Annotated in this window: 43 protein-coding genes and 2 pseudogenes; 28 read left to right on the top strand and 17 right to left on the bottom strand. The window is 70.7% G+C overall.

Translation table 11 applies throughout. The features are described 5' to 3' along the window. Window positions 1-350: 350 nt before the first annotated feature. The 3 genes from ABD209_RS16995 to ABD209_RS16985 are packed head-to-tail and all read right to left on the bottom strand — an operon-like array spanning window position 351 to window position 4293. Window positions 351-1268 (bottom strand): DMT family transporter, encoded by a 918-nt coding sequence (locus tag ABD209_RS16995; RefSeq protein WP_344068453.1) that lies wholly within the window; start codon window positions 1266-1268, stop codon window positions 351-353. A gap of 3 nt (window positions 1269-1271) precedes the next feature. After that, window positions 1272-3383, bottom strand: coding sequence for a Stk1 family PASTA domain-containing Ser/Thr kinase (pknB, locus tag ABD209_RS16990; protein WP_344068450.1), 2112 nt, complete (start codon window positions 3381-3383; stop codon window positions 1272-1274). 46 nt (window positions 3384-3429) lie between these two features. Then, the gene (locus tag ABD209_RS16985) at window positions 3430-4293 is read right to left on the bottom strand and encodes a LysM peptidoglycan-binding domain-containing protein (RefSeq protein ID WP_344068447.1); all 864 of its coding nucleotides are present in this window, start codon (window positions 4291-4293) and stop codon (window positions 3430-3432) included. Window positions 4294-4519: 226 nt separating this feature from the next. On the opposite strand from ABD209_RS16985, the gene ABD209_RS16980 reads away from it, so the two are divergent. Then, entirely contained in the window at window positions 4520-4876 is a 357-nt protein-coding gene (locus tag ABD209_RS16980) for an Rv2175c family DNA-binding protein (RefSeq protein ID WP_324387379.1), read from the top strand. A 126-nt stretch (window positions 4877-5002) separates the two neighbouring features. Here ABD209_RS16980 and ABD209_RS16975 read toward each other — a convergent pair whose 3' ends face one another. After that, entirely contained in the window at window positions 5003-6082 is a 1080-nt protein-coding gene (locus ABD209_RS16975) for a polyprenyl synthetase family protein (RefSeq protein ID WP_344068444.1), read from the bottom strand. Between the two features lie 109 nt (window positions 6083-6191). Between ABD209_RS16975 and metF the strand changes: the two genes are divergently transcribed. Beyond that, window positions 6192-7064: a methylenetetrahydrofolate reductase [NAD(P)H] gene (gene metF, locus ABD209_RS16970; protein ID WP_324387381.1), complete on the top strand. Its 873-nt coding sequence runs from the start codon at window positions 6192-6194 to the stop codon at window positions 7062-7064. A gap of 36 nt (window positions 7065-7100) precedes the next feature. Further along, window positions 7101-7640 carry a DinB family protein gene (locus ABD209_RS16965; protein WP_344068441.1) on the top strand — a complete coding sequence of 180 codons (540 nt, stop codon included), beginning with the start codon at window positions 7101-7103 and terminating at the stop codon, window positions 7638-7640. Window positions 7641-7644: 4 nt separating this feature from the next. Here the strand turns inward: ABD209_RS16965 and ABD209_RS16960 are convergent, their stop codons facing one another. Further along, window positions 7645-8145 (bottom strand): YbaK/EbsC family protein, encoded by a 501-nt coding sequence (locus ABD209_RS16960; RefSeq protein ID WP_344068438.1) that lies wholly within the window; start codon window positions 8143-8145, stop codon window positions 7645-7647. 163 nt (window positions 8146-8308) lie between these two features. Next, window positions 8309-8863, bottom strand: coding sequence for a LysE family translocator (locus ABD209_RS16955; protein ID WP_344068435.1), 555 nt, complete (start codon window positions 8861-8863; stop codon window positions 8309-8311). A 98-nt stretch (window positions 8864-8961) separates the two neighbouring features. Here ABD209_RS16955 and ABD209_RS16950 point away from each other — a divergent pair. After that, a pseudogene (locus tag ABD209_RS16950) lies at window positions 8962-9372 on the top strand (LysR family transcriptional regulator); the annotation flags it as partial. Window positions 9373-9456: 84 nt separating this feature from the next. Next, window positions 9457-9846 (top strand): LysR substrate-binding domain-containing protein, encoded by a 390-nt coding sequence (locus ABD209_RS16945; protein WP_344068456.1) that lies wholly within the window; start codon window positions 9457-9459, stop codon window positions 9844-9846. A 160-nt stretch (window positions 9847-10006) separates the two neighbouring features. On the opposite strand, the gene ABD209_RS16940 is transcribed toward ABD209_RS16945, so the two are convergent. The 3 genes from ABD209_RS16940 to ABD209_RS16930 are packed head-to-tail and all read right to left on the bottom strand — an operon-like array spanning window position 10007 to window position 11225. After that, window positions 10007-10330: a type II toxin-antitoxin system PemK/MazF family toxin gene (locus tag ABD209_RS16940; protein ID WP_324387386.1), complete on the bottom strand. Its 324-nt coding sequence runs from the start codon at window positions 10328-10330 to the stop codon at window positions 10007-10009. Window positions 10331-10337: 7 nt separating this feature from the next. Then, entirely contained in the window at window positions 10338-10577 is a 240-nt protein-coding gene (locus ABD209_RS16935; protein WP_344068431.1) for an antitoxin MazE5, read from the bottom strand. A gap of 33 nt (window positions 10578-10610) precedes the next feature. After that, entirely contained in the window at window positions 10611-11225 is a 615-nt protein-coding gene (locus ABD209_RS16930; protein ID WP_344068429.1) for a TIGR03086 family metal-binding protein, read from the bottom strand. 86 nt (window positions 11226-11311) lie between these two features. Here ABD209_RS16930 and ABD209_RS16925 point away from each other — a divergent pair, with 86 nt between their 5' ends. Next, window positions 11312-12202, top strand: a complete 891-nt coding sequence (locus ABD209_RS16925; protein WP_344068427.1) for a helix-turn-helix domain-containing protein — start codon at window positions 11312-11314, stop codon at window positions 12200-12202. A gap of 174 nt (window positions 12203-12376) precedes the next feature. Here ABD209_RS16925 and ABD209_RS16920 read toward each other — a convergent pair whose 3' ends face one another. Then, window positions 12377-12715 carry a P-loop nucleotide/nucleoside kinase family protein gene (locus tag ABD209_RS16920; RefSeq protein ID WP_344068425.1) on the bottom strand — a complete coding sequence of 113 codons (339 nt, stop codon included), beginning with the start codon at window positions 12713-12715 and terminating at the stop codon, window positions 12377-12379. Window positions 12716-12823: 108 nt separating this feature from the next. Between ABD209_RS16920 and ABD209_RS16915 the strand changes: the two genes are divergently transcribed. The 9 genes from ABD209_RS16915 (at window position 12824) to ABD209_RS16875 (ending at window position 22250) form a co-directional block, all read left to right on the top strand. After that, window positions 12824-13531, top strand: coding sequence for a hypothetical protein (locus tag ABD209_RS16915; protein ID WP_344068424.1), 708 nt, complete (start codon window positions 12824-12826; stop codon window positions 13529-13531). Window positions 13532-13699: 168 nt separating this feature from the next. After that, window positions 13700-13864 (top strand): hypothetical protein, encoded by a 165-nt coding sequence (locus ABD209_RS16910; protein WP_344068421.1) that lies wholly within the window; start codon window positions 13700-13702, stop codon window positions 13862-13864. A 193-nt stretch (window positions 13865-14057) separates the two neighbouring features. After that, entirely contained in the window at window positions 14058-14348 is a 291-nt protein-coding gene (locus ABD209_RS16905; protein WP_344068419.1) for a DUF6504 family protein, read from the top strand. A gap of 44 nt (window positions 14349-14392) precedes the next feature. Further along, window positions 14393-14833: an SAV_6107 family HEPN domain-containing protein gene (locus ABD209_RS16900; RefSeq protein ID WP_344068416.1), complete on the top strand. Its 441-nt coding sequence runs from the start codon at window positions 14393-14395 to the stop codon at window positions 14831-14833. A gap of 239 nt (window positions 14834-15072) precedes the next feature. Next, window positions 15073-19158, top strand: a complete 4086-nt coding sequence (locus ABD209_RS16895) for a DNA polymerase III subunit alpha (RefSeq protein ID WP_344068413.1) — start codon at window positions 15073-15075, stop codon at window positions 19156-19158. Between the two features lie 95 nt (window positions 19159-19253). Next, entirely contained in the window at window positions 19254-19520 is a 267-nt protein-coding gene (locus tag ABD209_RS16890; protein ID WP_344068410.1) for a hypothetical protein, read from the top strand. Window positions 19521-19610: 90 nt separating this feature from the next. Beyond that, complete coding sequence (locus tag ABD209_RS16885; protein WP_344068407.1) at window positions 19611-20387, top strand: methyltransferase domain-containing protein; 777 nt, start codon at window positions 19611-19613, stop codon at window positions 20385-20387. 69 nt (window positions 20388-20456) lie between these two features. Next, window positions 20457-21677: a DNA polymerase IV gene (gene dinB / locus ABD209_RS16880; RefSeq protein WP_344068404.1), complete on the top strand. Its 1221-nt coding sequence runs from the start codon at window positions 20457-20459 to the stop codon at window positions 21675-21677. Window positions 21678-21833: 156 nt separating this feature from the next. Continuing rightward, the gene (locus ABD209_RS16875; protein ID WP_344068401.1) at window positions 21834-22250 is read left to right on the top strand and encodes a DUF3040 domain-containing protein; all 417 of its coding nucleotides are present in this window, start codon (window positions 21834-21836) and stop codon (window positions 22248-22250) included. Between the two features lie 82 nt (window positions 22251-22332). Here the strand turns inward: ABD209_RS16875 and ABD209_RS16870 are convergent, their stop codons facing one another. Continuing rightward, window positions 22333-22848 (bottom strand): DUF456 domain-containing protein, encoded by a 516-nt coding sequence (locus ABD209_RS16870; RefSeq protein WP_344068399.1) that lies wholly within the window; start codon window positions 22846-22848, stop codon window positions 22333-22335. Continuing rightward, window positions 22845-23057, bottom strand: coding sequence for a DUF7455 domain-containing protein (locus tag ABD209_RS16865; RefSeq protein WP_324387023.1), 213 nt, complete (start codon window positions 23055-23057; stop codon window positions 22845-22847). Before ABD209_RS16865 ends, ABD209_RS16870 begins: the two co-directional genes overlap by 4 nt. A 214-nt stretch (window positions 23058-23271) precedes the next feature. On the opposite strand from ABD209_RS16865, the gene ABD209_RS16860 reads away from it, so the two are divergent. The 3 genes and pseudogenes from ABD209_RS16860 to ABD209_RS16850 form a co-directional block, all read left to right on the top strand. Beyond that, window positions 23272-25386, top strand: a complete 2115-nt coding sequence (locus ABD209_RS16860; protein WP_344068397.1) for a DNA gyrase/topoisomerase IV subunit B — start codon at window positions 23272-23274, stop codon at window positions 25384-25386. Between the two features lie 121 nt (window positions 25387-25507). Next, window positions 25508-26980 (top strand): APC family permease, encoded by a 1473-nt coding sequence (locus ABD209_RS16855; protein ID WP_324387025.1) that lies wholly within the window; start codon window positions 25508-25510, stop codon window positions 26978-26980. A 9-nt stretch (window positions 26981-26989) separates the two neighbouring features. Then, window positions 26990-27134: pseudogene (locus tag ABD209_RS16850) on the top strand (thiamine pyrophosphate-binding protein); the annotation flags it as partial. 51 nt (window positions 27135-27185) lie between these two features. Here the strand turns inward: ABD209_RS16850 and ABD209_RS16845 are convergent. The 3 genes from ABD209_RS16845 to ABD209_RS16835 are packed head-to-tail and all read right to left on the bottom strand — an operon-like array spanning window position 27186 to window position 31523. Then, window positions 27186-28202 (bottom strand): LacI family DNA-binding transcriptional regulator, encoded by a 1017-nt coding sequence (locus tag ABD209_RS16845; RefSeq protein WP_344068394.1) that lies wholly within the window; start codon window positions 28200-28202, stop codon window positions 27186-27188. 12 nt (window positions 28203-28214) lie between these two features. Next, on the bottom strand, window positions 28215-30737 hold the full coding sequence (locus ABD209_RS16840) for a DNA gyrase/topoisomerase IV subunit A (RefSeq protein WP_344068391.1): 2523 nt from the start codon (window positions 30735-30737) through the stop codon (window positions 28215-28217). A gap of 48 nt (window positions 30738-30785) precedes the next feature. Continuing rightward, on the bottom strand, window positions 30786-31523 hold the full coding sequence (locus tag ABD209_RS16835) for a nitroreductase family protein (RefSeq protein WP_344068388.1): 738 nt from the start codon (window positions 31521-31523) through the stop codon (window positions 30786-30788). A 71-nt stretch (window positions 31524-31594) separates the two neighbouring features. Between ABD209_RS16835 and ABD209_RS16830 the strand changes: the two genes are divergently transcribed. The 3 genes from ABD209_RS16830 to ABD209_RS16820 all read left to right on the top strand — a co-directional run bounded on the left by ABD209_RS16830 (window position 31595) and on the right by ABD209_RS16820 (window position 36201). After that, complete coding sequence (locus ABD209_RS16830; protein WP_344068385.1) at window positions 31595-34267, top strand: bifunctional acetate--CoA ligase family protein/GNAT family N-acetyltransferase; 2673 nt, start codon at window positions 31595-31597, stop codon at window positions 34265-34267. Between the two features lie 88 nt (window positions 34268-34355). After that, window positions 34356-34952, top strand: a complete 597-nt coding sequence (locus ABD209_RS16825; protein ID WP_344068382.1) for a DUF5998 family protein — start codon at window positions 34356-34358, stop codon at window positions 34950-34952. 1 nt (window position 34953) lies between these two features. Continuing rightward, complete coding sequence (locus ABD209_RS16820; RefSeq protein ID WP_344068379.1) at window positions 34954-36201, top strand: alkaline phosphatase family protein; 1248 nt, start codon at window positions 34954-34956, stop codon at window positions 36199-36201. A 213-nt stretch (window positions 36202-36414) separates the two neighbouring features. On the opposite strand, the gene ABD209_RS16815 is transcribed toward ABD209_RS16820, so the two are convergent. Together ABD209_RS16815 and sepH are read right to left on the bottom strand one after the other, a co-directional pair. Further along, window positions 36415-37083 carry a thymidine kinase gene (locus tag ABD209_RS16815; protein ID WP_344068376.1) on the bottom strand — a complete coding sequence of 223 codons (669 nt, stop codon included), beginning with the start codon at window positions 37081-37083 and terminating at the stop codon, window positions 36415-36417. Window positions 37084-37184: 101 nt separating this feature from the next. Beyond that, window positions 37185-38846, bottom strand: coding sequence for a septation protein SepH (gene sepH / locus ABD209_RS16810; RefSeq protein WP_344068373.1), 1662 nt, complete (start codon window positions 38844-38846; stop codon window positions 37185-37187). 123 nt (window positions 38847-38969) lie between these two features. On the opposite strand from sepH, the gene ABD209_RS16805 reads away from it, so the two are divergent. The 7 genes from ABD209_RS16805 (at window position 38970) to ABD209_RS16775 (ending at window position 43849) form a co-directional block, all read left to right on the top strand. Then, entirely contained in the window at window positions 38970-40214 is a 1245-nt protein-coding gene (locus ABD209_RS16805; protein ID WP_344068369.1) for a ferrochelatase, read from the top strand. Further along, entirely contained in the window at window positions 40211-41053 is an 843-nt protein-coding gene (locus ABD209_RS16800; protein ID WP_344068366.1) for an inositol monophosphatase family protein, read from the top strand. Before ABD209_RS16805 ends, ABD209_RS16800 begins: the two co-directional genes overlap by 4 nt. A gap of 187 nt (window positions 41054-41240) precedes the next feature. Further along, window positions 41241-41540, top strand: coding sequence for a DUF4193 domain-containing protein (locus ABD209_RS16795; RefSeq protein ID WP_344068364.1), 300 nt, complete (start codon window positions 41241-41243; stop codon window positions 41538-41540). Beyond that, entirely contained in the window at window positions 41524-42060 is a 537-nt protein-coding gene (dut, locus tag ABD209_RS16790; protein WP_344068361.1) for a dUTP diphosphatase, read from the top strand. Before ABD209_RS16795 ends, dut begins: the two co-directional genes overlap by 17 nt. Further along, window positions 42057-42788 (top strand): DUF3710 domain-containing protein, encoded by a 732-nt coding sequence (locus ABD209_RS16785; protein WP_344068355.1) that lies wholly within the window; start codon window positions 42057-42059, stop codon window positions 42786-42788. The genes dut and ABD209_RS16785 overlap by 4 nt, the downstream gene beginning before the upstream one ends. A 3-nt stretch (window positions 42789-42791) precedes the next feature. Beyond that, entirely contained in the window at window positions 42792-43172 is a 381-nt protein-coding gene (locus ABD209_RS16780; protein ID WP_344068352.1) for an OB-fold nucleic acid binding domain-containing protein, read from the top strand. Beyond that, on the top strand, window positions 43169-43849 hold the full coding sequence (locus tag ABD209_RS16775) for a DUF3159 domain-containing protein (protein ID WP_344068349.1): 681 nt from the start codon (window positions 43169-43171) through the stop codon (window positions 43847-43849). The genes ABD209_RS16780 and ABD209_RS16775 overlap by 4 nt, the downstream gene beginning before the upstream one ends. The last annotated feature ends 79 nt before the right edge of the window (window positions 43850-43928 follow it).

Below are 43928 nucleotides of genomic sequence, written 5' to 3'. Positions count from 1 at the left end.
GGGAGACGCCCCAACGACGAACTCGCCACCCGCTACAGAGCCTGGCTCGCCGCCGCCTGAAACTCCCCCTCCCCAAAGGCTTGACACGCAATAGGAGCATCAGTCTCTGACCGTCACCGGGCAGGTCTCGATGGCCCTTGACACCCCGACTCAGCACACCTTCGGGGACGTCGAGCAGGGCAGACCCTGTTGGAGGTCACCTAAATGCTGCTACGCCGTGTTATCGAAACCACGGACGGACGGGGTCCCCGCGAAGTATTGGAGCTGGGTCCCACGCTCTGCGTGGGCCGAAGGAGCGGAGAACTGCGGAGGGTGTCCTAGCAGAGTTTAGGAACAGGGGGTCGGTGCGCTCAAGGGGCGTCGTGGTGCAGGGCCTCGGCGGAGCGCGGGTCGGCGGGCGGGTGGGTGCGGCCGGAGAGTTCGGAGACATACATCGCCGCGAGGACGAGGGCGCCGCCCAGGAGCATGCGCGAGGTCGCGGATTCCCCACCGAAGAGCACGGCGAACAGAGCGGCGAAGACCGGCTCGGTGGTCATGATGATGGCCGCCCGGGTGGCGTCGAGGTGGGCCTGCGCCCAGGTCTGCGCCCAAAGCGCGAAGGCCCCGGCCACCAGCGCCATATAGAGCAGCGATGCCCACTGCCCGCCGGTCGCCGGCAGCGTGATGCCGCCCGGGAGCGCGGCCACGAGGCAGACCGCGGCGATGACGCCCGCCTGGACGCTGGCCATCCCCGTGGCCTGAGCCGGTGTCGACCACTGGCCGAGGCCGACGATGTGCAAGGCATAGAGCAGCGCCGCCGCCAGCGTCAGGCCTTCGCCCTGCCCCACGGCGAAGCCGCGCAGCGAGAGCACGCCGAGACCCACGGTGGCGAGCAGCACGGCCACCCACAGGGCGCCCGGGATGCGCTTGCGCAGGATCACTGCCCCGCAGATCGGGGTGAGCACGACATACGCGCCGGTGACGAAGCCGGAGACCGAGGCCGAGGTGTGCTCCAAACCCGTGGTCTGCAGGAGTTGGGCGCAGCCGTAGAGCGCGCCCAGCAGCAGCGAGAGTCGCAGCTGCCGGCGGGGCAGGGCCAGGATCTGCGCGCGGAAGACGACCGCCATGACGATGGCGGCGATCGTGAACCGGACGAACAGGAAGTCGGCCGACGGCACGTGCTGCACCAAGTCGCGGATCAGGAAGAAGGTCGACCCCCAGGTCGCCGTCATCAGCACCAGCAGTCCGGTGGCGAGCAGGGTCGTCCGCCGGGTCGACGTCGCGGCCATCGCCTAGACGATCGTGATGGTGATGGTGCTGCCCTTGGGGGCCTTGGTGCCGCCGGGGGGCGTCTGGCCGGTGCACATGTCCAGCGGCGCGCCGAGGAAGCGGTCGACCTTGACGTCGAAGCCGGCTGCCTTGAGCGTGGCCACGGCCTTGGCCTCACTCATCCGGAACACGCTCGGGACGTTGACCATCTCAGGGCCCTTGGACATCGCGATCGTGACGGTGTCGCCCTTGACGACCTGGCCGCCGACCGCCGGGTCCTGGGCCGCCACCGTGTCCTTGTCGTATTCGGTCGAGAACACGGTGTCACCCTCGGTCAGGGTCAAGCCGCTTTGCTCGGCCAGGGTCTGGGCGTCCGCGAGGGACATCCCCCGGAAGTCGGGCACATCGAAGGGCTGCGGCCCATTGCTGATCACGATCGAGACGGGGGTGCCGCGCTTGACCGATGCGCCCTCGCTGGGGTCGGAGGAGATGATCCGCCCCTTGGCCACCGTGTCGGAGTAGGCCTGCGTGATCGGGCCCAACTCGAGGTTGACCTTCGCCAGGCGCGCCGTCGCCGTCGCCTTGGAGGCGCCCGCCAGCGTGGGCACCAGATAGCGCTCCTGCCCCTTGGAGACGGTGAGGGTAACCGTCTGCCCTCGCCGCAACTCGGCGCCCTTGTCGGGTTTGGCGGAGATCACGATCCCCGAGACGACGTCCTCGCTGAACGCCGGGACGTCCTTGGCCTTCAGGTGTGCCCGGTCGAGTGCCGTATGAGCGTCCGCGACCGAGAGCCCGGCCAGCGTCGGGACCGTCGTGGGTGCGCCCGGCCCGATGGTCAGATAGGCGGCGATCCCACCCGCCGCGATGAGGAGCACCGCGAGGACGGCGGCGAGCAGGCCGCGCCGGCTCCGCTTCGGCGGCGGCGGGGCGGGCGCCGGCGCCGCTGCGGTGCGGCGCAACGGCTTGGCGGGGACGGCGCCGTGAGGGGACACCTCGCCGTCGTCGGGGGACGCCGAACCTCGTCCACCGGAGCCGCGCCCCCCGGTGGCTAGGCCGGCTCCGGCCGCCGAAGGCGCCGGGGCAACCCGTGGCAGAGCCGCCCTGCCTCCCGGGTCGCGCGTGCCGTCGGCGACTGCCCCCGCGGCTGCCCCCGCGGTGGCCCCCGTCAGGGCGGCTGGGGACACGGCATAGGGGGCGGTGTGCTCGGTGGGGTCGCTGACCGTCGGTAGGACCGAGGTGTCATTCGTCGCTGCTGCGCTGCGCGAAGGGCGGTCGTCCAGTGCGGCACCGAGAGCGCCGCGGACGAGCCGGACGCGCGCGAGGAGCTCACCGGCGTCGGCCGGGCGATCGGTGGGTTCCTTGGCCGCCGCGCTCAGCACGAGGTCGTCGAGCTCCGGAGCCAGCCCCGCGACGATGGTCGACGGCGTCGGCACGCCTTGGTGGAGATGCTGGAAGATGACATTGGGGATGGACTCGCCGGTGAAGGCCTTGCGGCCGGTGAGCATCTCGAAGAGCACCAGGCCCGCGCCATACACATCGCTACGCGGCGTGACCTGGCTCAACTCCATCTGCTCCGGCGAGATATAGGACAAGGTGCCCAGGACTTCGCTGGTCGCGGATGTGACCGTCTCGCTGGTGACGGCGCGGGCCAAGCCGAAGTCGGCGACCTTGACGACGCCGTCCGCGCGGACCAGAACGTTCTCGGGCTTGACGTCGCGGTGGACGAAGCCGGCCTGGTGAGCAACGGCCAACGCCTTCAGCATCGGCTCGAAGATGTCCAGAGCGGCCCGTGGGGCCAGGGCGCCGTCGGTGTCGACGATGTCGCGCAGGTTGCGGCCCGGCACGTATTCCATGACGAGGAAGAGCAGGTCACCGTCGCGGCCCTGGTCGAAGACCCCGACGATATTGGGGTGGGCGAGCCGGGCAGCGGCGCGAGCCTCGCGGTGGAAACGGGCGACGAAACTGTCGTCGTGCGCCAGATGCGGACGCATCACCTTCAGGGCGACGTCGCGATCGAGGCGGGTGTCGAGCGCGCGGTAGACGGTCGCCATACCCCCGGTGGCGATGCGCTCGAGGACCTGGTAGCGACCGTCGACGACCTGGCCGATCAGGGCGTCCGGCCCCACCTCATTCACCGGCAAAGTCTACGGCCCCCTTCGGTGGCGTCCGCGGGCGGCGCGCTCAGAGGCGCTGGCGGAAGTAGTTGACGTTGGCGACGTATTGCCGTGTGTCGGAGTACCACCCGCGCGCCCGCACCGAGCCCAGGCCCTGGTAGTAGGCAGCGATGACCTCGTCGCGGTTGCTGGCCATCTTGGTCAACTGACGGATGATCACGACGCCCGCGGTGACATTGTCGCGCTGGTCGTGCAGGTTGAGTTTGCGGTTGATCAGGCTGCTGGCCCAGGTGCCGCTGCCCGGCATGACCTGCATGGTACCGACCGCGCCGACCCCGGAGGTGACGCCCTGGTTCCAGCCGGATTCCTGCCAGGCGATGGCGAGCGCGAGGCGGTGGTCGACGCCATACCGGTTGGCGGTGGCGACGATCAGGTCGCGGGTCGCGGTGCGCGAGGTCATCCCGCGGACGGGGGACTTGGTCGTCGCCTTGGGGCTGGACTCGAAACTGCGGTCGACGCGACTGGTCGCGCCGGGGATCGAGAGGCGCTGGCCGGGGAGGATGAACCGGCTGGGGGAGATGCCATTGGCCTTGGCCAGCGCCGAGATCGTGGTGCCGTAGCGGGCGGCGATGCCGCTGAGGGTCTCGCCCGCGCGGACGAAATGACCGCTGGTGGTGCGCGCCGGGCGCTTCGCCGCGCTCGTGCTGCCGGACGGAATCGTCAGGACATCACCGGGGCGGATCAGGCGGGTGTTGGCGAGGTTGTTGGCCGCGGCGATCGCGCTCGTCGTCGTGTGATAGCGCAGCGCCAGACCGAAGACGGTGTCACCCGAGCGAACCGTATGCCGCTGCCCGCTGCTGGTGTGCTGGGCAAGGGCTGGAAGGTCGATCAGGGCCGGTGGGGTGGCGGGCAAGGTGAACAGGGGGGCCATTCGAGTGCGTCCTTCCAGGACGGGGGCAGGGCAGTCCCGGTGCGCTGAACCGGAGTGACGGGAGAGTCGCGTGGGACACGAGGATAGCGAAGTTGCGCGTGTGGCGCGTGGGGCCAGGCGCCGGGACGAGTTCTACTCCGGAAGCTGCCACCGTGAATTCCGCCCGAATCCCGAGTCCGTCGAAGCCCGAAGATCCCCGCAGGCGTTGGGCGCTAGGCTCCCGGGCGTGGATCTCGATGCCCTGGTCGGCGACTGGCTGACCGTCCCCGACCTGTGCGAACGCCTCGGCCTGAGCCCCTCCGGTGTGCGCCGGCTGATCGAGGAGCGCGAATTCGTCGCCGTGCGTCGAGGCGAGCGGTCGGTGCTCAGCGTCCCGGCGGCGTTCGTCGATGAGGCCGGCCCGCTGGCGGCGCTCAAGGGCACCATCACGGTCCTGAGCGACATCGGCTTCGACGACCCAGAAATCATTGAGTGGCTCTTCACCCCCGACGACTCGCTGCCCGGCGGCGGCAGTCACGCGATAGACGCGATCCGTGCGGGGTTCAAGACCGAGGTCCGCCGGCGGGCGATGGAAGAGGGCTGACGCCTCGACCCCGACATGGTGATACCAGACCGGACCCCGCTGCGCGCAGGGACCGAGAACTGAAGTGCTCCTGCCGAGGCGTCGAACACGTCCTGTCGACGGGGTGGATGTGACCTCTCGACGGGGTCAGGCGTGGCGATCGGTGACGGTCTCGATCATCGCGCCGAGCGCGGCGGCGGCGTCCTGGTCGACATCAGCCCCGGCAAGCGCGTGCGCCGCCGACGTCGCGCGGGCGGCGATGGCTGCCTCGACGGCGTCGGTTGCCCCGCAGCCGGCAATGATCGCCCGGAGACGCTGGACGGCCTCGGGTGTCAGGGCGGCGTCGCCGAGGTGGGTCTCGACATACGTCCGGTCCGCGGGCGCGGCCAGCGCGAGCGTATGCGCGATCAGCACCGTCCGCTTGCCCTCGCGCAGGTCGTCGCCGGCCGGCTTGCCGGTCACCCCCGGGTCGCCGAAGACCCCCAGCACGTCGTCGCGCAACTGGAAGGCGATCCCCAGATCGAGGCCGTAGGCCGCAAGCGCCGCGAGAGCGGCCCCGGTCACCCCGCCCGTGCGCGCACCGATGAGCAGCGGTTGCTGGATCGAGTACTTCGCCGACTTGTAGGTGATGACTCGCTCGGCGATCGCCACCCGCTCGGCCGGGCTCGCGCCCGCCCACGGCCGCACGGACCCGACGACGTCGAGATACTGCCCGGCCATCAACTGCGCCCGCATCAGGTCGAACGTCGCCCGCCCGCGCTCGAGATCGGCGGACGGCAGCCCGCACTCGTCATACGCCTGGTCGGCCCACCCGAGGCAGAGGTTGCCGGCGAGAATCGCGCCGGCGACGCCGAAGGCCGATCCGTCGCCCTCCCACCCGCGCTGCGCGTGCGCGCTCGCCAGGGCGCGGTGCACCGTCGGCGCACCGCGCCGGGTGTCGGAAGAGTCGATGACGTCGTCGTGGATCAGGGCTGCCGCCTGGACGAACTCCATCGCCGACGCCAGCGCGACCGCACCGTCGGCGTCCGGGCGCCCAGCAGCGCGATAGCCGAGATAGAGAAAGGTCGGCCGTAGCAGCTTCCCTCCGGCCATCAACGCGCTGATGGCGTCGAGCAGGTCGTCGGCCTCGGGAGCGAGTTCGGTCAGATCGGCGCGTCCTCGCGCCAGTTGCGCGTGCACGGCGGTATCGATGCGTGGGCGGAGCGCCGTGATGTCGATGCCGGCCACCGCCGCTCCTCCCGCTGATCCCCGTATGCCTGCGCGACGGGCGCCGCCGGGTATCTCACCCTATCTACGCCATCGGTGGGCGCCGCGCGGGGCACGTACCCTAGCGGCCATGTCCATCCCCGCTGACCTGCGCGCCGGCCGGCCGACCGTCAGCTTCGAGTTCTTCCCGCCCAAGGACGACGCTGCCGAGACGACGCTCATGGACGCCATTCGGCGCCTCGAGCGGGCCCGTCCCGACTTTGTGTCGATCACGTATGGCGCGGGCGGCTCCAGTCAGGATCGCACCGTCGCGATCACCGAGCGGATCGCCCGCGAGACCACCTTGACGCCGCTGGCGCACCTGACCTGCGTCGGGGCTTCCGTCGCGCAGTTGCGCCAGGTCATCGGGGCGTATGCCGCCGTCGGGATCCGCAACGTCCTCGCCCTGCGCGGTGACCCGCCGCGGGGAGCCGTCGAGTGGGTCGCGCACCCGGACGGCCTCTCGCACGCCGATGACCTGGTCCGTCTGATCAAAACCCTCGGCGATTTCACCGTCGGGGTTGCCGCCTTCCCGGACGTCCACCCCGAGTCGGCAAGCTTCGAGGACGATGTCGAGGTGCTCGTCCGCAAAGCGGACGCGGGCGCCGAGTTTGCCGTCACCCAAATGGTGTTCGACGCGACCACCTATCTGCGGCTGCGCGATGCGGTCGCGGCCCGGCGAGACCTGCCGGTCACACCGGGCCTGATGCCGGTGACCAATGTCAAGCAGATCGCCCGGATGTCGGAGCTGATGGGAACGCCCCTGCCCGAGGCGGTCGTCGCGCGCTTGTCGGCGGTTGACGGCGACCCGGCGGCGGTTCGGGCCGTCGGTGTGGAGATTGCCACCGAACTGGCCCAGGCAATGCTCGCCGAAGGTGCCCCGGGCCTGCACTTCATCACCATGAACCGCTCGACCGCGACCCTGGAGGTCTTCGAAAATCTTGGCCTTTCGGCGGTCCGCTGACCTCATCCCGGCGAGCGGGCGGCATACGGTTGGGCCGTGAGCTTCGATGGCATGTGGGCGGCTCCGGGAGATGACCCGCGGGAGGCGATCGCGCCGGGGCGCGGTGAGAAGGCAGTGCTGGGGGAGTATCTTGACCGCTACCGGATGACGATCGAGCTCAAGTGCTCTGGGCTGACCCCGGCTCAGTTGGCAACGCGCTCGGTGCCACCGTCCACCCTGTCGCTGCTGGGGCTGATCCGCCATCTGGCCCGCGTCGAACACAGTTGGGCGAGAAGGGTTCTCGAAGGCCATCCCGAGCTGCCGCGGCTCTATCGCACCGAGGCCGAGCCCGACCTCGACTTCGACGGCGTCACGGCGGGCGAGGCGTGCGTCGCCGATGCGTGGGCGAGTTGGCGAGTCGAGGTCGCGCACGCGCAGGAGGTGTATGCCGGGCTCGATCTCGACACCATCGTCTCGGTGCGCGATCAGCAGATCGAGGCGCGCGATGTCATCGTCCACCTCGTCGAGGAGTACGCCAGGCACGCCGGCCACGCCGACCTGCTGCGCGAGTGCGTCGACGGGCGCACTGGCCAGTAGTCGCTCAGCCGACCACGGTCGTGGGGGTGCCGCCCGTCATGGTGAGGAGGTCGGCATACGTGGTCCGGAAGACGGTGTGGGAGTGGCCGGCGGCGGCCCAGACCTCTGCGTAGGCCGCGAGATCGGTGTCGACCAGCGTGCGCAGCGGGGTTGGGTGGCCGACGGGAGCGACGCCGCCGATCGCCATGCCCGTATGGGTGCGGACGAAGTCGGGGTCGGCGCGCTCCAGGGCCGCCATCCCCAGCACGCCCGCCACGTATGCCGTGTCCACCCGGTGCCCGCCGCTCGCCATCACGAGGATGGGAGTCTCGGTGCCGTCGGCGCCAATGCCCCTGAAGACCAGCGAGTTCGCGATCTCGGCCGGGGTGATGCCGAGGGCGTCGGCCGCGGCCTGAGCGGTGCGGACGGCGTCGGGGAGGACGCGCAACTCGGGCTCGAAGCCGCGCTCCGTGAGGGCGGCGCGGACGGCAGTCACGCCGGGGTGGGAGGTTAGATCGGGGGCCATGGAGGCGACCTTAGCCAGTGCGGATCGGCCGGCCGGCCATGCCCCGGTGATCGATGAACAAGAGCGCGGCCGCAATATCACTCAACGAGCCTGGAGGGGGGCGGTCAGAGGCCGGCGGCCACGGTGAAACCGATGCCGACCAGGCTCAAGCTGCTGACGCCCGTCAGGATCGTCGCCGGGCGCCGGCGGCTGAGCAGGGCTCGGCGCGCTCGGCCAGCCGGATGACGAGCACGTACCACGCCATCGTCACCACGGCCCAGAGCACGCCGAGCCCAGTCATCGCCCAGAACTGCGGCGCTTGCGCAGGCACGAACTGGGGGAGGAGCGCGATCGCGAAAAGGCCCGCCTTGGGGTTGCCGAGGTTGACCGCGAGACCGGTGACGAAGTCCGCTCGGGGTGAGGCCGCTTGCGCGGCAGTGTGATCCAGCGTCGCAACTGGGTGGCGCAGGGCGAGCAGCCCGCGGACACCGAGCCAGACGAGCACGACGCCGCCGGCGATGCGCAGCGTGGCGAAGGCGGCCGGGTTGGCGAGCAGGATGGCGGAGAGACCGGCCGCGGCGTCGAGGCTCCAGATCAGCAGGCCGGCGGCCGTCCCGAGATTGCTCATCATCGCCGCGCGCCGGCCGCGGACCAGGACTTGGCGAAGCATGATTGCCTGCCCGACGCCCGGGAGCATCGCGAGGAGCCACGTGGTGGTGACGAAGGCGAGAAGCTTCATGGGCTCCAGCGCGCTGAATCGCGCCGTTAACGAAAAGGTGCCTTTGCGCGCCCGATCTTAAGAATCATGAAGGCTGACGAGAGCGAGCACTTGCGCTTGCTCTTTTGATCCAGGACCACGGGTCGCTCGCCGGTGCCGCCGACGTCCTCGGTATCACCGCCGCGGCGGCAACGCAGAGGCTGGCAAAGGCCGAATCCGTCTGGGGCACAAGGCTCGTCGATCGTGGGCCGCGCGGTGCGCGGTTGACCCCTGACGGGGAGGTGCTTGCGGCATACGGGCGGCGCATCGACCGGGAGGCGCGGGAGGCACTGACGGAGTTCCGGCTCCGACGCGAGGGTGCGCGCCGGCGGCTGCGACTCGGTGCCTTCCAGCAGGCGGCGCTCCACCTGTTGCCGCGGGCGATGACGGCGCTGCGGCACCGCGTCGGCGACGCCGACCTGTCGGTGTTCGACATCCGGAGTGTCGACGCCTCCGGTTGGTCGCCGAGGGCGATCTGTATCTCGCGCTGATGGCGACCTGGGACAACGTGCCGGTCGCCGATCCCCGTGTGCGGGTCACGCGGCTGGCGGCCGATCCGATCGTCGTGATCCTGCCTGACGATCATCCGCTGGCGCGGCGCGGCGCGGCCGAGTCCGGTCGCCCTGCCGGAGCTGTCGGACGAGGCGTGGGTGGTGATCAGCGGGCGCGTGCACGCGCGGGCGCAGTTCGACCGCTCCACCGCCGCAGCGGGTTTCGCGCCGCGCGTGCGATTCGAGAGCGATTCGTATGACGTGGCGCAGGCCCTCGTCGCCACCGGCTATGGCGTCGCCCTGGTCTCACGAATGACGCTGCGGCACTGGCCCGGCGCGACCTGGCGCCCGCTGGTCCGGCCCCGCCTGCGGCAGACGATCCACATCGTGCGACCGGTTGAGGACACGCGCGCCCCGCTGGCCGCGACCCTCGCGGGCCTGCTGCGCGATGGCGCGCGCGACCTGGCCGACTGACGACACGTTCACCGAGTCGCTGTGGATCAACCGCACTCGTCTGCACGGCCAAAACCAAAGTGGGCTCGCCGAGGACCTCGACGCGGGGCCGAAAGCTGGCCGGACGCGCGGACGTCGACGTCGGGGCAACCAGTCAAGTCGACAGAAGCTCGAGGGTGTCTCACGAGCAGCCCATAGCGAGCGCCAGCGCCGAGCAGACCTCGCGCATTCGTTGCTCGCTGAGCTGGCCCAGGCGGCGAACCAGCGTGCGCACGGGCACGTCGACGACGGCATCGAGTTGCACCACGCATAGTTTTGGGACCGGGTCGTCGCCCGGCTCCAGCGGGACTTCGCTGGCCAGTCCACGGATCACCGTGCTGCATGAGGCAACCACGGTGCGTCGTCGGCCGACGATCGCGGCATCGCGGCTGAGCACGACCACTGGGCGAGCGCCGGCATCGGCCAAGTCGGCCCACCACACCTCGCCCCGGGTAGGCAGTGCCATCGCGCGATCACATCCGGCCGGCAGCGTCGAGGAAGGTTTCCAGGTCGCCCCAGTCATCCCGCGTGTGCATCGGATGCTCTGCATATGCCCGTGCATATTGCTGGTCGATCGCGGCATCGCGATAGCGGCGAAGCAATGCCTCCAGGGCGGATTCCAGTAACGACGAGTCGGTGCTAGGCCCATGGGCGGCTCGGGCGCGCGTCAGCAACTCACCGTCAACGGTGGTGCTGATTCGGATGCGGGGCATGCCATTATCGTGCCACGTTTATGGCATTCGGGATCAGGCGGGCGGCGCCCACTGCGGGTCGCGGCCCGACATGCCCACGAGCCGCTCGATGGCGGGCGCGTCGGCAGGCACCGGCACGCGGGGGGCAAAGGCCAAGCCCTCGCCCTGGAAGTCCGGCGTGAGCATCTGCTCGGCGAAGCCGATCGAGCCCTCGACCGCCTCGGGGGCCGGTGCCCAGACCTGTCCGGTCGCGACCGCCAGATCCCAGCCGTGCACCTGGTACTCCCAGAGCGTCATCGCCAGCGCCATGGCGCCCGGCATCGCATTGCCGTCGGCCAGGGTCAGGTCGCGCTCGGCGCCACCCGCCGCGATCCCGGCGACGATCGCCTCGCCCGCCGCGCGCACCTGGGCGCTCCCGGTCCCCTCCACCTGGACGGCGGCCGCGTCGGGCGCGTGGCCGCCGGGGTCGCTGAACCCAGCGCCGAAGGCGGTCGACCAACTGACGATGTGCTCACGCAGGTCGGCGACCGAGTAGTCGGTGCAGGGCGTCGGGTCGGCGTCGGCGCCCGCGGGGAGCGCGTCGAGCAGATCGGCGATGGCGAGCAGGACGTTGCGGGTCTCGGCCGCGGTGGCCTGGTGATGGGTGGGCGGGGGTGCATCGGTTGTCATACATCGACGGTATGTCCGCCTGCCCGCCCGGGACTTGAAGATTCGCGCCAACTTGGGCCACCGCATACGTCCGTAGGCTGGCGGCCGTGCCCACTCCACCCGACCCGCGCCGCGACACCCGCGCGATCCTCTATCCGGGGCAGATGCGTCAGTGGGTCACGCTCGAGCGCTTACCGGTCGGGCCGCAGTGGGTGGGCATCCTCGACTGGGCCTGGTCGGTCACCTGGGAGGTGCCGCCGGGGGAGAGCTACGCCCAGGATGTGCTCTCGCTGCCTGCCGTGAACCTCAGCGTCGGCACCACGCCGCCACCAGGCCCGAACCCCCCACCCGGCCCGTGCGCCGTGACCCCCCGCGTCGTCGGCGTCGCCTCCCGGCGCACCACGCGCGTGTTGTCGGGCTCGGGGTGGAATGTCGCCGTCAAGACGACGGTCGGCGGCTTCGGCGCGCTCGTCAATGGCTCGGTGGCGCAGTGGACCGACGCCGAGGTGCCGATGGAGCACGTGCTGCCCGTGGACTCGGCCGCCCTCGGGGCCGAGATGGCCCGGGCGTCGACCGGAGCCGAGCGAGCCGGGCACCTCCTCAGCGCGCTGGAACCCCTTCTGGCGCAGGCCGATCAGGCGCGGATTCGGACGGCCCGCGAGGTCGGCGCGATCGCCGAGGCGGCCACCGCGGACCCGGACTTGCGGCTGGTGGGGGAACTCGCGGCATACGCCGGCGTGAGCGTGCGGACGCTGCAGCGGCTGTTCGCGGAGTATGCCGGGATCTCACCGGCCTGGATGCTGCGCCGGCTGCGCCTGATCGAGGCGGCCGAGCGGGTCGCGCGGGGGGAGGAGGTGCGCTGGGCCGACGTCGCTGCGGATCTCGGCTACAGCGACCAGGCGCACCTGAGCCGCGAGTTCACCGCCGCCGTCGGCGCCACCCCGAGCGCGTATGCCGTGGCCCAGGGTCGTCCGCGCGCCTCTAGCCCCGAGCGGTGACGGTCCCGGCCGCCCATCAGGCCGGCAGTGGACCCAACCCGCCCTGGTGCCGTGTCCACGTGTCCACGCCGCGCAATTCATCGGCCATCGGTGACTCGAAAAGCGACGCTACCCAACGCAATTCGTCGAGTGTCATTGGGTAGTCGCCGCGTCCGGCCGCGGCGGCACGGTGGGTCAGGCGGTGCCACAGCTCCTCCACGGGCACGTCGAAGATGTGGAAGTCGATTTTCGCGCCGGCGGCGCGTGCATCGGCGAAGGTCCGCTCCCGCTCCGCTGCATCCACAGGCCGTCCTCGAGGATCACATCGCACCCCGTCAGCAGCAGGGTCATCGCGTGGTCGTACAGCCACCTCTGCAGCCGGTCGTGGAAGTCGGTGTCGGCGCGCGGCAATCCCAGGGGGCCCTGCCAGTCATCGGTGCACAGGCGCACGCCGCGGCCGGCCTGCTCCAAGCGCTTGGCTCGCGTCGTCTTGCCCGCGCCGGGCAGCCCGCAGAAGAGGGTCAGGATCGGCATACGAGCCGTCCGACGGCCGGGTGCATCACGGATGGGACTGTAGGCTGTCGCGGCGGATCCGGGCCTGCGGAGGCCGCCAGGGTCGATGACCCAATAGGCTTCGCGCCCGTGGGGAAACGCCGGATGGAGCGCCTCGATCCGGGGCTTGTGCACGCGACGGTCGTCCGACTTGCCGACCGGATCCGGGCGCGCTTCCCGGAGCGCCATCTCGGCCACGTCGCCGATGAACTCGTCACCATCGCCAAGAAGATCGACCATGAAGGTGACGGTGCCCGGCGGCGCCTGCACCGAGTGACGTATGCCGCGCGGCTCGGCTCCGTCCTCATCCTCGCCGCGACCTCGATCCTGCTTCTCCTGGCCGTGCGCGATGCCATCCGGCACGGGCCGGACACCACGATCGAGTGGGTGCCGCTGATCGAGTCGATGATCAACGACCTGGTCTTCGCCGGCATCGCGCTCTTCTTCCTGCGCGCTTGGCCGGAGCGGATTGAGCGTGGCCGGCTGCTGGCGACGCTGCACCGGCTGCGCTCGCTCGCGCACATCGTCGACATGCACCAACTCACCAAGGATCCCGAGCGGCTGCGGCCCGACTTTGTCCCCACCTCGCACTCGGTCGACCCCGGCCTCGGCCGCGACGACCTGGAGCACTATCTCGACTACTGCTCGGAGTTGCTCTCCCTGATCGGCAAGGTCGCGGCGCTCTGCGCCGAGGAGTCCGAGGACGCCCTCGTCCTGGACACCATCAGCACCATCGAGACCATGACGACGGGCATGTCCGGGAAGATCTGGCAAAAGATCTCGCTGCTCCCGAACTGATTGCCCTGTCCCGCCCCGGCATCCTGGTCGCTCTGGTGCCGCTGGGGGCTGCCCTCGCCGGGGTCGGCGTCGTCGGTGCGAATGTGCTGCGCGGGGCCTTCCGGATGCGCTATCTCCCCTCGGCGGTCATGGCCCGGGTCGTCTCGGCGTCGTCCCTGGTCGGGTGCCTTGCCTCTCGGCGGGCTGGCCGCGGGCTGGCTCGGCGATCGCCTCGGCGTCCGGGCGACGATCGCGGTGCTGGCCGGGCTGCACGCCCTGGCCTCGCTGTCGGTGCGGGTCGGCCCCTACCGGTCGGGCCGGCCGCTCCCGGAGGAGCCGATGGTGCTGCCCTGAGCCAAGGAGCCGTGACGCCCGAGGATCTTCCCGGGCCGGGCTTGACGGTCATGCATCGGCGGGGAGTATGGTCGTTCTAGAACATACGTTCGACGAACATTCGTTCTAGGTGACCTATTTCAGCCGCCCGGCGGCGATGTCGTCGACCCCCTGCGGCCGGCCATCGCAGCCTGCCTTAGTCGAGGAGACGCCCATGGCCCGTTGCTATGACGAACCGGTCCACGTCCAGGCCCAGGACGAGGTGATGTCCGCCTTTATCTGGCGGGGCCGGCTGTATGCCGTGCGCGGCCTGGTCGATCGCTGGACCGAGCGCCGCTCGTGGTGGCAGGACCCCGTGGGTGCGCCGCAGGCGGGGGAGCGGACCGTCTGGCGCGTGGAGGCGAGCGCCGGCCGGCATACGGGCACGGGGGTCTATGACATCGGCCGGGACACCGACGTCGACCAGTCCTACCCGAGCTGGACGCTACTGCGGGTCCAGGACTGAGGTCGGCCATGACAGCGGAAACCCTTGTGCGACAGGAGAAGACGGTGCACGAATCACGATTCGACGCGGCTCGGGTGGCGTCGGCGCTCGATCTGCTGGACGGGTCGAGCGCGTCTCTGGTCGAGGCCAGCCACGCCGGCGAAGTGGCGCAGCGCTATGTCATCGCCCAGCTCGCCGCCTTGCGCGCGGCCGCCGCGGTGCTGGCGGTTCGTGGCCCGCAACTGATCGGCACGCGCTCCACCGGTGGCCCGCGCAATCTGTGGGAGTTGCTGCCCGCGGTCGCGCCGGAGTTGCGAGAGTGGGCCGAGTTCTTCGCGCATACGGCCACCCGGCGCTGGGCGGTGGACGAAGGCCGGCAGGTGGTCTCGGTGCGCGAGGCCGACGACCTGGTGCGCTCGGCCGGCGAGTTCCACGACCGGGTTCGCCGCCTGCTCGGCCTGACCCGCGCCGCCGAACCCCTTCGCCTGACCCCGGCCCTGTCCTGATGGGCGCCTCTCGTGCCCGGCGCCGCCCGTGCACGGGTTTGTCACGCATACCCGGGTTTGTCACGTAGGCACCGGTCCGGACGGGTGTGGCCGTGGCGAACCGGTGTCATGGTGACGAACCGGTGTATGCGCGGCTGTCCCGTCAGCCCAGCAAGCCGACACCATCGCCTCGACCCCACAGTCGACGGGCGCACCCGACCTCAGAGATCTCAACCCATTCAGTCATCAAGTGACCCGCCATGACCGAGTTCACCCATCTGCACCTCGCCTCGGGCTTCTCCATGCGCTACGGCGCGGCGACCCCGGAGGCACTGATCGAGCGGGCCGCGCAGTACGGCCAGCCGGCGATCGCCCTGACCGATCGCGACGGGCTCTATGGGGCGATCCGCTTCGTCCAGGCCGCGGCCAAGGCCGGGCTCGCGCCGGTGCTCGGCGTCGACCTGGCGATGGCCGGTGGCATCCTCGACGCCCCGCCCGATCCGCGCCGCCGCCCGCCACGCACCCCGGCCCGGGGCGGCGCGATCGTCGACCCGCGCCTGCCGCGCATCACAGTGCTGGCCAATGGTTCCGGTGCCCACGGCCCCGCGACCGGCCTGACCTCGAGCCAGGGCTGGGCCGCCTTGTGCCGCATGGTCACCGACACCCACCTGCGCGGCGAGCGCGGCAACCCGATCAGCACCCCCTGGCAGGTCGCCAGATTCGCGGGCGGGTCGGCGCCGATCAACCCCGGGGACTTGCTGGCGGGGACCGAGGGGACGAGGGAGCCGGAAGGGCGTATCCCGAGCGGGGCGGGGGATGGGAGGTCGGGGCGATGGCTGGGTCTGGCGGGAGGCGGAGGTCGCGATGCGACTGACGCCGGATGGATTTTCGCCACGTCCCCCCACCCCCCACCCCGCGGTAACGACAACCAAGAGCGTGAACCGGCACGTTTGATAGCACTGCTCGGCCCCGACTCCGACGTCGGCCGGGCCGTGCTGCGCAAGGACCGCACGACCGCCCGCGCCCTCCTCGCGGCCTGGCGCGCGCTCCTGCCCCGCGACGGCTTGGTCGTCGAGATCGTCTGTCACGGCGGCCCCGACGGCACGTCCGGGTCGCGCAACCACGCCGCGCGGATGCTCGCGCTCGCCGACGAGGCCGGCATACCGGCAATCCTCACCGCCGCCGTCCGGCATATCGACCCGGTCGACGCGCGGATCGTCGATGTCCTCGATGCCGCCCGGCGACTCGTGCTGCTCGATCGCCGCCATCTCGACCGGGTCTCCGAGGCCGGCCACCTCGCGACCACTGCGACGATGCACCGGATCGCCCGTGAGGTCGCCGAGCGCGCCGGCCACATGAGCAACGACCGCGCCGACCGCCTGATCGCCGACACCCACGCCCTGGCGATGCGGTGCGCGCAACATCCCCGGCGCGACCTCGGGATCGGCGCGGTGCACCTGCCCGAGCCGGAGGTCGTCGGCATACCGGCCGGTGTCGATCCGCAGCAGGTGCTCGCCGAGCGCTGCCGCGCCGCCGTCCTGACGCGCTATCCGGACGCGGGCGAGAGTGAGCTGCGCACCGTCGAGGCTCGCCTCGACGACGAGCTGAATGTCGTTGCGGCACTGGGCTATCCGACCTATTTCATGACCGTCGCCAAAGTCGTCGACCTGATCCGCGAGCGGGGGGTCCGCGTCGCCGCGCGCGGCTCCGGCGCGGGCAGCCTGGTCAACTATCTCCTCGGGATCAGCGGCATTGACCCGGTCCGCTATGACCTGCTGATGGAGCGCTTCTGCTCGCCATTGCGCGCCGAACTGCCCGATATCGACATCGACGTCGAGTCCGCTCGCCGCACGGAGATCTATGAGGCGATCCTCGACCGCTTCGGCGGCGAGCGGGTCACGTGCGTGTCGATGATGGACACCTACAAGGTCCGTCACGCCATTCGCGATGTCGGCGCCGCGCTCGGTATGCCGCCCGTCGAGGTTGACGAGATCGCCAAGGCCTTCCCGCACATCCGCGCCCGCGACGCTCGCCAGGCGATCGCCGACCTGCCCGAGTTGCGCGCCCGCGGCCTAGACGGCGCCCAGCTCGCCACCCTCTTCGACCTCGTCGAGAAGCTCGACGGCCTGCCGCGGCATATCGCCCTCCACCCGTGCGGCGTCATCCTCTCCAACGCCACGCTGCTCGATCGCACCCCGGTGGAGGCGAGCTGGCTCGGCTTCCCGATGAGCCAGTTCGACAAGGACGATGTCGAGGCCCTCGGCCTGCTCAAGCTCGATGTCCTCGGCATCCGGATGCAGTCCTCGATGGCGTATGCCGTGGCCGAGATCGACCGCACCACTGGCGAGCGCGTCGATCTCGACGACCGCACCCAGGTGCCGCTCGATGACGAGCCGACCTTTGCGATGATCCGCACCACGCACACCCTCGGCTGCTTCCAGATCGAGAGCCCGGGGCAGCGGGAGCTGATCGGCAAGTTCGGGCCAGTCCGTTTCGAGGACCTGATCATCGATATCTCGCTCTTTCGCCCCGGCCCGGTCAAGTCCGACATGATCCGGCCCTTCCTCGAAGCCCGGCACGGGTGGAGCGAGGCGCAATTCCTGCACCCGAGCCTCATCCCGGCCCTGCAAGAGACCGAGGGCGTCGTCGTCTTCCACGAGCAGATGCTGCGGATCATCGCCGAGACGACCGGGGTCTCGCTGGCCCAGTCCGACGAGGTGCGCCGGGCGATGGGCAGCCCCAAGGGCATCGAGGAGATCGAGGGCTGGTGGCGGCCGGCGGCGCAGGCGCGCGGTTACGGCCCCGAGCACCGGGACCGGATCTGGGCGGTCCTGAAGGCCTTTGCCTCCTTCGGCTTCTGCAAGGCGCACGCGGCGGCCTTCGCGCTGCCGACCTATCAGAGCGCCTGGCTCAAGACCCACTATCCGGCGCACTTTCTCGCCGGCGTGCTGACCCACGACCCGGGGATGTATCCCAAGCGCCTGATCCTCGACGACGCTCGCGTCCACGGCATCGCCGTCCTCGGCCTCGACGTCAACGCCTCCGGCGATACCTACCGCGCTGAACGCCTCGACGACGAAACTCCCACGCTCGACGCCGACGGCTGGCATCCCGCGCCGGACCTCGACCCCGACACCGCCGACGGCCGCGGCTGGGGCATCCGGCTCTCGCTCGCCGATGTCAGCGGCATCAGCGCCGCCGAAGTCGCGCGTGTCGTCGCCGGCCAGCCGTATGCCAGCCTGGCCGACTTCTTCCACCGCGCCCAGGTCTCGCGGCCGGTCCTGGAGAAGCTCGTCCTCGCTGGGGCTTTCGATGCGATGTACGGCATGTCCGCCAGCGCGGGGGGCCTCGGCCGGCACGGCCGGATCACCCGGCGCGACCTGCTGCTCGGCGTCGCCGAGCTCGACCGCTGGGATCGCGGGCTGCGCACCGGCCGGCGCCGGGCCCGCCCGGGTGCGGCGTCGAGAGGTGGCGACACGCCGCATACGGGCAGCTCCGTTCGGCGTGTCGCCGACTCTCGACGCGACGGTGTCGGGTCGAGCGACGTGGCGCGACGGCCCGAGGTGTGGGTGGACCCACGCGATCTGGCGGCGGCGCAGTCGCAGGCAGCGGCGCCGGTGCGACCCGAGCCGGTCCAACTCGCCCTCGACCTCGGCGACGAGCCGCAGCTGACGGCAGGGTCGGGGTTGCCGGATATGGCTGTCCCCGAGCGCATTCGGGCCGAGCTCGACATTCTCGGCCTGGATGCGACGGGGCACGTGATGGATTTCTACGCGCCGATGCTGCGCGCGCTCGGGGTGACGCCGAGCAAGGATCTGTTGGGGCAGCGCAGCAATGCGACGGTCTTGGTCGCCGGAGTGAAGGTCGCGACGCAGACGCCGCCGATCCGCTCCGGGCGGCGGGTCGTCTTCCTGACCCTGGAGGACGGCACCGGCCCGTCGGACTCGACTTTCTTCGAGGACGTCCAAGGCCCGTATGCCGAGACCGTCTTCCATACCTGGCTGCTGCTGGTGCGGGGGATCACCCGCCGCACCGGTGCGCGCGGCATCTCATTGCGGGCGACCGGGGCGTGGGAGTTGACGGCGCTGTGGGAGGCGTGGCAGGCCGACGGCATCGACGCGGTGCGCGCCATGATGGCGGCCACCGACATCCCGCTCGACGCGCGCGGCAACCCGGTCACAGAGCGACGCAGCGGCGTGGCCGAGTCCGGCGGCCGGCGCCGCGTGCTGGTGCACGCTTCCGGCTTCCAGCAGAGCCCGTATGCCGACACTCGCCCCCCGGGCGAGAGCATCCAGCAGCAGGGCCGCAAGTTGTGGCACGCCAGCCCTGGCTCCTCCGGTTGGTGAACGGACCCGCTGTTCGGCGCCAGCCCCCACGTGCGTCGGGCGTGCCCCCGATCCGACCCTGGCCGGCCGCGCGCCGACTGGTCAGCCGCCACCCGATGGCGTATACCGGGTATCACGTGGCCATCCGATTCACGCTTATCCGACCCAGGGGGTTCCCCAGGCCCAGCCTCACCATCGACACCACCACCGGCGACGACCGGACGTATGACGATTCCGCCCTCACCGCCCGCTATGCCGCAGCCTTCGCGCCGGACGGGTCGATCGACATCGTCATCGACGTATTCGAGGGCCCGCGCCTCGTCGCCAGCCTGCCGGTGGCCCGCTATGGCCCGGACGAAGCAACCGGCTTCTCCCAGGACTGAATCGAGGCCATTCTCGGGGCCCCCGGGCGCGCCAAAGGTCCCCGGAGGCGCCGGCACCGGCTGTCGGCGGGGGCAAATAGACTCACCGGCATGACCGAACAGCCGCGCCGCCGACCCCGCTGGGGAGTGGAGACCGGGCTGCGCACGGCCGCCATCTGGGCCACCGTCTCCGAGCTCGTCGCCGAGCGCCAGCGCGAGCTCGGCCGGCCCCTGCGCGTCCTCGACCTCGGCGGCGGCACCGGCGGCCTCGCCGTCCCGCTGGCCCAGGCCGGCCAGGAGGTCATCGTCGTCGACCCCAGCCCCGACGCCCTCGCCGCCCTGCGGCGGCGCGCCGAGGATGCCGGCGTCGGCGACACCCTGCGCTCGACCCAGGGCGACGCCGACGACCTGCGCACCATCCTCAAGGCCCGCGTCGACCTGGTCTGCCTGCACGGCACCCTCGAGGTCGTCGACCACCCCAAGGCCACCCTGCGCCGGATCGCCGAGGTCGTCGTTCCCGGTGGCCACCTCTCGCTCGTCACCTCCCAGCGCCTGGCTGCTGTCCTGGCGCGGGCCCTGGCCGGCCAGTTCGCCCAGGCGCGCACCGCCCTCGACAGTCCCGACGGCCGTTACGGCACGGCCGACCCGCTGCCGCGCCGCTTCGACCAGAGCGAGATCGAGGCCCTGGTCACCCACGCCGGCTTCATCGTCCTGCGCAGCCACGGCATCCGGCTCTTCAGCGACCTGGTGCCCTCCATCTATCTCGACTCCGACTCCGAGCGGGCCGCCCTGATCGACCTCGAGACCGCGGTCGCCACCCACCCCGAGTTCGCCGTCCTCGGGCAGATCGGGTCGGCCCTGCACGTCGTCGCCCGCCGCCACAACTAGCGCCACACCCACCAGCGACCCTCGGCCCCAGCCCCCACGCCGCGCACCTCCGTCCCAAAGGCCCAGCCGATGTCCCGCCGCCAGTACCGACCCCCACCCCGGGCCGGCGCCGCGCCCCCGGACGACACCGGCTGCACGATCCTGCACGTCGACATGGACGCCTTCTTCGCCAACGCCTCCCTGCTCGCGCGGCCCGACCTGATCGGCACCCCGGTCGTCATCGGCGGCGCCGGCAACCGCGGCGTCGTCCTCTCCGCGACCTACGAGGCCCGCGCCTTCGGCGTGACCTCGGCGATGCCGATGGGCCGCGCCCGCCGCCTGTGCCCGCAGGCCACCGTCCTGCCCCCCGATCACGAGCTCTACAGCCGCATCTCCGATGCCGTCATGGCGACCTTCGAGAGCATCACCCCGTATGTCGAGCCGCTCAGTCTCGACGAAGCCTTCCTCGACGTCTCCGGCGCCGTCCGCCGCCTCGGCAGCCCCGCGACCATCGCTTCGCAGATCCGCGACACGGTCCACGACGAGCAGGGCGTCACCTGCTCGGTCGGGGTCGCCCCGACCAAGTTCGTCGCCAAACTCGCCTCGGGGGTCTGCAAACCCGACGGTCTGCTCGTCGTCCCGGTCGCCGAGGTCGTCACCTTCGTCCAGCAACTCCCGGTGGGCGCCCTCTGGGGAGTGGGGGAGAAGACCGAGGAGCATCTCGGCCGGCTCGGCCTGGTCACCGTCGCCGATATCGCCCACACGCCCGAAGCCACCCTGCGCCGCGCCCTCGGCGCGACCGGCAGCCACCTGCACAACCTGGCCTGGGGGCGCGATCCACGTCGCGTCGAGCCGGTGCACCGCGAGAAGAGCATCGGCGCCGACGAGACCTTCCCGGTCGACGTGGACGACCCGGCATACATCCGTCGGGAACTGCTTCGTTTGTCGCAGAAGACCGCCCGGCGGATGCGTTCGGCCGGCCTGGTCGGTCGCACCATCTCGATCAAGGTCCGCTTCGCCGACTTCACGACGATCACCCGGAGCAAGACGCTGCGCGACCCCACCGATGTCAGCCAGGAGGTCTACGCCACCGCCGTGAGCCTTTATGACGCGCTCGGCCTGCAACGCGCGCGGCTACGCCTGGTCGGGGTGCGCGTCGAAGGCCTGGTCAAGGCCGCGAACGCTCCGGTCCAGCCCACCCTCGACGAGCCCGAACACGGCTGGCGCGACGCCGACCGGGCGCTCGATCGGGCAGTCGCGAGATTCGGGCCGGGCAGTGTAGGACCTGCCAGTTTGCTGAGGAAGCGATGACACGCCCTTCCCCCCGGGAGTTTCCCGATTTATCCTGCCCCCTGGACGAGATTCCGAGGACTCGGCAACCTTTCTGATCGCTCTGCTCGTCATACTGGATATAAACGTCATCGTTCCGGCAGCACACCAGCCGGACACGCGCTGTTGGAGGCCGCTATGTCGCTGTCGGAGCGTGAGCAGCAGCTCCTCGACCAGATGGAGCAAGCGCTCTATGCCGAGGACCCACGGTTCGCGTCGCAGATGCAGTCGGTGGCGGCGCGACGCTCCCATACGCGGCATCTGATCGGCCTGGTCGGCGTGCTTGCTGGGCTCGGCCTGGTCCTTCTCGGCGTCAACACCACCTGGATCGTCGGTGCCGTCGGCTTCGTCGTCATGGTCGCCGCCTTGGCGTATGCCTTCGCTCCGCCCCGCAAGCAGCACGCCCCCTTCGGCGTGGTGCGCGACGACGGCTCGGTCGGCTCCGCTCGCCGCGCCGGCAAGGGGCACAAACCGGGTCGCGGCCGGAGGCCGCAGTCCGGCACCTTCATGGAGCGACTCGAGGACCGGTGGGATCGCCGCCGCGGCGGGTGGTGACCCGCGCGTCCTCGCAGGCCCAACGGCATACGGCCCCCGGAACAGTGCTCCGGGGGCCGCCGCGTGTCTCGAGCCGGTCGCGTCAGCGGGTGACGAGCACGCCGATCACCCAGGTGGTCAGGATGAGCAGCCCGGCCGACAACTCGATGCCGATGCTGTGCAGCACGCCGCGCAGGGCCGCCTTCGTCGAACGCCAGGCCGCATCCTTGTCCTGTGACTTGCTCAACTCGAGAAGGAAGATCGCGACCACGAAGCCGAGCGGCCCGCCGATGACCGGCACGACGAAGAATCCGATGATGCCCACGGCCACCCCGAGGAAGAGCGTCAGATTAGAAATGCCTGCCGCCTTCATCCGCTTGCCGGGGATGAGGAATTGCGCGACCAACCCGCACGCATAGATCGCGACGCATAGGCCGAAGACGACCCAGCCGGCCGTCGTCGAAAGGTCCAAAGCCCAGATGAGCACGCCGATGAGGGCCACGATCAGGCCGGGGATCACCGGGATGATGACCCCCAGCAGGCCGACAATGACGAGCAGCCCGGGGAGCACGATGCTCGCCGCGGGCTGCTCGGTCATACCGCGCAGGAGTGCGGTCATACCTGGGGGAGGGCGGCCGATTCGGTCAGGCGGTCGCTCTCGTCGTCGATCTCGGCAAGATCCCGCAGCGCGGGCAAGTGCTTGCGCGAGTGGTGGAGACAGAACAGGAGCTCGCCGCCGGCGTGCAGTCGCGCGCGGACGAACGCCTGAGCGCCGCACCGGTCACAACGATCCGCCGCCGTCAGGGCCGGAGCCAATGCCGCATTCACGTCGATTACCTTCTTCCTCACGCTCGAGCTCGATCGGCACGTGCTGGTCGTTCTAAGACGCCGGTTGACCCGGCGTGGGTTTGCAACAGTCAAACACGCCGGATGCTTCCCGGACGCACGACACCCCATTCGAGATGCAGTCGAGACCGGCCTCCCAGGGGTTGTCGGTGCCCCGGGTTACGGTGGGCGCGAGCAGTCGAGAGGAAGGACGCCCGTGCCCGGCGCGAGCCGCAACACCAGCTACACCGCCCACCATCTGCAGGTCCTCGAGGGGCTGGAGGCGGTGCGCAAGCGACCCGGCATGTATATCGGGTCGACCGACGGCCGCGGCCTGATGCACTGCCTCTGGGAGATCATCGACAACTCCGTCGATGAGGCCCTCGCCGGGGTTTGCGACACGATCACCGTCATCCTGCACGCCGACGGCTCGGTCGAGGTCGGCGACAACGGCCGCGGCGTGCCCGTCGACATCGAGCCGCGTACCGGGTTGACCGGCGTCGAGGTCGTCTACACCAAACTCCACGCCGGCGGGAAGTTCGGCGGCGGCTCCTACACCGCCTCCGGAGGCCTGCACGGTGTCGGCGCCTCGGTCGTCAACGCCCTCAGCGCGCGCCTCGACGTCGAGGTCGACCGCGGCGGCAAGACCCACGCAATGAGTTTTCGCCGTGGCGAGCCGGGCACCTTCACCGACGGCGGCGCGCCCAGCCCCGAGAGCGACTTCACCCCGTATGAGGACACGCCCACCTTACGGATCACCGGCAAGGTCGCGCGGGCCCGGACCGGGACGCGCGTGCGCTACTGGGCCGACCGGCAGATCTTCATCAAGGACGCCGAGTTCGACGACGAGGCGCTGCGAGCCCGGGCCCGGCAGACCTCCTTCCTCGTCCCCGGCCTGCGAATCGTCGTGCGCGACGAGCGCGGTTTGCCCGGGACGCTGGGGGCCGACGGGCCGCACGAGGAGGTCTTCCAGCACGACGGCGGCATCAGCGAGTTCGCCGACTACCTCTCCACCGATGAGCCCGTCACCGATATCTGGCGCCTGCAGGGCAGCGCCACCTTCACCGAGACCGTGCCCGTCCTCGATGCGAAGGGGCATATGACCCCGACCGAGGTCGAGCGCGAATGCGGGGTCGACATCGCGGTGCGCTGGGGGACCGGCTTCGACACCATGGTTGCCTCCTTCGTCAACATCATTGCCACGCCCAAGGGCGGCACCCACATCATGGGTTTCGAGCAGGCGTTGCTGAAGGTCTTCCGCCGCCAACTCGAGATCAACGCCCGCCGCCTGAAGGTCGGCACCGACAAGGTCGACAAGGACGATGTGCTTGCCGGGCTCACCGCGGTGGTCACCGTGCGGCTGGCCGAGCCGCAGTTCGAGGGCCAGACCAAGGAGGTCCTCGGCACCCCGGCCGTCCGAGCCATCGTCGCGCGTGTGGTCGAGCAGGAGTTGACCGAGCGCATCGAGCGGCCGGAGCGCGGCAAGAAGCAGCAGGCCGACCAACTGCTGGAGAAGGTCGTCTCCGAGATGAAGTCGCGCATCTCCGCGCGCCTGCACAAGGAGACCCAGCGCGCCAAGAACGCCCTGGAAAGCTCGACTCTGCCGGCCAAGCTCGCCGACTGCCGCAGCAATGACACCGAGCGCACGGAGTTGTTCATTGTCGAGGGCGACAGCGCGCTCGGCACCGCCAAGCTGGCCCGCTCCAGTGAGTTCCAGGCGCTGCTGCCGATCCGGGGCAAGATCCTCAATGTCCAGAAGGCCTCGGTCGCCGACACCTTGAAGAATGCCGAGTGCGCGGCGATCCTCCAGGTCGTCGGCGCCGGCTCCGGGCGCACCTTCGACGTCGATCAGGTGCGCTACGGCAAGATCATCATCATGACGGACGCCGACGTCGACGGCGCCCACATCCGCACCCTGCTCATCACCCTGTTCTTCCGTTATATGCGCCCGCTCGTCGAGGCGGGACGCCTGTATGCCGCGGTGCCGCCCCTGCACCGCATCGAGGTGGTCAACCCCGGCAGCAAGCCGAACGAGTTGATCTACACCTACTCCGAGGCCCAGATGCGCACCACGGTCGCGGGCTTGACCAAGCGCGGCCGGTCGATCAAGCAGCCCTTGCAGCGCTACAAGGGCCTGGGCGAGATGGATGCCGACCAGTTGGCCGAGACGACGATGGACCCGCTGCACCGGACTCTCCGGCGGGTCACCGCCGAGGATGCCCAACAGGCCGCTCTCACCTTCGAGTTGCTGATGGGCAATGACGTCGCACCCCGGCGCGATTTCATCGTGGCGGGCGCGGCCCGACTGGACCGGGAGCGCATCGACGCCTGAGCGGCCAGCGGGGGGCCACCGCACGGGCATACGGCTAATCCCCAACGGGCAGGTGTGACCTGGGACACTTTCGGGCAGGCGGCCCGGGGCTGGCTCGGGCCGGTGACGTCAGGAGGCCCTCATGAGCCAGGCCGCAGTGACCGAGCACCCGAGCGGCACGACACACACTGAGCTGAAGCGGGTGATGGGTCCGCGCCTGCTCCTGCTGTTCATCGTCGGCGACATCCTCGGCACCGGTGTGTATGCTCTGACCGGCCAGGTTGCCGGTGAGGTCGGGGGCGCCGCGTGGGCGCCCTTCCTCGCCGCCTTCGTCGTCGCGACGATCACCGCGTTCAGCTATCTGGAGTTGGTCACGAAGTATCCCCAAGCGGCCGGCGCGGCGCTCTATACGCACAAGGCATTTGGCCTGCACTTCGTCACCTTCATCATCGCCTTCACGGTCATGTGCTCCGGGATCACCTCGGCCTCCACAGCCTCGAATGCGTTCGCCGGCTTCCTGCGCGACGGCCTCGGAGCGGAGTGGAAGGCGGGCAGCACCCCGCTGCTCCTCGTCGCCCTGGCCTTCATGGCGCTCGTGGCCGCCGTCAACCTGCGCGGCGTCGGTGAGAGCGTCAAGGCCAATGTCGTGCTCACCCTCGTCGAACTGTCTGGCCTGCTGTTGGTGATCTTCATCGGTCTGTATGCCGTGACCCAGGGCAAGGCCGACTTCTCCCAGACCATGGTCTTCGAGAGCCCGAGCGACAAGAGCACCTTCTTCGCCATCACCGCGGCGACCTCGTTGGCCTTCTTCGCGATGGTTGGCTTCGAGGACTCGGTCAATATGGCCGAGGAGTGCCGGGACCCGATTCGCGACTTTCCGCGGATGATGCTCACCGGACTCGGCATCACCGGCGCGATCTATGTCCTGGTCTCGCTCACCGCGGTCGCGCTCGTGCCGGTCGGCACGTTGGCGGACCCCAATGAGGGGTCCGCGTTGACCCAGGTGGTCGCTGCGGGTGCGCCCAACTTCCCCTTCGACAAGGTCTTCCCCTTCATCGGCATGTTCGCCGTCGCCAACTCGGCGCTGATCAACATGCTGATGGCCTCGCGCCTGCTTTACGGCATGGCCAAACAGGAAGTCCTGCCGCCCGTGCTCGGGCGCGTGCACCGCACCCGTCAAACCCCGTGGGTGGCGATCCTGTTTACCACCGCCATCGCCTTCGGCCTGATTTACTACGTCGTCCGCGCCAATGGGTCCGCCTCGGGCAAGAACGCTGTCGGACTGTTGGGCGGCACGACGGCGCTGCTGCTGCTGTGCGTGTTCACGGTCGTCAATATCGCCCTGCTCGTGCTGCGCAAGGACAAGGTCGAGCACACACACTTCGTCGCGCCGACGATCCTGCCCTATCTCGGCGCGGTGACATGCTTCTTCCTCGCCGGCCCTTGGGCGCGCAGCGACGCCCAACAGGAGCAGTACAAAATCGCCGGCGGCCTGCTCGCCCTTGGTGTCATCCTCTGGGCCCTGACGTGGATGGCCAACCGGGCGATCTACGGCAAGCGCACGTTCCTGCGCGACCCCGAGGACCTCGACGTCGACATGGACACGAGGAACTGAGGCCTCCGCGGCCCGGCCAAGGGCGGCATCGACTGGGTCCACGTGCGCCACGAGGAGGCCGCCGCCTTCGCCGCCGCGGCCGAGGCCCAACGGACCTGGCCGGCTCGCCGTCTGCGCGGGCTCCTGCGGCCCCGGCAACCGGCACCTGATCGACGTTGCGATGGCCCGCAGCAATCTGCGCACTACCCCGCGCTGACGCCCGACGTCAGCCGGCTGCCTGCGGCGGGGCGGTCGTCTGCCGGGGGATCAGGTGGGTGGCCAGCTCGATACGGGTGGCCGGCGTGCGAGTGTCCCGGTTTCGCACGGCCGCCAGGAGCAACTGGGCTGCGGCGCGTCCCTGGGCCGGGACGTCCTGGTGCACCGTGCTCAAGCCCAGTGCCCCAGCAAAGGAGTGATCGTCGATGCCCATCACCGAGAGATCCTCGGGGACCCGCAGGCCCGTGCGAGCAGCGGCCCCCAGGACCCCGATCGCCATCTCGTCCGAGGCCGCGAGCACCGCGGTCGGGCGCCGGTCGCTGCGCAATAGTGGCTCGACCGCCTCCATCGCCCCGTCGGCGGTCCAGTCCGCAGCCAGCACCCAGCCCTCGCGCACCGGGACACCCGCGTGCACCAGCGTCTCGCGGAATGCCGCGACCCGCGCTGCGGGCGTCGTCATGTGCGCGATCGACCCGACGGGCGTGCCGACATACGCGATCTCGCGGTGCCCGAGCGAGAGCAGGTGCGTGACGGCGGTCCGGGCCGCGCGGTGATCGTCGATCAGCACGGTGGGGGAATCGCCGATCTGGGTGCCGACGCACACCATGGGCAGGTCGAGTTTGGCGAGCAAGGCCTCCTCGGCCGGTGTAACCGCGACATTGAGCCAGAGGATGCCGTCGACGCGCTTGGCGAAGAACTCCGGCCGGAAGCGCCCCGGCGCCCCCGGCCCGGCTTCGAGCGAGAAGAGCATGACGTGATAGCCGGTCTCGCGCAGGTTCTGCTCGATCGCCGTCACGATGGAGGCGAAGAACCAGCGACTCATCATCGGCGCGACCACGGCGATGACGTGGGTGCGTCCGGAGGCCAGTGACATCGCCGTCGGCGAGGCGACATAGCTCAGCTCGTCGGCGGCGGCCAAAACGCGGGCGCGGGTGCGCGGGTCGACCTTGGCGCTGCCGTGCAGCGTCCGCGACACGGTTGCTACGGACACGCCGGCCCGCTGCGCGACATCGGCGATCGTCACCATCGACGACCCCTCCTACTCCTCGGTGGCCTCGACATCGTCAGACTCTGCCGTATGCCCCCCGTCTGCGGCGAGGGCGGTGCCGGTCAGTTCGCGCGGCGGGCCGGCAATGCTGTCGATGATCGACGCGGCCGGTATGCCGGAGCCGTCCCGTTTCCCGGTCGCCGCGGGCAACTCGATGGCGACGCCGTTCGCGGCAGATGCCCGGGCCGGGAGAGCGCCGGCCCAGGCCAGCACCAGGACGTCCTCACCTTTGAGGAAGCGGTGCGCACGCACGCCACCCGTGCCCCGGCCCTTGGGCGGATACTCCGCATACGGGGCCACCTTCAGGGCGCCGGCCTGGGTGCCGGGCAATGCGTCGGACGTGCCGCTCGACGTGACGACGATCGCCTCCCCAGCGGAGGGGACGACACCGAAGAAGGCGACGCGATCCTTCGGCGCCAGCCGGATGCCGGCCATCCCGCTGGCGGCGCGCCCCTGCGGACGCACCGCTGTCGCCGGGAAACGCAAGAGTTGGGCCTGCGCGGTGATGAAGATCAGATCGTCGTCCGCGCTCAGCACCTCCGCGGCCCCCACCACGCTGTCGCCGGGACGCAGCGCGATGACCTCCCATTCGGTCCGGCCGACCGGGTAGTCCGGGCTGACCCGCTTGACGACGCCGGTGGCCGTGCCGAGGGCAAGCGTCGGTGCGTCCGGTCCGATCGTCGCGAGGGTGAGCACCCGCTCGTTCCGCGCCAACTCGACGAACGCCTTCAGGGGTGTCCCACCGGCGAGGTTCGGTGCGCCGCTGGTCAGTGGGAGGGTGGGCAGGTCCAGGGCGGGGAGACGCACCATACGGCCGGCGGTGGTGACGACCCCGACCTGGCCGCGCGCGGTGGTGCGCACCGCCCCGACGATCGCGTCATGCTTGGCGCGGCCCCCGGCGGCGGGGATCGGGTCGGCGCCTGCGGTGCGGGCCAGCAGGCCGGTCGAGGACAGCAACACCCAGCACGGGTCGTCGGCGACTTCCAGCGGCGTGGTGGCAGTGGCCGGGGTGCCGGCGGACTCGAGGAGCACCGTGCGGCGTGGCGTGCCGTGCGCCTTCGCGACATCGGCGAGTTCGCTCGACACCAGCTTGCGGAGCAGGGCGTCGTCGGCGAGGAGGGCTTCCAACTCGGCGATCTCGGCGCGCAGGGTGTCGCGCCGGTTCTCCAGCTCGATGCGGCTGAACTTGGTCAGCCGGCGCAGGCGCAGCTCGAGGATGTAGTCGGCCTGGACTTGGGTCAGGTCGAAGACCTGCCTCAAGCGGGTCCGCGCCATCTCGGTGTCGTCACTGCTGCGGATGATCTGGATGACCTCGTCGATGTCGACGATGGCAATCAGCAGGCCGTCGACCAGGTGCAGCTCGTCGACGCGCTTGCCGAGACGATAGGTCGTGCGCCGCCGGACGACGTCGATGCGGAAGTCGACGAATACTTGCAGCAGCTCCTTCAGGCCCAGGGTGCGCGGCTGGCCACCGACGAGGGCGACGTTATTGATCCCGAAGGAGTCCTCCATCGGGGTCAACTTGTAGAGCTGCTCCAGCACGGCATCGGGGTTGAAGCCGTTCTTGATCTCGATGACCAGCCGCAGGCCGTTCTTGCGGTCGGTGAGGTCTTTCAGGTCGCTGATGCCTTGCAGTTTCTTGGCCTGCACGAGCTCCTTGATCCGGGCGGTGACCTTCTCCGGCCCGACCTGATAGGGCAACTCGGTGACGACGATGCCCGTGCGGCGCGGCGTGATCTTCTCAATGCGCGTCGTGGCCCGCGTGCGGAAGACGCCGCGCCCGCTCAGATAGGCGTCCCGTATGCCGTCCAGCCCGACGATGCGTCCGCCCTCCGGCAGGTCGGGGCCGGGGACGAAGCGCATCAGGTCGGTCAGGGAGCAGTTCGGGTGGGCGATCAGGTGGCGCGCGGCCGCGATGACTTCGATGAGATTGTGCGGCGGCATCGAGGTGGCCATCCCGACGGCGATACCGGTCGTGCCGTTGACCAGCAGGTTGGGGTAGGCCGCGGGCAGAACGGCCGGCTGTAGGAGCTGGTCGTCGTAGTTGGGGACCTCGTCGACGGTCTCTTCGTCGAGCCCGGTGACCATGAGGAGGGCGGCGGGCGCTAAACGGGCCTCGGTGTAGCGCGAGGCGGCCGGACCGGCGTCGAGGGAGCCGAAGTTGCCGTGCCCGTCGACGAGCGGCAGCCGCATGGCGAAGGGCTGAGCCATCCGCACCAGGGCGTCGTAGATCGCCTGGTCGCCGTGCGGGTGGTATTTGCCCATGACGTCGCCGACGACCCGCGAGGACTTGACGTGGCCGCGATCGGGCCGCAAGCCCAGCTCGTGCATGCTGTAGAGAATGCGGCGTTGCACGGGCTTGAGCCCGTCGCGGGCATCGGGCAGCGCGCGGGAGTGGATGACCGAGACCGAGTATTCGAGGAAGGCGTTGCGCATCTCCTCGCTGACATCAATGTCGACGATCTGGCTGTCATCCGGGGGCGGATTCTCGCCGCCAGGGCGTGGGCCGGCCATACGTGCGGTATCTCCTTCGGCGGCGTGCGCCGGTCTTGATGGTGCCGGTCACCCGGGCTGGGCTGCCGGGCTGGGGCCTTCGTGTTCGGCATTCTCGCGGACCGACGCCGGTGCGTCGGGCGTGGGCGCGCCGAAGCGGCCCCAATGAACGTAGTCCTCGGGGCCGCGCCGGGGGCGGTGGCGCGCCGACCCGCCGACCCGGCGCTCCTCGTGGCCGAGGGCGACGACGCCGACGATGTCACGGTCGGCGGGGATGCCGAAGGCCTCCTTCACGGCTGTATGCCGCGCGCCCGGCACCCCGAAGAAGAGCGCGCCGAGCCCGTTGTCGGCGGCGCCGAGGAGAATGAGCAGCACCCCCATCGCGGTGTCGGTGAGCCAGTAGGGGATCGGCCAGTCCTGATCCGGGGGCGGCGTGGCGCCCTTGTCCGGCTCGGCATAGCGGAGGCGGTAGGTGCCCTCGTCGGCCAGCGCGAGGATCAGCACCGGCGCGGCACGCACGCCGGCCAGCCACGCGGCGCGGGTGCTCCCGGACGATGTCGCCGTGGCCGCGGGGGGCGCCGTGGCTGCAGGCGGCGGGATGGCTGAGGGCGGCGTGGCCGCCGCCCAGAAACGATCGCGATCGACGTCGGTGACCAGGGCGACATATGCCCATCCCTGGCTGAAGCCCGCGCTCGGTGCCCGGCCGGCGTCGGCGAGCAAACGGCATACGAGATCGGGGTCGACGGGCGCGTCGGCGCGAAAGCGGCGGGTCATCCGGCGCCGGCGTACGACCTGCGCGTAGTCCACGGGCGTCAGTGTGCCACCCGCTACCCGTGCGTGCTGCAGGCAGCAATCTGGCGTCTGTCAGGATGGGGGGCATGGACGGCGACGCTCTTCCTCCCGGCTATCCGCACGAGTGGGAGGCCGACGTCGTCCTGCGGGACGGCAGTGTCGGGCATGTGCGGCCGATCCTGCCGCAGGACGCCGACCGGGTGCGGCGTTTTCACGCCGGGCAGTCGGCCGAGTCGATCTATCTGCGCTTCTTCGCTCCGCTGAAAGAGTTGAGCGAGAAGGACATTCACCGATTCACCGAGGTCGATTATGTCGATCGGGTGGCACTCGTCGTGACCCACCGCGAGGAGATCATCGGCATCGGGCGTTATGACATGATCAGCCCCACGTCCGCCGAGGTGGCCTTCAACATCAGCGACCACTATCAGGGGCGGGGGATCGGGTCGGTGCTCCTGGAGCACCTGGCCGATATCGGCCGCGATGCCGGGCTGACCAGCTTCGAGGCCGAAGTGCTTCCGCAGAACCACCGGATGCTCGCCGTCTTCGCCGATGCCGGCTATGCGGTGTCGCGGCGTGTCGAGGATGGCGTGGTCGTCGTCCACTTCGACATCGAGCCGACGGAGAAGTCGGAGTCGGTGCGTCTGGCGCGGGAGCACCGTGCCGAATCACTGAGCATCTCCGGCCTGCTCGCGCCGCAGGTGCTCGCCGTGATCGGCGCGGGACGCACACCCGGCAGCGCCGGCCACGAGATCTTGCGTCACCTCCTCGACGGCGGCTTCACCGGCCAGTTGTATGCCGTGAACCCCACCGCCGAGGAAATCCTCGGCGTGGAGACGCACCCCCGGGTCGCGGCCATCCCTGCTCAGGTCAATGTCGCCGTGGTGGCGGTGCCGGCGGCATCGGTGCTGGAGGTCGTGGACGACTGCGCTCAGGCCGGCGTGCACGCCGTCGTCATCGTCTCGGCGGGGTTCGCCGAGAAGGGCAAGGAGGGGCAGCGGCTGGAGCGGCGGCTGCTGCGCCTGGCGCGCGACAGCGGCATGCGGATTGTCGGGCCGAACTCCTTCGGCATCATCAATACGGCGTTGTCGATGAACGCTTCCCTTGCGCCGCAACGGATTCCAGCCGGGCATTTCGGGTTGTTCGCCCAGTCCGGCCCGCTGGGCATCGCGGTCCTACAATCGGCCGGGCGCCGCGGGCTGGGTCTGTCGAGCTTTGCGTCCGCCGGCAACCGGCTCGATGTCTCGGGCAACGACTTGATGCAGTACTGGATCGACGACGACCAGACGCACGGCGTCGGGCTCTACCTGGAGTCGATGGGTAATCCCCGCAAGTTCTCGCGGATCGCGCGCCGTCTGGCGATGGCGAAGGCGGTCATTGTCGTGAAGTCGGGGGTCTCGCGCCATGGCGCACCCCCCGGGCATCGGGTCCGCGAGACCGAGGTCGACCCGGCGGCATTCACCGCGATGCTGCGCCAGGCGGGCGTCGTGCACGTTGACACCATCCACCAGATGTTTGACGCCGCCCAGGTGTTGATCTACCAGCCGGAGCCGCCGGGAGACCGGGTCGCGATCGTCGGCAACTCGGTGCAGCTGTCGGCCCTTACCGCGCAGGCGGCCGAGAGCGCCGGACTGCGGATCGCGCACGGCCCGTCGAGCGTCGATGCGGAGGCGCCGCTGGATCAATTCCGCAAAAAGCTGCAGAAAGCCTTCGCCGACCCCGGGGTGGACTCGGTCGTGGTGACCTTCACCCCGCCCCTGATCGGGCGCGAGGAGGAGGCCATCGCAATTATCGGCGAGGTGGCAGCTGGATCCGAAAAGACCTGTGTCGCAACGATGATCGGGACCCGCGGTATTGCTGACGGCCCGCCCCTGACCGTCGAGGTGCCGACCGACGACGGCCGCGCGCCGCGCAAGCTCCCGCTCTACACCACCCCCGAGGACGCGATCCGCGCGCTCGGCCATGCGACGCGGTATGCCGCGTGGCGGCGCAAGGAGAAGGGCGAGTTGCTCTCGCGCGCCGGCGTGGTCAAGGTCGGGGCTCAGGAGATCGTCGACGCCGCGCTGGCTGCCGAGCCGGGCGGTCTGATGCTGCCGCACGAGGAGGCGCGCAAGCTGCTCGCGACCTATGGCATCGACCTGTGGCCCCGCGTGCGGGTCACGAGTGCGGACGAGGCGGTCGCTGCCGCCGAGGAGGTCGGCTTCCCGGTGGTCGTGAAGTCGCTCTCGCCCATGGTGCGCGGCCAAGCGACACTCCAGGGCGTGCGGCTCGACCTGCCCAATGGGGATGCGGTCCGTGAGGCCTACGACTCGCTGGAGGACCGGCTTGCGGCCTACGACCGCGCGGCGTATGTCGTGCAGCGCATGGCGCACCCGGGCGTCTCCTGCGTCGTGGCCGGCACCGAGGACCACCTCTTCGGGCCGGTGGTGAGCTTTGCGATCGCCGGGCTGGCACACGACCTGCTCCATGACGTGGCCTACCGCATCCCGCCCCTGACCGATGTGGACGTGGACGAGTTGATCTCAGAAATCAAGGCGGCGCCGCTGCTCACCGGCTACAAGGGCGCGCCGCCGGTGGACCGCTTGGCGCTCGCCGATGTGGTCGGGCGGCTCTCGATGCTCTCCGACGACCTGCCCGAGCTGGCCTCGATCGTGCTCAACCCGGTGATCGCCCACCCTGCGGGGGTCGACGTCCTCGGTGCCGAGGTCGTGCTCGCGCCGCCGGCCAAGCGCAAGGACATCCGCCGGCGGGCCTTGACCTGACCGGTGGCGGATTCGACGGGCGATGCCCCGTCGCGTCCGCCGAGCGGAGCTCGCCGAGGCTGTCGGTGGCCTTTGGCATGATGACCGTATGTCGCCACGTAGGGGTTTGCCCGCCTTTCCGGCTCTGCCGCAGGGCCTGACCGTCGCCATCGAGCAGGCCGGCTATTATCCGGCGCTGGTCGCCGATGTCGTCGGTGCCGCGCTCGCCGGGGAGCCGGTCGTCTCCTTCCTCGTCCACCAGGAAACGACCTTCGACGCCGACGCCGTGCGCCGGCACGTCACCGTGCTCGTGCTCACCGAGACGCGCCTGGTCATCGGTCATGCCGACGATCACTCCGACGATCCCCACGGCATGGAAGACGTGGCGACCGCCACCACCGAGTCGGTGCCCCTGCGATTCGTGCGTGGGGTGATGCTCACCCACGTAGTCGCCGACCCCCGCAACTATGTCCCCGGCTCGCTGGGGCGGGAGATGACCTTGACGGTCGGGTGGGGCACGGTCAGCCGGGTCGACCTGCTGCCGGCGACCTGCGGAGACCCCGCCTGCGACGCCGACCACGGACTGGAGGGCACGATCGCCTCCGATGACCTGGTCTTGCGGCTGTCCGCGGACGCCGACGGGGACGGCGTCCTGACGCAGGGGATGGCCTTCGCCCACGCCCTGTCGGCGCGGATCGGGCGCTGAGGTGGCCCGGCCGCCGGGCTTCCATCCGCCGAGCTATACGCACACCAGCCTGCCGCAGGTGCTGCCGGCGCTCGCGGCGTCGATCGGAGTTGACCTGGGCGGCGATATGGTCGGTGCGGGCGGTGGGCCGGGTGCGGGCGGTGGGCCGGGTGCGGGCGGTGGGCCGGGTGCGGGCGGTGGGCCGGGCGCTGGGAGTGAGGCAACGGCATACGGGCTGGGGGTGCGGAGCGCGCGGCGCGCGGTGGTGGTGCTGCTCGACGGCCTGGGTCTGGAGTTGCTGCGGCGGCGCGCCGGGCACGCGCCGTTCCTGCGCTCCCTTCTGCCGGGGTCACCCGATCTGACGTGCGGTTTCCCGTCGACGACGGCGACCTCGCTCGCGTCCTTCGGCACCGGCACGCCGCCCGGTGAGCACGGGCTGGTCGGCTACCAGGCGCGGATTCCCGGCACCGAGGTGATCTTCGATCACTTGTCATGGGAGAACGGCCCGGACCCGCGGGCGTGGCAGCCGGACGCGACGATCTTCGAGCGCGTGGCGGCCGACGGGGTGGCGGTGACCCGGATCGGGTTGCCCTATTTCGCCGGGTCCGGGCTGACCGTCGCCTCTCAGCGCGGTGGGCGCTTCGTCGGTGCCCGAAGCCTGTCGGAGGGCGTCAAGGCGGCAGTGCGGGCGGCGCGAGCCGACAAGCGGGCTCTGGTCTTCCTCTACTGGGGCGACATCGACAAGTTTGGTCACGTGCACGGCTGCGACTCCCCGGAGTGGACCGCGGCGCTTGAGGAGGCCGACACCCAGTTGCGCCGGCTCGCCGAACAGTTGCCGGCCGACGCGAGCCTGACGGTCACGGCGGATCACGGCATGGTCGACATCCCCTTCGCCGACCGGATCGACCTGGCGCGGGATGCCGAGTTGGACGACGGGGTCGTGGCCATCACCAATGAGCCGCGGGCGCCCCACGTCTACACGTTGCCGGGTGCGGCGACCGATGTCGCGGCCCGCTGGTCCGGGCGTTTCGGCGACCGCGCGCTGATCCTGACCCGCGAACAGGCCATCGACGAGGGCTGGTTCGGGCCGGTCGCGGCGCGCAATGCGGCGCGGATCGGGGACGTGGTCGCAGCCTTCGGTCCGGGGCTCGCCGTCGAGGACTCACGCACCTCCAAACCCATCCTGCTCTCGCTGCTCGGCATGCACGGGTCATTGACGTCGGCAGAGACCTCGGTCCCGCTGCTGCATCACGCGGCTTTGGCTGGCTGATCGCCCAGTCCCTGCTGCTCGGCGGCCTTTCCGCGTGAGGGGACCGCTTGACATCGACGGCCCGGGTCATGATCGAGGTATGTGAAGCGGTAGACGATTCTAACCGTCGACCGCTGCACATCCCGTCACCGTCTGCACACAGCGTCGATCGCGGCGCATCCCAGCTGCACCGGGGGTTAGGGGATCAGGCTGTACTCCTGCGCGGGGCCGGCATCAGGGCAGCGGGCAGGCGTCGAGCTCGAGGGGTAGGACGTCCGCCGACAAGGCGGCCGCATGCGCGGCGCGGGAGTTCATCCGTCGCATGTAATGGCGGCGGCAGAGCACTTCGTACTCGACGACACCAGGAGCGGCGGCCTCGGTGTCGCCGACCACCACCTGTTCGCCCTCGACGACCATCACGCCGTCGACGACGCGCGCGTTGTGGGTGGCGCGGCGCCCGCACCAGCACAGGGCCTCGACCTGGAGCACCTGGACCTTGTCGGCCAGCTCGATCAGGCGCCGCGAACCGGGGAAGAGCTGGGTGCGAAAGTCGCTGGTGATCCCAAAGGCGAAGACATCGACGTCCATCTCATCGACCAGCCGGGCGAGTTGCTCGACCTGCGCGGGTGAGTAGAACTGGGCCTCGTCACAGATCACATAGTCGACGCGGTGCCCGCCGGTGCGGCGTTCGACGACGACATCCCAGAGGTCCAGGCCGTCGCTGACCTCGACGGCCGGCGTCGAGAGCCCCAGGCGCGAGGAGAGGACCGACTGACCGGCCCGGTCGAAGCGGGTGAAGATGAGCCCCGCCCGGCCCCGTGCGCGGTGGTTGTGATCCATCTGCAGGGCGAGGGTCGACTTCCCGCAATCCATCGTCCCGGAGAAGAACACCAGCTCGGCCACGATCGGCAACCCTATGTGCACATCGAGAGTCGGAAACACGCCGTATGCCGTTCCGTGCGCCCGGCGTGTCACCGACTGTCGACTTCGGGGCGCCGCGTGATTCAGTCTTGGGCGTCCTTGGCAGGTCCGAACATCACGTCGTTCCAGTTGGGCACGCCCACCCTGCCCTTGCGCCGGCCGCTCGGGGGCGGCGGGGCTGGCTTCGGCGGTGCGGGTTTGGGCGCCTCGGGCGGTGTCGGTGCCTCGAGCTGTGACGACGCGGAGTTCGCGTCAGAGGCCTGGGCCGGCGGCGATGCGGCCTCGGCCCGTGGCGATGCCGCGTCGGCCGGCGGCGATGCCGCGTCGGCCGGTGATGTCGCAGCAGCGGCCGGCTCCGGGGCAGGCACCTCCTTCGCCTCGCGCGCCAGGTCCAACGGGTGGGTGCCGCGCGCGGGCGGCGGAATCTCGTCACTGTCCGGGAAGTCGACCACCTCGGTGGCGTCGGAGGTCTCGGTCGCGGCAGTCGCCGCGACGGACGCGGCTGGGTCGGCACCCCCGTCGTCGCCGGCGGCGGCAACCGGCTCAGGCCTGGCCGATCCCGCGGCGCCTTCTCCTGCCTTCGGCCCAGCCGAGTCGGTTCCGGCCGATCCCGCGGCACCCTCGCCTGCACCCGGGACGGGCGCGTCGGCTTGGGCCGATCCCGCGGCGCCTTCTCCTGCGGGCGGCCCAGCCGAGTCGGTTCCGGCGGCTCCGGATTCGGCCGTCACCGCACCGTCGGCCGCGACCTCACCCGCCGCCGCGACCTTTCCGGCCGCATCCGCCAGAGCCGCACCCTCGACATCCCGGGCTGGCTTCGGCTCAGGCACCGGCCCGGGATCGACCTCGAGTTCGGCGAACGTCAGCTCATCCGCGCCGGTCAACGGGCCGGCCGGCGAGCCGTCCGGCCCCTCCTGACCGGCGCCCACCACCTCGGCGCCCAACACCTCGGCGTCCAGGGCCGGCCCTGGGCTCGGCCTGCGCCGGCGCCCGCGCCGCTCGCCGGCATGGCTGTGCGCGCGGATCGCCGTCATCAGGGCATCGGTCCGGTCCAACTGCGCCGCCTCGACGGTGCTCACCAGCGGCTCGGCAATCTCACCCGGCTCGGTCAGGCCGCCGTCGACCTCGACGTCGAAGACGCGCTCGCCGGTCAGGCGGTGGGGTTGCGGCTTGGCCGTCGGGTCGTCATCGCCGGCGAGCCATCGGGCTTCGTCGTCCACGGGGCGCACGGCACCAGTAGCCGCGTCGAAGGACCAGGCTGCGCGCCGCTGACGGCCCCCGGCCACGAAGTCGCAGAACACCTGCCACGCACCGGAGGCACCGCGGCCGGCGTCCCAGATCGCCGATCCGGGTTCGACCCCACGCACGGCCAACCTTCGGTCCACGCGCGCCTCCAGGCGCTCCGACTCGACCCCGTCGGCCGATCGCAGGCGGGTGCGGGCGGCCATACCGGCAATGTGCGCGCGTTCGGCGAGCACAGGTGCGGCGAAGACTTCGACCTTGGACAACGCCCACCCCGACCGGTCCGCCGCCTCGACCGCGCTCACACCAGAGCGGATCAGCGCCTGGATGTCGCGCGCGGACATCGGCTCGATCGCCGCGACGGCAGGCCCGGCCGTGGCCGCCCGGTGGCGCGCGGCCACCCGCAACTCGTCGTTGATCGCGACGCGATAGCGCGTGCCATCGGGCGCGGCCAGCAAGATATGCCGGCCGTCCTGATGCACGCCGACAAGGCGCAGTTCCTGCATGGCGGGGGCCTCCCCGGACGTGGGCCGCCGGGGCGGCCGCTCTCAGCACATGACCGGCACGATGCTGCCATGCCGGGGGTGTCCGCCGCCGTCAGGCCACGCCGCCGCTTGTAGCGTTGTCCCGTGCCAGCCGCACCCCTCGCCCCGTATGACGCCCTCGTCCTGCTCTCCTTCGGCGGCCCCGAGGGCATGCCCGAGGTCATGCCCTTCCTGCGCCGCGTCACCGCCGGGCGCGGTATCCCCGAAGAGCGGCTCGCCGAGGTCGCCGAGCACTACGCCCGCTTCGGCGGCGTTAGCCCGATCAACGCCCAGAACCGCGCACTCGTCGCAGCCCTCGACGCCGAACTCGCCCGCCGCGGGATCGCGATCCCCGTCCACCTCGCGAACCGCAACAGCCCGCCGTATGTCCGCGACGTCCTCGCCGGCCTCGCCCCCGCGCGGCTGCTGACCATCCTCACCAGCCCCTACCAGTCCTATTCCTCATGCCGCCAATACCGCGAGGATCTCGGGGTCGCCGCCGAGGGCCTCGACATCACGGTCGACAAATTGCCGCCGTATGCCGCCCACCCCCCCTTCGTCGAGGCCGTCACCGCCGCGGTGCTCGCGTCCGTCCGGGACGCCCTGGCCGCCCGCGACGACACCGGCGCGTCCGCTACCAGCCCTGGTACCACCGACGCCGCCGCTGCTCACTCCACCGACGCCGCCGCTGCCCACCCCACCGACGGCACCGCCGCCCACCCCACCGACGGTGCCCACCCGCGTCAGGATCTCGCGCTGATCTGCGTCGCCCACTCGATCCCCGAAGCCGCCGACGCCGCCGCTGGCCGGCCCGAGACCGGCGGCCATGCCTATGCGCGCGGCCTCGCGGCCATGGCCGAGACCGTCACGGCCGCCGTCAACACCGAGTTCGGCCTCGACCTGACCCCGGATCTGGCCTGGTGCAGCCGCTCCGGGGCGCCCCACATCCCGTGGCTGGAGCCCGACATCCTCGACCGGCTCGACGCCGTCGCCGGAGCCGGGGCACGCACCGTCGTGGTCGCTCCGATCGGTTTTGTCTCCGACCACCTCGAAGTCGTCTACGACCTCGACACCGAGGCCCGCGAGCATGCCCTCGGCCTCGGCCTGGACTTCCACCGCGCCGCCACGGTCGGCACCGACCCGGCATTCGTCGCCGGCCTGGTCGACCTCGCGCTCGCCCGCGCCACGGCCGCCCGCCACGCCACGGACGAGGCCCAGCCGGACGGCACCGCCATCGCCCGAGACCTGAACGTGCTGGCCGCCCTGCCGCCCGCCGACTGTCCGCCCGACTGCTGCCGCAGCCAGCGACCCGTCAAGCCGACCCGGTGCGGTCGAGAGGATCCCCGATGACCACCAGCCCGTACGCCCCGACTCCCGAGCTCCCGGCCCCAGACGCGCTGGCCCGGATCGCGCTCGAAGCGGCCACCGACGCCGCCCTGCTCATCCTCGATCGTTCCCGGTCCGGGGTGGCGGCGACGAAGTCCTCGGCTACCGATGTCGTCACCGACATGGACCGCCAAGCCCAGGAACTGCTCGCCCAGACCCTGCACGCGGCCCGGCCCGAGGACGCCTTCTTCGGCGAGGAGGGCGGCAGTGCAGCGGGCAGCAGCCCCATCACATGGGTCGTCGACCCGATCGACGGCACGGTCAACTACGTCTACGACATCCCGGCGTATGCCGTTTCCGTCGCCGCTGTCACCGGCGACGTGCACACCCCCGGCGCCTGGCGCCCGGTCGCCGGGGCCGTGGTCAACCCCGTCTCGGGGGAGCGGTTCTGGGGCGCGACCGGGACGGGCGCGTGGCGGCAACGCGGCCGGCATACGGCGATGCGGATGCGGGTCTCGACCCAGGCCGATCTCGGTCTCAGCCTGATCGGCACCGGCTTCGGCTATGACGCCGAGCAACGTGCCCGGCAGGCGGGCGCCTTGACCGCGATCCTGCCGAGGGTGCGCGATATCCGGCGCTTCGGCAGCGCCGCGCTCGATCTGTGCCATGTCGCCGACGGCACCCTCGACGGCCACTACGAGGAGGGACTCAATCCCTGGGACATGGCGGCCGGCTGGCTGCTCGTCACCGAGGCCGGCGGCCGGGTCGAGAACCGCGACGGCGGCGACCCCGAAAAGGCGATGACCATCGCCGGCGGCGCCTGCTTCTCCCACCTCGCCGAGCTCGTCCGCACGGCGCCCTGAGCCGTGGCCGGCCGGCCGGGCAACCCGTGAGCAAGTTTCGTCAATTCACGTGACTTTCCCCGCTGGATGGGGAACAATGCGCGCCGCGGGATCAAATCGAGAACCAAAATCGTTACCCAGCCGCGCACAGCCGACCACCCTCACCGTGCTCGCTGCGCGGCATACCACTGCTTAGGGAAGGACTGTGATGGCAACCGATTACGACGCTCCACGCAAGACCGACGACGAACTCACCGAGGATTCGATCGAGGAGTTGAAGTCCCGTCGCGTCGACAAGAGCACCTCCAGTGTCGACGTGGATGAGACCGAGCAGGCGGAAGGCTTCGAACTGCCCGGCGCCGACCTGTCCGGCGAGGAACTCTCGGTGCGGGTCATCCCGCGCCAGGCCGACGAGTTCACCTGCTCGCGCTGCTTCCTGGTGCACCACCGCAGCCAGCTCGCGTCCGACAAGGGCGGGGTCCTGGTCTGCAATGAGTGCGCAGCCTGACGCGCCGCTGACGGCGGACGGGCGCCTTCGGGTGCTCGTCCGCCGTCTTCGTCCGGACGCCCACCTGCCCGCGTATGCCCGCCCGGGCGACGCCGGCGCCGACCTCGCGAGCGTCGTCGAGGTCACCCTGGCACCGGGGGAGCGGGGCCTGATCGCGACGGGGGTCGCGATCGCCGTACCCGCCGGCTGGGTCGGGCTGGTCCATCCCCGCTCGGGGCTGGCCGCGCGCCACGGCATCACCGTCGTCAACGCCCCGGGCACCATCGACTCCGGCTATCGCGGGGAGATCCTCGTCAACCTGGTCAATCTCGACCCGTCCGAAAGCTTCACCATCCGGCCCGGCGACCGGATCGCCCAGCTGCTCCTGCAGCAGGTCGCCGAGGCCACCTTCGACGAGGTCGATTCGCTTCCGGAGACGACTCGGGGGGAGACTGGACACGGATCCACCGGAGGCTTCGCCGGGATCCACGACCGCGCCCCAGGGGCGCCCGCAGAACTATCGCCGAGAAGGACATCGTGAGCATTTTCCGCCGCCGCGCCAGCCAGACCTCCGCGGAGCCGGTTGAGCCGGTCGACGACGTCGTCGATGACCTCCTCGACGACGTCGTCGAGGAGGAGGCGCAGGACGCGGTGGCTAACCGCTCTCAGGGCCCGTGGGATGCCGCCGAAGTCGACGGTCTCGGCGATCGCCTCGACCTCGGCGCCGTCTGGCTCGCCCCGGTTCCCGGTGCCGAGATCCGCCTCGAGATCGACCAGAGCACCGACACGATCAACGGCCTGCAGATCGTCATCGGCGAGTCGGCCGCCCAGGTGCAGGCCTTCGCCGCCCCCCGCTCGGGCGGCGTCTGGCGCGATGTGCGCCGGGAAATCTCGGGAGCGATCTCCGGTGCGGGTGGCACCGTCGATGAAGTCGACGGCGATTTCGCCCGCGAACTCCGTGTCCGTATGCCGCAGCTCGCTCCCGACGGCCGGCAGGTCTTCGCGCCCGCCCGCTTCATCGGGGTGGACGGGCCACGGTGGTTCCTGCGCGCGGTCTTGTCCGGTCAGGCCGCCATCGACGACGCGGCTGCCGCTCCGCTGGTCGAAGCCCTGCGCTCGCTCGTCGTCGTGCGCGGCGCTGCCCCGATGGCTCCCCGGGAGATGCTGCCGCTGCGCCTGCCTGAGCAGCCCGCGCCCGCGCCGGCCGAGCAGCAGCCGGAAAGCTTCGACCCCTTCGAGCGTGGGCCCGAGATCACCGAGGTGCGCTGAGCGATGTCGGGGACGTTCCGGCGCCTCACCGAACGCCTGACACGCACGGCCGGCGATCGCGACGCCGCCGAGCTTCGGGAACACGCGCGCTCGACCGGAGCCACCGTCATCGGCGAGCTGGCCGACCGGCAGCTCGCCACCGTCACCGGCATCGTCCGGGCGGTCACCCTGCGCCCGCGCACCCGGGCGCCCGCGCTCGTCGTCGAACTGTATGACGGCACCCAGAGCCTGACCTTGGTGTGGCTCGGCCGCCGCCGCATCAGCGGTATCGAACCAGGTGCCCGCCTGCGCGTGACCGGTCGCGTGTGCCACCCGGACGGGGTCGCGACGATCTTCAACGCGGCATACGAGCTCCTTCCACGCGCCGCAGGAGGAACCGCATGACCGGGTCCGACGAGAAACTATTCGACGAGGAGCGCGCGGCGACCGTCGAGGAGATCATCCGCCACCGGCTCTCGGCCGCCCTCGGCGGCTGGCGTGGCTCGGTCGAGACCGCGCTGCCGACCATCGCCTTCGTGGTGGCCTGGACGATCACCCAGAATGTGCGCCAGAGCGTCGGCTCCGCGATGGTGGTCGCCCTCCTGCTCGCGATGGCACGCGTGGCGCAACGGCAGAGCCTGCAATACGTCTTCTCCGCCGTCGTCGCCACCGCGATCGCCGCCTTCTTCGCCCTGCGAAGCGGCCGCGCGCAGGACGCCTTCCTGCCCGGCATCCTCGTCAACGGCGCGTATGCCGTGGCCACCTTCGCCTCGGTCCTCGCCAAATGGCCCTTCCTCGGCTTCCTCGTCGGCGCCGGCGACCCGGACGCCAAGACCGACCCGCTGCGCTGGCGCCGCGACCCGAGCATGGTCGCCGTCTGCGGCCGCCTCACCCTGGTGATGACCGCGATGTTCCTGCTGCGGGTGCTGATCATGTATCCGCTCTATCTCGCCGGCAATGTGGCCGCCCTCGGCACCGCGAAAATCGTCCTCGGCTGGCCCTTGTGGGCCGGCGCGGTCGCCGTCATGGGCGCGATGCTCGTCCGCGGCGAGACCCCCCACGGGGGGGCTCCGCCCCCCTGACCCCCGGTAATGCATGGACCTCGCTGCGCTCGGACGGCCTCGACTGTCACCGGTCAGGCTCGCTGCGCTCGCGACCGGT

The organism is Nostocoides vanveenii, from assembly GCF_039531165.1.
Classification (GTDB): Bacteria; Actinomycetota; Actinomycetes; order Actinomycetales; family Dermatophilaceae; genus Nostocoides_A; species Nostocoides_A vanveenii.
Note: the sequence above shows the minus strand (reverse complement) of the source record. Positions and strands in the feature narration are given on the sequence as shown.

What these genes read in the sequence shown, in the direction of transcription:
- ABD209_RS16995 (WP_344068453.1), bottom strand. Translation starts at nt 1,268, where the DNA reads ATGGCCGCGACGTCGACCCGGCGGACGACCCTGCTCGCCACCGGACTG.
- ABD209_RS16985 (WP_344068447.1), bottom strand. Translation starts at nt 4,293, where the DNA reads ATGGCCCCCCTGTTCACCTTGCCCGCCACCCCACCGGCCCTGATCGAC.
- metF (WP_324387381.1), top strand. Translation starts at nt 6,192, where the DNA reads ATGTCCATCCCCGCTGACCTGCGCGCCGGCCGGCCGACCGTCAGCTTC.
- ABD209_RS16960 (WP_344068438.1), bottom strand. Translation starts at nt 8,145, where the DNA reads ATGGCCCCCGATCTAACCTCCCACCCCGGCGTGACTGCCGTCCGCGCC.
- ABD209_RS16955 (WP_344068435.1), bottom strand. Translation starts at nt 8,863, where the DNA reads ATGAAGCTTCTCGCCTTCGTCACCACCACGTGGCTCCTCGCGATGCTC.
- ABD209_RS16940 (WP_324387386.1), bottom strand. Translation starts at nt 10,330, where the DNA reads ATGGCACTGCCTACCCGGGGCGAGGTGTGGTGGGCCGACTTGGCCGAT.
- ABD209_RS16935 (WP_344068431.1), bottom strand. Translation starts at nt 10,577, where the DNA reads ATGCCCCGCATCCGAATCAGCACCACCGTTGACGGTGAGTTGCTGACG.
- ABD209_RS16930 (WP_344068429.1), bottom strand. Translation starts at nt 11,225, where the DNA reads ATGACAACCGATGCACCCCCGCCCACCCATCACCAGGCCACCGCGGCC.
- ABD209_RS16920 (WP_344068425.1), bottom strand. Translation starts at nt 12,715, where the DNA reads ATGCCGATCCTGACCCTCTTCTGCGGGCTGCCCGGCGCGGGCAAGACG.
- ABD209_RS16905 (WP_344068419.1), top strand. Translation starts at nt 14,058, where the DNA reads ATGGCCCGTTGCTATGACGAACCGGTCCACGTCCAGGCCCAGGACGAG.
- ABD209_RS16895 (WP_344068413.1), top strand. Translation starts at nt 15,073, where the DNA reads ATGACCGAGTTCACCCATCTGCACCTCGCCTCGGGCTTCTCCATGCGC.
- ABD209_RS16890 (WP_344068410.1), top strand. Translation starts at nt 19,254, where the DNA reads ATGGCGTATACCGGGTATCACGTGGCCATCCGATTCACGCTTATCCGA.
- ABD209_RS16885 (WP_344068407.1), top strand. Translation starts at nt 19,611, where the DNA reads ATGACCGAACAGCCGCGCCGCCGACCCCGCTGGGGAGTGGAGACCGGG.
- dinB (WP_344068404.1), top strand. Translation starts at nt 20,457, where the DNA reads ATGTCCCGCCGCCAGTACCGACCCCCACCCCGGGCCGGCGCCGCGCCC.
- ABD209_RS16875 (WP_344068401.1), top strand. Translation starts at nt 21,834, where the DNA reads ATGTCGCTGTCGGAGCGTGAGCAGCAGCTCCTCGACCAGATGGAGCAA.
- ABD209_RS16870 (WP_344068399.1), bottom strand. Translation starts at nt 22,848, where the DNA reads ATGACCGCACTCCTGCGCGGTATGACCGAGCAGCCCGCGGCGAGCATC.
- ABD209_RS16855 (WP_324387025.1), top strand. Translation starts at nt 25,508, where the DNA reads ATGAGCCAGGCCGCAGTGACCGAGCACCCGAGCGGCACGACACACACT.
- ABD209_RS16845 (WP_344068394.1), bottom strand. Translation starts at nt 28,202, where the DNA reads ATGGTGACGATCGCCGATGTCGCGCAGCGGGCCGGCGTGTCCGTAGCA.
- ABD209_RS16840 (WP_344068391.1), bottom strand. Translation starts at nt 30,737, where the DNA reads ATGGCCGGCCCACGCCCTGGCGGCGAGAATCCGCCCCCGGATGACAGC.
- ABD209_RS16830 (WP_344068385.1), top strand. Translation starts at nt 31,595, where the DNA reads ATGGACGGCGACGCTCTTCCTCCCGGCTATCCGCACGAGTGGGAGGCC.
- ABD209_RS16825 (WP_344068382.1), top strand. Translation starts at nt 34,356, where the DNA reads ATGTCGCCACGTAGGGGTTTGCCCGCCTTTCCGGCTCTGCCGCAGGGC.
- sepH (WP_344068373.1), bottom strand. Translation starts at nt 38,846, where the DNA reads ATGCAGGAACTGCGCCTTGTCGGCGTGCATCAGGACGGCCGGCATATC.
- ABD209_RS16800 (WP_344068366.1), top strand. Translation starts at nt 40,211, where the DNA reads ATGACCACCAGCCCGTACGCCCCGACTCCCGAGCTCCCGGCCCCAGAC.
- ABD209_RS16795 (WP_344068364.1), top strand. Translation starts at nt 41,241, where the DNA reads ATGGCAACCGATTACGACGCTCCACGCAAGACCGACGACGAACTCACC.
- dut (WP_344068361.1), top strand. Translation starts at nt 41,524, where the DNA reads ATGAGTGCGCAGCCTGACGCGCCGCTGACGGCGGACGGGCGCCTTCGG.
- ABD209_RS16780 (WP_344068352.1), top strand. Translation starts at nt 42,792, where the DNA reads ATGTCGGGGACGTTCCGGCGCCTCACCGAACGCCTGACACGCACGGCC.
- ABD209_RS16775 (WP_344068349.1), top strand. Translation starts at nt 43,169, where the DNA reads ATGACCGGGTCCGACGAGAAACTATTCGACGAGGAGCGCGCGGCGACC.